This window comes from Micromonospora sp. B11E3, from assembly GCF_039871625.1.
Lineage (GTDB): Bacteria > Actinomycetota > Actinomycetes > Mycobacteriales > Micromonosporaceae > Micromonospora.
Map to the genome: position 1 here is coordinate 1 of NZ_JBDPMC010000022.1, position 57671 is coordinate 57671.

The window sequence follows — 57671 nt, forward strand, 5'->3', positions numbered from 1 at the left end:
GTACACCCGACACCTGTACGCCGTCCGCACAAAACCAGTCATACCAGAAAGGACAGTCATGGCTGACGGCACGTCCGCCATTCCTCCCCGCCCTGAAGGGCGGGGCATCCTGGCGGTGATCCGGTGAACGACCCGGCCGCCGCCCCCGGTCGGGCCCGTCGGCCGGGTAGCCGTTCGGGCACCGCCGCCGGGTCGGGCCGGGAGGTGCCCGGGCGGAGTCTCCGTCCGAGGGCGGTCGCGCCGGGACCCGGTTGGCAACGTGATCGAGGCAGGGCGACCGGCCGGCCGGCGCCGCCACCGGCGCGACCCGCCGGCCGGCGCCGCGCCGGGCACGGCGGAGAGGGGACCCGATGACGCAGACGCCGCGGACCGCCGTCCGGCCCGCCAGCCCTCGCGCCGTCACCAGCGGCGCGGGACGGAGCCGTCTGGTGTTCCTGCTGCCCGGACGGGCCGCCGCCCGGCCCGGGATGGGCCGCGCCGCGTACCACGCCGAACCGGTGGTGCGGGCCGAGGTCGACGCCGCCCTCGCCGCCCTCGCCGCCCTGGACGGCCCGCTCGCCGACGGCACCCGCGAGGTGCTGCTCGGCCCCGCGACCGGGGACGTCCCCGCCGGGCTCGCCGACCCCGCGCTGTTCGTCCTCGAGTACGCGCTGACCCGGCTGCTCGCCGACCGCGGCCTGACCCCCGACGCGGTCCTCGGGTACGGCGTCGGGGAGGTCACCGCCGCCTGCGTGGCCGGGGTGCTCGACCCGGCCGACGCGCTGCGCCTGGTGGCCGCCCACGGCCGGCTGCACGCCGACCTGCCGCCCACCGCCACCCTCGCCGTCGGGCTGCCCTACGCCGACGTCGCCGCCCAGTTGGCCCCCGAGGTCCGCCTCGTCGCCCTCGACACGCCCGAGTCCTGCGTGGTCGCCGGGCCGGAGCCGGAGCTGCGGCGACTGGAGCGGACGCTCGCCCAGCTCTACGTGACCTGCCACCGGCCGGCGGCGCCCGTCGCGGCGCACCCGGACCAGGTGACCCCCCGGCTCGGCGAGGTGGCCGCCGCCCTGGCCGGCGCCGCCCTGCGAGCGCCGGCGATCCGCTGGCTGAGCACGGTCAGCGGCCGGCCGGTCAGCGCCGACGAGGCCGGGGACCCCGACCACTGGCTGCGACAGCTGCGCCAGCCGGTGCGGTTCGCCGAGGCGGCCCGGCAGCTCGCCGGCGACGACCGGCTGGTGGAGGTGGGGCCGGGGGACACGCTCGCCGCCCTGCTCCGGCAGACCACCCCCGGCGTACCGGTGCTGCCCGCCCTGCCCGACGGCCCCGACGGCGACGGCCCGGCCACCGTGCTCGCCGCCCTGCCCGACGGCCACGACGCCCCGGCCGCCGCGCCGGGCCGGGACCGACCTGACCCGACGAACGACACGCGAGCCGGCACGCCCCGGCCCGGGAGGAGCGACTGATGGAGCACGAGGGCATCGAGGACGTCTACGAGCTGTCCCCGATCCAGGAAGGGCTGCTGTTCCACAACCTGTACTCGCCGGGCAGCGGCATCTACCTGGAGCAGGTCACCATGCGGATGCGCGGCCCGCTCGACGTGGCCGCGTACCAGCGGGCGTGGCAGACCATCGTGGACCGGCACGCGGTGCTGCGCACCAGCTTCCACTGGGAGGGCGTCGACAAGGCGCTGCAGGTGGTACGCCGGGACGTGCCGTTCCCCATCGAGGTGCTGGACTGGCGCGACGCCGACCCGGACGCGCAGCGCGAGCGGTACGACGCGTTCGCCCTCGACGACCGGATGACCGGCTTCGACTACGCGGTCGCCCCGCTGATGCGCGGCAAGCTGATCCGCTTCGCCGACGAGGAGTGGGAGTTCTTCTGGAGCTTCTCCCACCTGCTGATGGACGGCTGGTCGTTCGGGCTGGCGTTCGCCGAGCTGACCGCCCTGTACAACGCGTACGCCACGGGCGGCAGCGCGGACCTGCAGCCGGCCCGGCCGTACCGGGCGTACCTGTCCTGGTGGGCCCGGCAGGACCGGTCGGCGACCGAGGACTTCTGGCGGGGGTACCTGGCCGGCCACACCTCGCCGGACGCCCTGGAGCTCGGCCCCGCGCCGGCCGAGCCGCTGCCCGCCGGCGAGCCCACCCACGCCGTCCTGCCCACCCCGGAGCTGCTGGAGCAGATCCCGGCGCTGACCGCGTTCGGCCGCGAGCACGGGCTGACCCTGAACACCCTCATGCAGGGCGCCTGGATGATCGTGCTGAGCCGGCACCTCGGCCGCGAGGACGTCGTCGCCGGCTCCACCGGCACCCAGCGGCCCGCCACGCTGACCGGCGCCGAGCGGATCATGGGGCCGATGCTGGCCACCACGCCGGTGCGCGCCCGGGTCCGCGACGACGCCCACCTGATCGACTGGCTGCGCGAGCTGCAGAACGACATGGCCCAGGCCCGCGAGCACGCCGACATCTCCCTGACCGACCTGCGCGGGCTGGCCGACCTGCCGGGCAACCGGCCGCTGTTCGAGCTGGACCTGGCCTTCGAGAACGTGCCGGTGCCGGAGATGGCGCTGCACGAGGTGGAGCTGGTCGAGTCCACCTACGACGGCCGCCCGCACTTCCCGATCACGATGATCGTGATGCCGGGCGAGGCGATGCCGGTGCCCCGGATGGTGTACGACCAGACCCGGTTCACCGAGTCCGCCGTGCGCCGGCTGGTCGACCAGTTCTCCGCCACGCTGACCAACATGACCCTGTACCCCGGCCTGCGGCTGGGTGACATGGACATCATGCCCACCGAGCAGTGGCGGGAGGTGCTGCTGGAGTGGAACTCCACCGAGCCGCAGCCCGTCGCGGCCCTGCCCGAGCTGTTCGCCCGCGCGGCGTCCGCCGCCCCGGACGCCCCCGCGCTCACCTACGCCGGACAGACGCTCAGCTACGCCGAGCTGGCCGCGCGCGCCAACCGGCTCGCCCAGCACCTGCGCGCGGTCGGCGTACGGCCCGGCGACCGGGTCGGCCTGTGCCTGCAGCGGTCCCTCGACACCGTCGTCGGGGTGCTCGGCGTGCTCACCGCCGGGGCCGCGTACGTGCCGCTGGACCTGGGGCACCCGGCCGAGCGGATGCGCTGGATCCTCGCCGACGCCGACGTCACCGCCCTGGTCACCCACGACGCGGTCGGCGACGCCGCGCCCGGGTTCGCCGCCACCGTGGTCAACCTCGACACCGACGCCGAGGCGATCGCCGCCCGGCCGGCCGAGCCGCCGGCCGACGGCCCCGGCCCGGACGACGTGGCCTACCTGATCTACACCTCCGGCTCCACCGGCCACCCCAAGGGCGTGCTGGTCAGCCACGCGAACGTGGCCCGCCTCGTCGCCGGGGCGGCCACCCTCATGGAGCTGTCCGCCGACGACGCGTGGAGCATGGTCCACTCGTACGCCTTCGACGTGTCCGTGTTCGAGATGTGGGGCGCGTTCTCCACCGGCGCCCGGCTGCTGGTCGTGCCGCACGAGACGATCCGCGACCCGGAGGCGCTGCTGGCGCTGCTCGGTGCCGAGCGGGTCACCGTGTTCAGCCAGACCCCGTCGGCGTTCCGCCAGTTCATGGCGCCGGCGCTGACCGACGGCGCGGCCCGGCTGCCGCTGCGCTACGTCATCTTCGCCGGCGAGTACCTGGACACCCCGGTGCTGGGCCCCTGGTTCGACCGGTACGGCGACGCCCAGCCCCGGCTGGTCAACATGTACGGCATCACCGAGACCACGGTGCACTCGACGTACCGGGAGATCACCCGCGCCGACGTCGGCGGCCCGGTCCGCAGCAACGTCGGCCGGCCCCTGCCCGACCTGCGCATCTACCTGCTCGACGAGCGGGGCATGCCGGTGCCGCCGGGGGTGCGGGGCGAGATCTACGTCGCGGGCGCCGGGGTCACCCTCGGCTACCGCAACCTGCCCGAGCTGACCGCCCAGCGCTTCCTGCCCGACCTGTACGCCGGCGAGGGCGAGCAGCGGATGTACCGCTCCGGCGACCTCGCCCGGTGGACCGACGACGGGGAGTTGGAGTTCCTCGGCCGCGCCGACCAGCAGGTGAAGATCCGCGGCTTCCGGGTCGAGCCGGGCGAGGTCGAGGCGGTGCTGCGGGAGCGGCCGGAGATCGCCGATGCGGTGGTGCTGCCCCGGGAGATCGCCGGGGACACCCGACTGGTGGCGTACCTGGTGCCGGCCGACGGCGCGACGGTGCGCGACGCCGACGTGACCGCCGGCCTGCGCGCGGTGCTGCCGGAGTACATGGTCCCCGCCCACTTGGTCACCCTGGACCGGTTCCCGCTCACCCCGAACGGCAAGACGGACCGGGCCGCCCTGCCCGGCTTCGACGGGGCCCGGCCCGACCTGGACCGGGAGTACGTCGCCCCGCGTACCCCCACAGAGGAGGCCGTCGCGGCGGCCTGGCGGGAGATGCTCGGCGTGGAGAAGGCCGGCGCGTACGACGACTTCTTCGCCCTCGGCGGGCACTCGCTGCTGGCCACCCGGGTGGCGTTCAAGCTGCGCGGCACGCTCGGCGTGGAGGTGCCCGTCCGCGCGATCTTCGACCACCCGGTGCTGGAGCGGCTGGCGGGCGCGATCGACGAGCTGGCCAGCCGCCCCGCCGCCGCCCCGCCGGTGATCGCCCGCCAGGCGCGGGTGGCGCAGCGGGTCTGAATCCGTCGTCGGCCCGCCGGGTTTCCCTGCCCCGGCGGGCCGCGGCCGCCGCCCCGCTCCACCCCCGCCCGCATCGCATCGTTTCGTGCCACCGCAGAGGAGTTCGCGCGTGAGCGCGAGGAGTGAGCCGGTTCTGCGAGCCCCGCAGCCGCGAACTAAGGAGCCACAGTGAGCGTCGATGACAACCCGGTCCGCACCCGGGAGGCGTACCTGCTGCCGACCTCGTACGGGCAGCGCCGGCTCTGGTTCCTCGACATGCTCGAACCGGCCAGCGCCACCTCGTACACCGAGCACGGCGCGTTGCGGATCTCCGGCGAGCTGGACGTCGCGGCCCTGCGCGCCGCCGTCGCCGCGATGGTGCGCCGGCACGAGACGCTGCGCACCGGCCTGGTGCTGGTCGACGGCGAGCCCGTGCAGGCCGTCGCCACCGAGCTGACGGTGCCGGTGCAGGAGGTCGACGCCACCGGCCGGGTTCCGGCCGGCGCGGACACCGACGCGGTGCACGCCGAGCTGGCCGACGACATCAGGGAGCTGCTGCGTCGGCCGTTCGACCTGACGTCGCCGCCGCTGTTCCGGGTGGTGCTGTACCGCCTCGGCCCGGACGACCACGTGCTCGTCGTCGCGTTCCACCACGCCGTCTACGACCAGTGGTCCGGCGCGGTGTTCGTCCGGGAGCTGCTGGCCTGCTACGACGCCGCGGTGGCCGGGGTCGAGGCGACGCTGCCCGAGCTGCCCGTGCAGTACGGCGACTTCGCCGCCTGGCAGCGGGAGTGGGTCGGCGGCGAGGAGGAGTCCGGCCAGCTCGCGTACTGGGAGCGGCGGCTGGCGGGGCTGCCGCCGCTGGAGCTGCCCACCGACCGGCCCCGCCCGGCCGCGCAGACCTTCGAGGGCGCCACCGTCGACGCGGTGCTGCCCGCCGAGCTGGTCACCGCGCTGGACCGGCTGGGCCGCGAGCACCAGGCCACGCTGTTCATGACGGTGCTCACCGCGTTCTCCGCCGTGCTGGCCCGGCACTCCGGCCAGGACGACCTCGCCGTCGGCACCCCCGTCGCCGGGCGGCGCGCGCCGGAGCTGGAGCACCTGGTCGGCTTCTTCGTCAACAACCTCGTGCTGCGCGTCGACGCGAGCGCCGACCCCGGCTTCGCCGACCTGCTCGGCCGGGTCCGCGACACCTGCCTCGACGCGTACGCCAACGGCGACGTGCCGTTCGAGCGGGTCGTGGAGCGGCTGCGCCCCGACCGCGACCTGGCCCGCAGCCCACTGTTCTCGGTGATGTTCGTCTTCGGCAACGTGCCGCTGCCCGCCCTGCGGGCCACCGGCATCACCGCCGAGCTGTTCCGGGTGGACCCGGGCACCGCGAAGTTCGACCTGTTCGTCACCTGCGTGCCGCGCGCCGACGGCGCGCTGACCGTCACCGCCGAGCACAACGCCGCGCTGTTCGACCCGGCCACCGCCCGCCGGCTGCTGGACCACCTGCGGCTGGTGCTCGACGCGGCGGTCGCCGCCCCCGGCCGGCCGCTGTCGGAGCTGCCGCTGCTCGCCGACGCCGAACGCGACCAGCTCGTCGAGTGGGGCCGCGGCCCGACCCGGGAGGCGCCCGCCGACACCCTGCCCGCCCTGGTCGCCGCCCGGGCCGCCGCCGACCCGGGCCGCACCGCGGTCAGCGGCGCCTCCGGCCCGCTCAGCTACGCCGACCTGGTCGCCCGGGCGCAGCGGATCGCCGCCGCGCTGCACGCCGCCGGCGTACGCCCCGGGCAGCTCGTCGGCGTGGCCGTCGACCGGGACGCCGACCTGCCCGCCGCGCTGCTCGGTGTGCTCGGCGCCGGGGCCGCGTACCTGCCGATCGACGTCGCGCTGCCCGCCGAACGGGTCCGCTTCGTCCTCGCCGACTCCGGGGCCGCGCTGGTGCTCGCCGACGCGGCCACCGCCGACGCGCTGCCCGGCGACGTCGCGGTGCTGCGCGTCGACGGCGACCTGCCCGCCGCCGACGCGTGGCCGGCCAAGCCCGGCCCCGACGACCTCGCGTACGTCATCTACACCTCCGGCTCCACGGGCACCCCGAAGGGCGTCGCCGTGCCGCACCGGGCCCTGGGCAACCTGCTGGCCACGATGGCCGAGCGGCCCGGCCTCGGCCCGGAGACCGTGCTGTGCGCGGTCACCACGCTCTCGTTCGACATCGCCGCCCTGGAGCTGTTCGGCCCGCTGACCGTCGGCGGCCGGGTCGACGTGGTGCCCCGCGACGTCGCCGCCGACGGCCCGCGACTCGCCGCGCACCTCGCCGCCGCCGGGGCGACCGTCGTGCAGGCCACCCCGGCGACCTGGCGGCTGCTGCTGGCCGCCGGCTGGCGCCCCGGCCCCGACCTCGCCGTCTGGTGCGGCGGCGAGGCGTTCCCGCCGGACCTGGCCGGCGCCCTCGCCGCCACCGGCGCGCCCGTGTGGAACCTGTACGGGCCGACCGAGACGACGGTGTGGTCCACGGTGCACCGGGTCACCGGCGACGAGGACCCCGTGCCGCTGGGCGGTCCGGTGGCGAACACGGAGCTGCTGGTCGTCGACGGCGCGGGCCGGCGGTCCCCGATCGGCGTGCCGGGCGAGCTGTGGATCGGCGGCGCCGGGGTGGCGTCGGGGTACTGGCGCCGCGACGAGCTGACCGCGCAGCGGTTCGTGGCGCACCCGGAGGCGCCGGGCGCGCGGGTGTACCGCACCGGCGACGTGGTGCGCTGGCGGGCCGACGGCTCGCTGGAGTACCTGGGCCGGGCGGACTTCCAGGTGAAGGTGCGCGGACACCGCATCGAGCTGGGCGAGATCGAGTCGGTGCTGCGGGCGCACCCGCAGGTCCGCGACGCGGTGGTGGTCGTCCGCGAGGACACCCCCGGCGACCAGCGCCTCGTGGCGTACCACGTCGGCGACGCCGACCCCGACGAGCTGCGCGCCGCCTGCCGCGACCGGCTGCCCGAGTACATGGTGCCGGCCACGCTGGTGGAGCTGCCCGAGCTGCCGCTCACCGGCAACGGCAAGGTCGACCGGCGGGCCCTGCCCGCCCCCGACCCGGCCCGCCGCGCCGGCGCGTACGAGCCCCCGCGCGGGGAGGCCGAGGAGCGGCTGGCCGCCATCTTCGCCGACGTGCTGGGGCTGGACCGGGTCGGCCGCGACGACGACTTCTTCGCCCTCGGCGGGCACTCCCTGCTCGCCACCGGCCTGGTCGGCCGGATCGCCGCCGAGCTGGGCAGCGAGGTGCCGGTGCGGGCCGTGTTCGCCCAGCCCACCGTCGCCCGGCTCGCCGCCGTGCTGAACCTCGGCGGCCCGTCCGGCAGCCCGGAGCTGGCCGCCGCGCCGCGCCGGCCCGACCCCGACGGCCGGGTCCGGCTGCCCGCCTCGTTCCAGCAGCGCCGGGTCTGGTTCCTCGCCCAGTTCGAGCCGGACACCGCCGCCGCCTACCACCTGTACGGCGGGCTGCGGCTGCACGGCCGGCTCGACGCGGCCGCCCTGCGCGCCGCCGTCGACCTGGTGGTGCGCCGGCACGAGACGCTGCGCACCGGGTTCGCCGCCGTCGACGGCGAGCCCGAGCAGGTGATCCACCCGGCCGTGCCCACCCCGCTGTCCGAGGTGGACCTGACCAACGCCGGCGACCCGGACGCGGCCCTGGCCGGCCTGCTCCGCGACGCCGCCACCCGCCCGTTCGACCTGGCCGCCCCGCCGCTGCTGCGGGTCGTCCTGGCCACCCTCGGCGCCGACGACGCGGCGCTGCTGGTCACCCTGCACCACGCCGTCGGCGACCGGCTGGCCGTCGAGGCGCTGACCACCGAGCTGTCCGCCGCGTACGCCGCCCTGGCCGCCGGCGGCGAGCCGCAGCTGCCCGACCTGCCCGTCCAGTACGGCGACTACGCCGTCGCCCAGCAGCGCTGGGCCGACGGCCCGGCCGAGCGGCGGCAGCTCGACCACTGGCGCCGCCAGCTCGCCGACCTGCCGGTGCTGGACCTGCCGACCGACCGGCCCCGCCCGGCCGTGCAGACGTACCGGGGCGCCACCCGCACCGCCGAGCTGCCCGCCGACCTCGTGGCCCGCCTCGACGCCCTCGCGGCCGGCCGCGGCGGCACCCTGTTCATGGCCCTGCTCGCCGGGTACGCGCTCACCCTGTCCCGGTACGCCCGCACCGTCGACGTGCCGGTCGGCTCGCCGATCTCCGGCCGGTACCGCCCCGAGCTGGAGCCGCTGATCGGCTACTTCACCAACAACCTGGTGCTGCGCACCGACCTGGCCGGCGACCCCACCGTCGGCGAGCTGGTCGACCGGGTCCGCGACACCTGCCTCGACGCGTACGCCAACGCGGACGTGCCGTTCGAGCGGCTCGTCGAGCGGCTGCGCCCCGACCGGGACCTCGCGCACAGCCCGCTGTTCCAGGTCATGTTCATCGCCGCGCACCTGCCTGCGCCGTCGCTGCGCCTCGGCGACGTCGACGCCACGCCGCTGCGCGCCCCGGAGACCGCCGCCAAGTACGATCTCACGTTCACCGTCTTCCCCGCCGGCTCGGACACCGTGGCGCAGACGGTGGTCGCCGAGTACAACACCGACCTGTTCGACGCGGCCACCGTGGACCGGCTGCTCGCCCACTACCGGCTCGTCCTCGACGCGTTCGCCGCCGACGCCGACCGGCCGCTGTCCGCGCTGCCCGTGCTGCCCACCGAGGAACGGGCCCGGCTCAACCGGTGGGGCACCGGCGCCCGCCCGGCCGTGCCGGAGGCCAGCCTCGACGCGTACGTCACCGCCCGGTTCGCCGAGTTCGCCGAGCGGGTCGCCGTCGCCGACGAGGCCGGCTCCCTGACGTACGCCGAGCTCGACGCCCGGGCCTGGCAGCTCGCCCGGCACCTGCGCGCGGCCGGCGTGACCCGCGGCGACCGGGTGGCGCTGTTCGCCGAGCGCTGCTGCGACGTGCTCGTCGCGCTGCTCGGCGTGCTCCGCGCCGGGGCCGCGTACGTGCCGGTCGACGTGGACTTCCCCGCCGAGCGGGTGGCGTTCATCCTGGCCGACTCCGGCGCGTCCGTGGTGCTCACCCAGGCCGGCCTGGTCGACCTGCTGCCCGAGCTGCCCGAGGCGGTCACCGTCGTCCGGCTGGACGCCGACCGCGCCGCCGTCGCCGCCCACCCCGCCGAGCCGCTGCCCGAGCGCACCGGCCCGGACGACATCGCGTACCTGATCTACACCTCCGGCTCCACCGGCCGCCCCAAGGGCGTGGTGCTGCCGCACCGGCCGGTGGTGAACTTCCTGCTCACCATGGCCAACCGGCCCGGGATGCGGCCCGAGGCCGTGGTCGGCGCCGCCAACACCCTGTCCTGCGACATGCCGGTGCTCGACGTCTACCTGCCGCTGGTGGTCGGCGCGCGGATCGAGATGATCCCGCACGCCACCGTCGTCGACGGCGAGCGGCTGGCCGAGCGGCTGGCCCGCAGCGGCGTCACCTACCTCCAGGGCACCCCGACCACCTGGCGCCTGCTCCAGCAGGCCGGCTGGCGCCCGCCCGTCGGGTTCACCGCCCTGGCCGGCGCGGAGCGCGTCCCCGCCGACCTGGCGCACTGGCTGTACGGCGCCGGCGCGGACGTCTGGCACCTGTACGGGCCGACCGAGACCACGGTCTGGTCGACGGTGTACCGGGTCGTCGGCGGCGAGGACCCGCTGCCGCTGGGCGGCCCGGTGGCGAACACCGAGCTGCTCGTGGTGGACGCCGAGGGCCGGCGGGTGCCGATCGGGGTGCCCGGCGAGCTGTTGATCGGCGGCGCCGGGGTGGCGTCCGGGTACTGGGACCGGGAGGAGCTGACCGCGCAGCGGTTCGTGGCGCACCCGGAGGTGCCCGGCGCGCGGGTGTACCGCACCGGCGACGTGGTGCGCTGGCGGGCCGACGGCTGGCTGGAGTTCCTGGGCCGGGTGGACTTCCAGGTGAAGGTGCGCGGGCACCGCATCGAGCTCGGCGAGATCGAGTCGGTGCTGCGGGCCAACCCGCAGGTCCGCGACGCGGTGGTGGTCGTCCGCGAGGACAACCCCGGCGACCAGCGCCTCGTCGGCTACGCCGACCTGCACCACCCCGACGCCGTCGACCGGCCCGCCCTCGCGGGCGAGCTGCACGCCGCGTGCCGCGAACGGCTGCCCGACTACATGGTGCCCTCGGCCCTGGTGCTGCTCGACGCGCTGCCGCTGACCGCCAACCGCAACAAGGTCGACCGGGCGAAGCTGCCCGCCCCGGACGGCCTGCGGCCGGACATCGGCGCGTACGACGCCCCGCGCGGGGCGGCGGAGGAGCGGCTGGCCGCCATCTTCGCCGACGTGCTCGCGCTGGACCGGGTCGGCCGCGACGACGACTTCTTCGCCCTCGGCGGGCACTCCCTGCTCGCCACCCGGGTGGTGTCCCGCATCCGCGACGCCCTCGACGTGGACCTGCCGGTCCGGGCCGTCTTCGCCACCCCGACCGTCGCCGGCCTCGCCGCCGCCCTGCCCGCCGGCGACGGCACGACCGCGCCGGACGCCGGTGCCGGGGCGGCCGCGCCGGCCGCCGAGCCCGCCGCGCTGCCGCCGATCCCCGCGCAGTTCCGGATGCCGCAGGTCGGCGGCGACCTCGCCGGCCGGTACGTGCTGCCGGCGTCCTCCGGCCAGCGCCGGCTGTGGTTCCTCGCCCAGCTGGACCCGGCCGGCTCCGGGGCGTACACGGTGGACAGCGCCGTCCGGCTCACCGGAGCCCTCGACCCGGACGCGCTGCACGCCGCGCTGAACGCCGTGGTGGCCCGGCACGAGACGCTGCGCACCTCGTTCCACGAGGCCGACGGGGAACCGGTGCAGGTGGTCTCGCCCGCCGCCGTCGTGCCGCTGGAGCGGGTGGAGTTGACCGACCCCGGCGCGCTCGACGACACGCTCACCGAACTCTCCGGCGTCCCGTTCGACCTGCGGACCGCGCCGCTGCTGCGGGCCACCCTGGTCCGGCTCGCCGCCGACGAGCACGTCCTGCACCTGGCCCTGCACCACGCCATCTGCGACCGCTGGTCGGTGCAGATCCTGGCCCGCGACCTGGTCGCCGCGTACGCCGCGGTGACCGGCGCCGGCGGCGAGGCGCTGCCCGCGCTGGGCGTGCAGTACGGCGACTACGCCGCCTGGCAGCGGCAGTGGACGGCCAGCCCGCCCGCGGCGGCGCAGCTGGCGTACCGGCGGGACCGGCTGGCCGACCTGCCGGCCCTGGAACTGCCCACCGACCGGCCCCGCCCGGCGACCCGCGCCTGGCGCGGCGACCTGCGCTGGGACCGCATCCCCGCCGACGTCGTCCGCCGGGTCACCGAGGCCGGGCGGCGCCGCTCCGCCACCCTGTTCATGGTCGGGCTGGCCGCCTGCCAGCTGACGCTCGCCCGGTACAGCGGCCAGCGGGACTTCGCCGTCGGCTCGCCCGTCGCCGGCCGGCCCCGCACCGAGCTGGAACCGCTGGTCGGGTTCTTCGTCAACAACCTGGTGCTGCGCGCCGACCTCACCGGCGCGCCGACGGTCGGGGAGCTGCTGGACCGGGCGCGCGCCACCTGCCTGGACGCGTACGCCCACGCCGACGTCCCGTTCGACCAGCTCGTCGAGGAGCTGCGGCCGGTGCGCGACCGGGCGCAGACGCCGCTGTTCAACGTGCTGTTCGCGGTGCAGAACACCCCGGCCGCGGCCCGCGCCATGGGGACGGTCGAGGTCGCCCCGGTCGACCTGCGCCCCGGCACCGCCCAGTTCGACCTGTCGATCATGCTGGTGCCCGACCCGGACGGCGACCTGCGGCTGCGCGTCGAGTACGACGCCGAGCTGTTCGACGCCGCCACCGTGGACCGGATGGCCGCCCAGTTCCGGCTGGTCCTGGAGGAGCTGGCCGGCGACCCGGCCCGCCCGGTGGCCGACCTCGCCCCGCTCACCGCCGACGAGGAGCGGCTGCTGCTCGGCGAGTGGGTCGGGCAGGCCCCGCAGCCCGAGACCCCCGGGCTCACCGCCCGGTTCCGGGAGCAGGCCCGGCGCACCCCGGACGCGGTGGCCGCCGAGTGCGGCGCCGACCGGCTCACGTACGCGGAGCTGCTGGACCGGGCGAGCGGCCTGGCGGCGCGGCTGCGCGCGGCCGGGGTGACCCGCGGCGACCGGGTCGGCATCCACCTCGACCGCACCCTCGACCTGCTGGTGGCGGTGCTCGGCGTGCTGGAGGCCGGCGCCGCCTACGTGCCGCTGGACCCGAGCTGGCCGGCCGACCGGATGCGCTACGTCCTCGACGACGCGGGCGTGCGGGCGCTGGTCGCGGCGGGCCCCCTCGACGGCTTCACCGGCCCGGTCCTGACCCCGGCCGATGTCGCCGACGGGGCCGCGCCGGCCGACGCCGCCGAGCCGGCCGGGCCGGACGACGTGGCGTACCTGATCTACACCTCCGGCTCCACCGGCCGCCCCAAGGGCGTCATGGTCACCCACCGCAACGTGGTCCGCCTGGTCACCGGGTCGGCCACCCGGTTCCGGTTCACCCCGGACGACGTGTGGAGCATGTTCCACTCCGTCGCCTTCGACGTGTCGGTGTTCGAGATGTGGGGCGCGTGGCTCACCGGCGCCCGGGTCGTCGTCGTGCCGTACCTGGCCGGCCGGGAGCCGGCCGAGCTGCGGGCGCTGCTGGCCCGGCACCGGGTCACCGTGCTCAGCCAGACGCCCACCGCGTTCCGCCAGCTCGCCGCGGCCGACGCCGCCGCCGGGGACCGCCTCGAAGCGCTGCGCTACGTCGTCTTCGCCGGAGAGGCCCTCGACGTGCGGATCCTCGCCGGCTGGTTCGACCGGTACGGCGACGCCCGCCCCGAGCTGATCAACATGTACGGCACCACCGAGACCACCGTGCACGCCACGTTCCACGTCGTCCGCGCCGCCGAGCTGGCCGACCCGGGCCGGCACCTGGTCGGCCGGCCCCTGCCCGACCTGCGGATCGTGCTCCTCGACGCCGACCGGCGGCCGGTGCCGCTCGGCGCCCACGGCGAGGTCGCCATCGGCGGCCCCGGCGTGTCCCTCGGCTACTCCGGCCGCCCCGAGCTGACCGCCGAGCGCTTCGTCGCCAGCCCGTACGCCGGCCCCGGCGGGACGCTGTACCGCACCGGCGACCTGGGCCGCTGGCTGCCCGACGGCACCCTGGACTTCCTCGGCCGCACCGACGCCCAGGTGAAGATCCGCGGGTTCCGGGTCGAGCCGGGCGAGGTGGAGGCCGTGCTGCGGGAGCACCCCGACGTCGCCGACGTCGTGGTGGTGGCCCGGGCCGGCCGCGCCGACGACACCGAGCTGGCCGGGTACGTGGTGCCCCGCCCCGGCGCCACCCCCGCCCCCGCCGAGCTGCGCGCGCACGCCCGGCGGCTGCTGCCGGAGTACCTGGTGCCGGCCAGCCTCACCCTGCTCGACGCGCTGCCCCGCACCGCCAACGGCAAGCTCGACGTGCGGGCGCTGCCCCAGCCCCGGCACGGCGGCGACGCCGCCGGCCACGTCGCCCCCCGCGACGAGCTGGAACAGGCCGTCGCCGACATCTGGCGGCAGGTGCTCGAGGTCGACGCCGTCGGCGTGCACGACAACTTCTTCGACCTCGGCGGGCACTCCCTGCTGGCCACCCGGGCGATGAGCCGCACCCGCGCCGCCCTCGGCGTCGACGCCGGGGTGCGGGACCTGTTCGACCAGCCCACCGTCGCCGGCCTCGCCGAGCGGATCCGCCGCGAGCGGGACGGCCACGGATCGCTCCCCGAGTCGGACGACACGGCCCAGGCCGGGGCCGACGCGATCCCGGCGGTGCCCCGCGACGGCGGGCTGCTGCCGGCCGCCCCGGCGCAGCGCCGCCTCTGGCTGCTGCACCAGCTCGACCCGGACAGCGCCGGGGCGTACGTGATCGGCAGCGCCGTGCGGCTGCGCGGCCCGCTGGACGCCGACGCGCTGGCCGCCGCGTTCGCCGACGTGGTGGCCCGGCACGAGGCGCTGCGCACCAGCTTCGAGGTCGTCGACGGCGAGCCGGCGCAGCGGGTCCACCCCGAGCTGACCGTGCCGGTCGAGCGGGTCGACCTGGCCGGCGACGCGACGGCCGTCGCCGCGCTCACCCGGGACCGGCTCACCGCCCCGTTCGACCTGGCCACCGCGCCGCTGGTGCGGGCCACCCTGGTCCGGGTCGACGCCGACGAGCACCACCTGCTGCTGGCCCTGCACCACGCCGTCGGCGACCAATGGTCCACCCAGGTCGTCGTCCGCGACCTGGTGGCCGCGTACCGGGCCCGGGTCGCCGGCACCCCCGTCGACCCGCCGCCGCCGGCCGTCCAGTACGCCGACGTGGCGGCCTGGCAGCGGGACCGCCTCGCCGCCGGCGCGCACGACGAGGACCTGAGCTGGTGGACCGAGCAGCTGGCCGGGCTGCCCGTGCTGGACCTGCCCACCGACCGGGTCCGCCCGGCCACCCGGGGCCACCGGGGCGGCCAGCGGGAGGCGGAGGTGCCCGCCGCCGTGGTCGACCGGCTCACCGGCGTCGCGCGGCGGCACGACGCCACCGCGTTCATGGTCGCGCTGGCCGCGTACCAGCTGACGCTGTCCCGGTACGCCGGGCAGGCCGACTTCGGCGTCGCCGTGCCGGTGTCGGGGCGGGACCGGCCGGAGACCGAGAACGTCGTCGGGTTCTTCGCCAACACCCTGGTGCTGCGCGCCGACCTCGGCGGCCAGCCGGGCGTGGCCGAGCTGATCGGCCGGGTCCGGGAGACCTGCCTGGCCGCGTACGCCCGCGCCGACGTGCCGTTCGACGTGCTGCTCGAGCGGCTCGGCCTGACCCGGGACCTGTCCCGCACCCCCGTCGCGCAGGTCGGCTTCGCCCTGGTCGACCGGGTCGCCGCCGCCGACCGGGAGTTCGCCGGGGTGCGCGCCGAGCCGCTGCCGTTCGACCCGGGCACCGCCAAGACCGACCTGACCGTGACGGTGGTGCCCACCGACGCCGGCGGCTGGCGGCTGCTCGCCGAGTACGACGCCGACCTGTTCGCCCCGGCCACCGTGGACCGGACGCTGGTGCACCTGGCCATGCTGCTCGCCGAGATCGCCGACGACCCGGACCGGCCGGTGTCCGCCCTGCCGGACCTGCCCGCCGAGGAGGCCGCGCAGCTCGACGCGTGGGGCCGGGGCCCGGAGCGGGAGCTGCCCGACGCGACGTGGCCGGAGCTGTTCACCCGCCAGGTGGCCGCCACCCCGGACCGCCCGGCCGTCCTGTTCGGCGACGACACGGTGACGTACGCCGACCTGAACGCCCGCGCCAACCGGCTCGCCCACCGGCTGATCGAGCTCGGCGTCGCCGCCGACGCGCTGGTCGGGGTGCTCACCGAGCGCAGCGTCGAGATGGTCGTCGCGGTCCTGGCCGTGCTCAAGGCCGGCGGCGCGTACGTGCCGATCGACCCCGGCTACCCGGCCGACCGGGTCGCGTTCATGATCACCGACTCGGGGGCGAAGGTCCTGCTCACCCAGGCGGCCCTGACCGACCGGCTCACCGACGTCGACGCCACCGTCGTCACCCTCGACGACCCCGACCTTGCCGGCCTGCCCGCCACCGACCCGCCCCGCCGCAGCGGCCCGGACGACCTGGCGTACGTCATCTACACCTCCGGCTCCACCGGCACCCCGAAGGGCGTGGCCGTCGAGCACCGGTCGGTGACGAACCTGTGGCTGACCCGCTACCTCGCCGGGCTGCACGCCGGCAGCCGGGTGCTCCAGTTCGCCCCGTTCAGCTTCGACGTCTCCGTCCTGGAGATGGTGCTGTCGCTGCTGGGCGGCGTACCGCTGGTGGTGCCGCAGGCCGCGGACCTGGCCGGCGGGGTGGAGATCGTCAGCCTGATCAACCGGCAGCAGGTCACCTTCGCGTTCATGACGCCGTCGCTGCTGGCCCACCTGTCCCCGGAGCACGTGCCCACCCTGGAGCTGCTCGGCTCCGGCGGCGAGGACTGCCCGGCCGAGGTCGCCGAGCGGTGGGGCGGCCGCAAGCGTTTCCTCATCGGGTACGGCCCCACCGAGACCACCGTGTACGCCACGGTGACCGACGAGATCGTCGGCGGCGGGCACCCCCCGATCGGGCGGCCCGTGGTCAACACGGTGGTGCGGGTGCTCGACGAGCGGCTGCGGCCCCGGCCCATCGGCGCGCCCGGCGAGCTGTACATCGGCGGCCCCGGGCTGGCCCGCGGCTACCTGCACCGGCCCGAGCTGACCGAGGCGGCGTTCGCCCGGCACCCGGTGACCGGGGAGCGGCTGTACCGCACCGGCGACCTGGTCCGGTACCTGCCCGACGGGAACCTGGAGTTCCTCGGGCGCACCGACGACCAGGTCAAGCTGCGCGGCTTCCGCATCGAGCTGGGCGAGATCGCCGCCGCGCTGCGCGCCGCCCCCGGCGTCGCCGAGGCGGTCGCGGTGGTCCGCGAGGACCGCCCCGGCGACAAGCGCCTCGTCGGCTACGTCGTCCCCGCCGAGGGGGCCGGCGACGAGGACGAGCTGGTCCGCGTCGCCCGGGACGCGGTCGCCGAGCGGCTGCCGCACTACATGGTCCCGGCGGCCGTGGTGGCGCTGCCCGCCCTGCCGCTGACCCCCAACGCCAAGGTCGACCGCAAGGCGCTGCCCGCCCCGGCCGGCCCGGTCGGCGGCACCGGGTACGTCCCGCCGCGCACCCCGACCGAGCGGCGGCTGACCCGGCTGGTCGCCGAGGCGCTCGGCGTGGAGCGCGTCGGCCTCGACGACGACTTCTTCGCCATCGGCGGGCACTCCCTGCTCGCCGCCCGGCTGCACGCCACCATCCGCCGGTTGTGGGGCGTCGACCTGCCCGTCCGGGTGCTGTTCGAGCGGTCCCGCATCGGCGCCCTCGCCGACCTGCTCGACGAACAGGGCAGCGTGGACACCGCCGCCGCCGAGGCCGAGCACGCCGCCGCGCTGCGCGCCGACATCGTGCTGCCCGACGACGTCCGGCCGGTCGGCGAGGTACGCGTGGCCGACCGGCCCGGCACGGTGCTGCTCACCGGGGCCACCGGGTTCCTCGGGGCGTACCTGGCCCGGCAGCTCGCCGAGGCCGGCGCGACCGTGCTCTGCCTGGTGCGGGGCCGCGACGAGGCGGACGCCCAGCAGCGGCTGGAGGAGCAGCTGCGCCGCTACCGCTGCTGGCGTCCCGAGTGGGCCGACCGGTTCCGGGCGCTGCCCGGCGACCTGGCCTCGCCCCGGCTCGGCCTCGCCCCGGACCGCTTCGCCGCGCTGGCCCGCGAGGTCGACGAGATCTACCACTGCGGCGCGGTGGTGCACTTCCTGCGCCCGTACGCGATGCTGCGCGACGGCAACGTGGCCGGCACGATCGAGATCCTGCGGCTGGCCACCCTGGACCGGCCGCTGCCGGTCCACTACGTGTCCACCATGTCGGTCTTCGGCGGGCTCGCCCCGACCGGCGGCGACGGCCCCGCCGACGCCACCGGCCTGGTGCTGCGCGAGGACACCCTGCCGGACGCCCCGCCGCCGTCCACCGACACCGGCTACAACCACAGCAAGTGGGTGGCCGAGCAGCTGGTGAAGCTGGCCCGGGCCCGGGGCGTCCCGGTCGCCGTGTACCGGCCGGGCCGCATCGGCGGCGACAGCCGCACCGGCACGTGGCGCACCGACGACCTGGTCAGCCAGGTGATCCGGGCCTGCGTGCGCACCGGCCTGGTGCCCGACACCGGGCTGGCCACCGACCTCGTACCCGTCGACCACATCGCCGCGGTCATCACCGGCCTGGCCCGCCACCGCGACGCCCTCGGGCGCACCTTCCACTTCGCCCTCGACGAGAAGGTGCCCCTCGTACAGCTCGCCGATGCCCTCACCGACCGGGGCTGGCCGGTGCGCCGGGCGTCGCTCGACGAGTGGTACGCCGCCGTCGGCGAGGCCGCGCGCAGCGGCGACGACCTGCTCGGCCCGGTGCTGGCCATGTACGCGCCGCTGGCCGAGGGGCGGGTGACCGGCCCCGGCGAGCCGATCTTCGACGACCGGAACACCCGGGAGCTGCTCGGCGACGCGCTGCCGCCGCCCCGGGTGGACACCGCCCTGCTGGGCCGCTACCTCGACGCGCTGGTCGCCGACGGGTTCATCCCGGCTCCGCCCGACGGCGACACGGACCACCCCCAGGAAGGGAGCACCCATGCATCCGAGTAGGCCGATCATCGTCGCCGGGGCGGGGATCGGCGGCCTCACCGCCGCCCTCGCCCTCGCCCGCCACGGCCTGCCGGTCGAGGTGTACGAGCGGCGCACCGCCGAGGAGATCCGTACCGCCCCGGGCAGCGGCCTGACCCTGTGGAGCAACGCCTCCACCCCGCTGGGCTGGCTGGGCCTCGGCGACCGGCTGCTGGCCGCCGCCGAGCGGGTGGTGGAGATCCGCAACCACGACTCGCGGGGGCGGCTGCGGTTCAGCATGCGCACCCACCCGTACATCTGGCCGGACGCGCTGCCGTCGCTGTCGATCGGCCGGATGGACCTCGCGGCGATCCTGCTGGAGGCCTGCGCCGAGCGGGGCGTGCCGGTGCACCACGGCCGCCGGGTCACCGGCTACCGGAACGCCGGCGACGGCGTCGAGGTGCTGCTGGACGACGACACGGTGGCCGGGGCGGCGCTGGTCGGCGCCGACGGCGTCCGCTCCGCCGTGCTCACCCGGATGCGCGGCGAGGTGCCCGGCGTCTACCTGGGCCGGACCACGTACCGGGGGGTGTGCGCGGGCGCCCAGGGCCTCGTGCCCGAGGTGCCGCTGCTGTTCCACGACGAGGAGACCCGCGTCGGCGGCGGCGTCTACCCGATCGGCGGGGACCGGGCGGCGTGGACGCTGTCCTGGAAGGCGCCCGCCGGCGAGCGGGAGCAGCCGGGCCGGGAGCACGGGCACGCGGTGAAACTCGCCCGGGTGCTGCCGGCGGTGCTGCGCGACCGGGTGGCCCGCACCCCCGCCGAGGCGATCATCCGCACCGACATCTGGTACCACGAGTGGCACGAGGACTGGGGCGACGGCGTGGTCACCCTGCTCGGCGATGCCGCGCACGCGATGCCCAACGACCTCGGGCAGGGCGCCTGCCAGGCCGTGGAGGACGCGGTGGTGCTGGCCGACGCCCTCGCCGCCGGCGACCTGTCCCACCCCGACGGGGTCGCCGCCGCGCTGCGGGCGTACGAGCGCCGCCGGTACGACCGGGTCCGGTGGGTGCGCCAGCAGTCCGTCCAGGTCGCCACGGCCGCGGAGCCGCGTACGGCGCTGGCCCGCTGGGCGATGGGCAAGCTGACCCGCCTCTACCTCGCGATGGCCGAGAAGAAGATGTGGCAGCAGATGCAGCAACCGCCGGAACTGACCGCCCACCCCACCCCCGCCCGCTCCTGACGCGAGGGCCCCCTGTCGGACGGCAGGGGGCCTTTTCGCATCGCTGACGGGTGCCCGACCGGGTACCCCGGCGGGGGTGGGAGGTGCGGGCGGGCCGGGGAGTGCCCAGGCGGACGGCCCGTTGGAGGGCGGACCGGCAGCGCGGGCGTTGGCACGGTGGGGGAACCCCGCGAGATCACCACCGGTGCTCCGGCGCGACGCGCTCACCGTCGTCGAACTCGACGCACTCACCGTCGTCGAACTCGGCGCGGTGCCGGCGGGACCTCGCCGGCCCGACCGACTTCAGCCAGGAGCGCGCATGACCGACCGTGCCCTCGACGACGGCATCCAGGCGACCACCCTGCTCGACATCCTGCGGGACAACGCCGCGCGGGATCCCGGGGCGGTCGCCTTCGCGCATCTGACCTTCCCCGCCGGCACGGACACGTCCGACGGGCGCGGCGTCACGAGCGAGCTCACCCGCGCGGAGTACGACCGGCGCTCCGCCGCCCTCGCGGCCACCATCGCCCCGCACCTCGCCCCGGCCGGGCGGGTGCTGGTGCTGCTGGCCCCGGGCCTGGACTTCCTGGTCGGCCTCACCGGGGTGATGTACGCCGGCGCCGTCGCCGTCGCCTGCCCGCCGCCGGTGGACGGGGCGGGCGACCCGCGCACCGAGCGGGCCGTGCAGATCGCCGGTAACGCCGAGGTGACCGCCGTGGTGACCACCGCCGAGCTGGTCGACCGGCTCGGTGAGCTGCGCGAGCGGCTCGGCGCCGACGTGCCCTGGTTCGCCGTCGACCGGGTCGACGAGGCCGCCGCCGACGGCTGGACCCCGCCCGAGCTGACCGGCGACGACCTGGCGCTGCTGCAGTACACGTCCGGCTCCACCGGCGCGCCCAAGGGCGTCATGGTCAGCCACCGCAACCTGCTGCACCAGATCGCCCAGACGGTGGCCCTCGCCGGGCTGCCGGCCGGGGCGAACGTGGTCAGCTGGATCTCCCCGTACCACGCCCTCGGGGTGGCCGGGCACCTGCTGCTGGCCCAGTACCTCGGCGGTCGGGCGGTGTTCCTCACCCCGGAGGACTTCGTCGCCGACCCGCTGCGCTGGCTGCGCGCCATCTCCGACACCCCCGGCCCGATCTACGGCTGTGCCCCGAACTTCGCCTTCGAACGCTGCCTCGCCCAGGTGCCCGCCGAGCGGCGCACCGGCCTGGACCTCTCCGGCTGGCACACCACCTTCAACGCCGCCGAGCGGGTCCGGGCGGAGACCGTCCGCCGGTTCTGCGCCGAGTTCGCCCCGTACGGCTTCCGTCCCGAGACCATGTCGCCGGGCTTCGGCATGACCGAGGCGATGCTGTTCCTCACCGGCCGGCACGGCGACCCGGAGCCGCTGATCCTGCGCGTCGACGCCGCCGAGCTGGAGCAGGGCCGGGTGGTGGTCACCACCGACGGCGACGACCGCGCCCTCACCCTGGTCGGGGTCGGCCCGTACGGGCCGCACTGCGAGATCCTGGTGGTCGACCCGGCGACCCGCACCCCGGTCGACGACGACCGGGTCGGCGAGCTGTGGGTGCGCGGCGAGGTGGTCTGCCAGGGCTACTGGCAGCGCCCCGAGCTGTCGGCGGAGACCTTCGGCGCGCGGCTGGCCGACGGCACCGGCCCGTTCCTGCGTACGGGCGACCTGGGCTTCCGGCACGCCGGTGAGCTGGTGCTCTGCGGCCGGCTCAAGGAAATGATCATAATCCGGGGTCGCAACCTGTACCCGCAGGACGTCGAGATGACCTGCGAGCGGGTGCACCCGGCGCTCAAGGGCGCCCCGGCGGCGGCGTTCGCCGTCGACACCGACGGCGAGGAGCGGCTCGTCGTCGTGCAGTCCATCGCCGACACCGACGGGGTGGACCTCGACGACCTGGCCCGCCGGCTGCGCGCGGCGATCACCGGCGAGCACGAGGTCGAGGCGTACGAGGTGCTGCTCGTCGGCCCGGAGGGGGTCGCCAAGACCGTCAGCGGCAAGGTGCAGCGCGGCGCCTGCCGCGACCGGTACGTCGCCGGGGAGCTGAAGCCGCTGGCCACCGCCGGCCGCCCGGCGCCCGCCCCGGCCGGCCCGCAGCCCGCGGCCGCCCCGATGCGGGACATGCTGCTCGCCCTCGACGAGGCGCTGCGCGCCCCGGTGCTCGTCGCCGAGCTGCGCCGCCGCCTCGCCGGGATGCTCGGCACCACCGCCGACAAGGTGTCGCTGGACCTGCCGCTGGCCGGGCTCGGCCTGGAGTCGCTGCGCGCCATCGAGCTGCGCCGCGACCTGGAGCGCGACCTCGGCGTGGGCATCCCGATCGCCGAGTTCATGCGCGGCACGGTGGCCGGCCTCGCCGGCGTGGTCACCAGCCAGCTCGACGCCGCCCCGGGCGGCCGGGACATCGCCTGGCGGCCCGTCGTCGCCGACCCGCAGCACCGGCACGAGCCGTTCCCGCTCACCGAGCAGCAGCACGCCTACTTCGTCGGCCGCAGCGCCGGCTACGACCTCGGCGAGGTGTCCATCCACATCTACGTGGAGATCGACGCCGCCGACCTGGACGTGCCCCGGCTCGCCCGCGCCCTCAACCAGCTCGTCGCCCGGCAGGAGATGCTGCGCGCGGTGGTCCGCGCCGACGGCACCCAGCAGATCCTCCCCGCCGACCAGGTGCCCCCGGTGGAGATCGCCTTCGCCGACCTGTCCGACGTGGACCCGGCCGAGCGGGAGGCCCAGCTCGCCAAGACCCGCGACGAGCTGAGCCACCAGGTCCTGCCGATGGACCACTTCCCGATGTTCGAGGTGCGGGCCAGCCGGCTGCCCGGCGGCACCACCCGCGTCCACGTCAGCCTCGACCTGCTCGTCGCGGACGTGGCCAGCGTCCGGCTGTTCTTCCTCGAGTGGGGCGACCACTACGCCGACCCCAAGGCGCACCCCGACCCGCTGCCGGTGTCCTTCCGCGACTACGTGCTCGCCCTGGACCAGGTCACCGAGTCCGAGGCGTACCGGCGCTCCCGCGACTACTGGCTCGCCCGCATCGCGGACCTGCCGCCCGGCCCGGAGCTGCCGCTGGTGGCCGGCGCCGACGCCGACCGGCGCCGCCGGCGCCGCCGCTCGCGCCTGCTCGACGCCGACCGGTGGGCCCGGCTGCGGGCGCGCGCCGCCAAGCGCGGGGTCACCCCGTCGGTGGTGCAGCTCGCCGCGTTCTCCGAGGTGCTCGGCCGGTACAGCCGCACCGGCCGGTTCACGGTCAACGTGCCGCTGTTCAACCGGATGCCGCTGCACCCGCGTATCGACGACATCATCGGCGACTTCACCGCGGTCACCCTGCTGGAGATCGACGTCACCCCGCGCGACGGGCTCGGCGGGCTGGCCGAGCGCATCCAGCGCCAGCTCTGGCAGGACCTGGAGCACCGGTACTTCTCCGGGGTGGAGGTGATGCGCGAGCTGAGCCGCCAGCGCGGCGTGCCGCCGGGCACCTTCGCCACCGTCGTCTTCGCCAGCGCCCGGGAGCAGGGCCGGGACCAGGAGGGCGGGCAGGGCGCGCTCGGCTCCGCCTGGCTCGGCGAGACCGTCTCGGTGATCTCGCAGACCCCGCAGGTGCTCTTCGACCACCAGGTGTACGAGGACCACGGCGCGCTGTCGTACCACTGGGACGTGGTCGAGGACCTGTTCCCCGACGACATGCTCGACGACCTGTTCGCCGCGTACACCGAGCTGCTGGAGCGGCTCGCCGACGGCGACGAGGCGTGGACGCCCGGCGCGCTGGAGCCGCTGCCGGCCGCGCAGCGGGAGCTGATCGCCGCCGCGAACGCCGACACCACCGAGATCCCCCACGAGCTGCTGTTCACCGCGATCGGCCGGCGGGCCGCCGCCGACCCGGAGCGCACCGCCGTGGTCGCCGCCGACGCCACCCTGACGTACGGGCAGCTGTGGCGGCGGGCCACCGCGCTGGGCTCGGCGCTGCGCGCCGACGGCGTACGCCCCAACCAGCTCGTGGCGGTGGCCGCCGACAAGAGCGCCGCGCAGATCGTCGGCGCGCTCGCCGTGCAACTGGCCGGCGCGGCGTACCTGCCGATCGACCCGGACCTGCCGCCCGCCCGTCAGGACCACCAGCTGCGCCGCGCCGAGGTCGGCGTCGTGCTAGTCCGCGCCGGCGGCCCGAACCGGGACGACTGGCCCGAGGGCGTACGGGTGGTGCCGGTCGACGCCGCCGCCGACCCCGACGGCGACGTGGCGCCCCTGGAGCCCGCGCAGCGGCCGGAGGACCTGGCGTACGTGCTGTTCACCTCCGGCTCCACCGGCACCCCGAAGGGTGTCATGCTGTCCCACCGGGCCACCCTCACCACGATCGCCCAGGTCCGCGAGCGCTGCGCGGTCGGCCCGGACGACGTCGCCCTCGGCCTGTCCGCGCTCAGCTTCGACCTGTCGGTGTGGGACGTGTTCGGCGTGCTCGGCGCCGGGGCCACCCTCGTGCTGCCCGAGCCGGGCGCCACCCGCGACCCGGCCCGCTGGCTGGAGCTGATGGCGGCCCACCGGGTCACCACCTGGAACTCGGTGCCGGCGCTGGCCCAGATGCTCGTCGAGCAGGCCGAGCCGGACGGCGGCCACCCGGGGCTGGCCGGGCTGCGGCTGATGTGGCTCTCCGGCGACTGGATCCCGGTGACCCTGCCCGAGCGGGTCCGCGCGCTCGCCCCCGACGTGCGGTTCGTCGCCTCCGGCGGCCCCACCGAGACCGCCATCTGGTGCGTCGCGTACGACGTGGACGCCGTCGACCCGACCTGGGAGTCCATCCCGTACGGCCGGCCGCTGGCCAACCACCGCATCCACGTGCTCAACGACCGCATGCAGCCCTGCCCGGTCGGCGTGCCGGGCGAGATGTACATCGGCGGCGACGGCGTCGCCGACGGGTACTGGCGGGACCCGGAGCTGACCGCCGCCTCCTTCGTCACCCACCCGGAGACGGGGGAGCGGCTGTACCGCTCCGGCGACCTGGGCCGCTGGCTGCCCGACGGGAACCTGCAGATCCTCGGCCGCGACGACTTCCAGGTGAAGATCGGCGGCTTCCGGATCGAGCTGGGCGAGGTCGAGGCAACCCTGGGCCGGCACCCGGAGGTCCGGGAGGCCGCCGTGCTGGCCGCCGGCCCGGACCGGCAGCGCCGCCGCCTGGTCGCCTTCGTGGTGCCCGAGGCGGGCGCGGCCGCCGGCTCCGGCGCGCCGGGTGCGGCCGGCCCCGCCGGCACCGACCTGGACCCGAAGGTGGCCGAGAAGAAGGCGCTCGGCGACGTGGAGGCCGACCCGGTGCGCCGGGCGGAGTTCACCCTGGCCCGCCGGGGCCTGCGCACCGACCTCGCGGGCACCCCGGTCGACCTGCCGGCCACCCTCGACGACGCCGAGGCCGACGCGCTGTGGGCGCGCCGGGCCAGCCGGCGGACCTTCGCCGACCGGCCGGTGCCGCTGGCCGACCTGGCCCGGCTGCTGGAGTGCCTGCGCAGCCGCGACGGCGACGTGCTGCCCAAGTACCGGTACGCCTCGGCCGGCGCGCTCTACCCCGTGCAGACGTACGTGCACGTGCGGCCCGGCCGGGTCGAGGGCCTGGCCGGCGGCGGCTACTACCACGACCCGGTGGCCCACCGGCTGGTCCCGGTACGCCCCGACGCCGAGCTGGACCGGGCGGTGCACGTCTCCACCAACCAGCCGACCTTCGAGGGCAGCGCGTTCGGCATCTTCCTCGTCGCCCGGATGTCGGCGATCGAGCCCCTCTACGGCACCCGGGCGCTGCACTTCAGCCTCCTGGAGGCCGGCGAGATGAGCCAGCTGCTCGACGAGACGGCGCCCGGGCTCCAGCTCGGCCTGTGCCAGCTCGGCCTGATCGCCGACGAGGAGCCCGTACGCGACCTGCTCGCCCTGGCCCCCGACGACCGGCTGCTGCACGCCCTGCTCGGCGGCGTCCTCGACCCGACGCCCCGGGCGGCCGGCGGCGCCCCGCTGGCCGAGCGGCTGCGCGCCCACGCCGCGGCGGCCCTGCCGCACTACATGGTCCCGGCCAGCGTGGTCACCCTGGACCGGCTGCCCTTGACCGCCCGCGGCAAGGTCGACCGGGCCGCCCTGGAGAAGCTCGCCGACGCCGCCGAGGCGGGCCGTGACCGGGCCGCCGCGTACGCCGCGCCGGCGTCCGACGTGGAGCGCACCGCCACCGAGGTGTTCCAGCGGGTCCTCGGTGTCGACCGGATCGGCGTCGACGACCGGTTCTTCGACCTCGGCGCCGACTCGGTGACGATCGTGAAGATCTACCGCGAGCTGTGCGCCGCGCTGGAGCGCACGTTCCCGCTGATGCACATGTTCGAGCACCCGACGATCCGGCAGCTCGCCGCCGGCCTGGACGGCGGCGGAAGCGAGGACGACGCGGTCGACGAGGCGTTCCGCCGGGCCGCCGCCCGCCGTGGCCGCCGCGCGGGCCGCGACACGGAGGTCAACCGGTGAGCGCGAGGAGTGCAGCGAAGCGGAGCCCCGCAGTCGCGAACGAAAGGCGGACATCCGTGAGCGCGAGGAGTGCAGCGAAGCGGAGCCCCGCAGTCGCGAACGAAAGGCGGACATCCGTGAGCGCGAGGAGTGCAGCGAAGCGGAGCCCCGCAGTCGCGAACGAAAGGCCGACCCGATGAGTAACGACATCGCCATCGTCGGGATGGCCGGGCGGTTCCCCGGCGCCCCCGACATCGGTGCCTTCTGGCGTAACCTGCGCGCCGGCGTCGAGTCCATCACCTACTGGGACGACGAGACGCTGCGCGCCGGGGGCGTCCCGGCGGAGACCCTCGCGGACCCCCGGTACGTGCGGGCGGCCTCGGTGCTCGACGGGATCGAGGAGTTCGACGCGGCGTTCTTCGGTTACCACGCCCGCGAGGCGGCGCTGATCGACCCGCAGCAGCGGCTGTTCCTGGAGTGCTCCTGGCACGCCCTGGAGGACGCCGGGTACGCCCCCGGCGCGATCGACGGCACCGTCGGCGTGTACGCCGGCAGCGCCCTGTCGACGTACCTGCTGAACAACGTGCTCGCCGGGCGGGTCGCCGGCACCATCGGCGAGACCCTCGAACTGCTGATCACCAACGACAAGGACTACCTGCCCAACCGGGTCAGCTTCAAGCTCGGCCTGGGCGGGCCGGCGGTGGCCGTGCAGACGGCCTGCTCGTCGTCGCTCGTCGCGGTGCACACCGCCGTGCAGGCGCTGCTGGAGGGGGAGTGTGACGTCGCCCTCGCCGGCGCGTCGGCGGTCCGGCTGCCCCAGCCCAGCGGCTACCTGTGGGAGGAGGGGCTGATCTTCTCCCGGGACGGGCACTGCCGGCCGTTCGACGCCTCCGCCACCGGCACGGTGTTCGGCAGCGGCGTCGGCGTGGTAATGCTCAAGCGCCTGGAGGACGCCCTCGCCGACGGCGACCACGTCGAGGCCGTCATCCGCGGCACCGCGGTCACCAACGACGGCTCGGCGAAGGTCGGCTACACCGCCCCCGGCGTGGACGGCCAGGCCCGCGCGGTCGCCACCGCCCTCGGCATCGCCGGGGTCGACCCGGCCACCGTCGGCGCGGTCGAGGCGCACGGCACCGGCACCCCGCTGGGCGACCCGATCGAGGTCACCGCGCTGAACAAGGTCTTCGCCTCCCGGGTGAGGACCCGCGGCGGGATCGCCCTGGGCTCGGTCAAGTCGAACGTCGGCCACCTCGACGTCGCCGCCGGCGTGACCGGCCTGATCAAGGCGGTGCTCCAGCTCAAGCACCGGGAGCTGGTGCCCAGCCTGCACTTCGACAAGCCCAATCCCGAGATCGACTTCGACGCGTCCCCGTTCGCCGTGAACACCGAGCTGCGCGAGTGGACGGCCACCGACTCCCCGCGCCGCATCGGCGTCAGCTCGTTCGGCATGGGCGGCACCAACGCACACGTCGTCCTGGAGGAGGCGCCGACGCCCGCGCCGCTGCCGGCGCCGGCCCGCGCCGCCCAGGTGATCACCCTGTCGGCGCGTACCCCGGAGGCGCTGGACGCGGCGGGGGCCGCGCTCGCGGCGGCGCTGGCCGAGCCGGACGCCCCGCCGCTGCCCGACGTCGCCTGGACGCTGCACCGCGGCCGGGCCGCGGCCCGGCACCGCCGCACCGTGGTCGCCGCCGACGCCGCCGAGGCGGCCGCCGCGCTGGCCGACCCGGCCCGCACGGTCACCGGCACCGCCGTCGACCGGCCCCGGCTGGTCTTCCTCTTCCCCGGCCAGGGCAGCCAGTACCCGGGCATGGGCGCCGACCTGTACGCCACCGAGCCGGCGTTCCGGGAGGCCCTCGACGCGGTGGCGGACGACCTCGCCCCGCACCTGGGCCTGGACCTGCGCACCGTCCTCTTCCCCGAGGGCGGCGACCCGGCCGAGGCGGCCCGCCGGCTGGAGTCCACCGACCTGGCCCAGCCGGCCCTGTTCGCCGTCGAGTACGCCACCGCCGCGCTGCTGCGCAGCCTCGGCGTCACCCCCGACGCGATGATCGGCCACAGCATCGGCGAGATCACCGCCGCCTGCCTGGCCGGCGTCCTCGACCGGGCCGACGCGGCCCGGATCGTCGCCACCCGGGGCCGGCTCATGGCCGCCATGCCGTCCGGCGCGATGCTGTCGGTCGCTCTCGGCGAGGACGACGCCCGCGAGCTGCTCACCCCGGCGCTGTCCCTGGCCGCCGCGAACGCCCCCGAGCTGTGCGTGATCTCCGGCCCCCACGACGACGTCGCCGCCCTGGAACGCGTCCTCGCCGAGCGCGGGGTGCAGCACCGGCGGCTGCACACCTCGCACGCGTTCCACTCGGCGATGATGGATCCGGTCCTCGACCCGTTCGCCGCCGAGCTGGCCGGCACCCGGTTCGCCGCGCCCACCGTGCCGTTCGTGTCCAACCGCACCGGCGAGTGGATCACCGACCGGGAGGCCACCGACCCGGCGTACTGGGCCGGGCACGTCCGCGACACCGTCCACTTCGGCGCGTCCGTCGCCCTGGTGGCCGGCCCCGACGCGGTGCTGCTGGAGGTGGGCCCCGGGAAGACGCTCGGCACCCTGGCCCGGCAGGTCAGCCGCGAGGCCACCGTGCTGGCCAGCCTGCCCGCGCCCGGCGACCCGCCGGCCGGCCCGCACCCGGGCCCGACGCTGCTCGCCCGGCTCTGGGCGGCCGGCGTCGACGTCGACCTGGAGGCGGTGCAGGGCGGTGCCCGCCGGCGGGTGTCCCTGCCCGGCTACCCGTTCCAGCGCCGCCGCTACTGGATCACCCCGGACGCCGGCGCGGGCGCCGGCACCCTGGACCTCGCCGGTCTGGGCGGCGCCGACGAGCCCACCGCCGACTCCGCCGCCGCTCTGGACGGGCGGCCGAACGTGCAGACCCCGTACGTCGCCCCCCGCGACGACCGGGAATGCCTCGTCGCGGCCATCTGGCAGGACCTGCTCGGGGTGGCCCCGGTCGGCGTGGACGACAACTTCGTCGAGCTCGGCGGGCACTCCCTGCTCGCCACCCGCGTGGTGGCCCGGGTCAACGAGGCGTTCGGCGTCCGCATCGGGCTGCGCGAGATGCTCGCTTCCCCCACCGTCGCCGGGGTGGCGGCCCTCGTGGCCGCCGCCCGCACCGGCGAGGAGGACGCCGACGAACCGGACCCCGGCCTGCCGCTGGCCGACCCCGCCCCGCAGCACCTGCACGAGCCGTTCCCGCTGGCCGAGATCCAGCAGGCGCAGTGGCTGGGCCGGCTCGGCAGCGTCGAGGGCGGCAACGTCGCCGCGCACGTCTACTGGGAGGTCGAGACCGGCGAGGTCGACCTCGCCGCGCTCACCGAGAGCTGGCGGGAGGTGATCCGCCGGCACGGCATGCTCCGCGCCGTCGTCGGCGACGACGGCCGCCAGCGCATCCTGCCCGACCCCGGCCCGTACGTCATCGAGGCCACCGACCTGCGCGACCGCCCCGCCGACGAGGTCGAGCGGGTCCTCGCCGAGCTGCGCGACACCCTGTCCCACCAGATGCGCCCCGTGGACGTGTGGCCCCTGTGGGACGTCCGGGCCACGCTGCTGCCCGGCGGCCGGACCCGGCTGCACCTCGGCTTCGACCTGATGATCGCCGACATCGGCAGCATCCGCCTCGTCTCGCGCGACTGGCGGCGCATCCACCAGGGCGTCGGCGGCCTTGCCCCGCTGGACCTGTCCTACCGCGACTACGTGCTCGCCACCGAGGAGCTGCGCGGCAGCCCGCTGCACCAGCGGTCCCTGGAGTACTGGCGGGAGCGCATCGCCGAGCTGCCGCCCCGGCCCGACCTGCCCCTGGCGGTCGCGCCGGCCGCGGTCACCCGCCCCGAGCCGATCTCCTTCGACCTGGAGCTGGACAAGGCCACCTGGAAGCGGATCACCGACCGCGCCGGGGCGTACGGGCTCACGCCGTCGTCGGTGCTGCTCGCCGTCTACGCGTACGCCCTCGGCGCCTGGTGCCGCTCGGGCCGGTTCACCGTCAACGTGACCGTCACCAACCGGCTGCCGGTGCACCCGCACGTCAGCGACCTGGTCGGCGAGTTCGCCTCGTTCGACCTGCTCCCGATCGACCTGGTCGCGGCCGGCAGCGTCGAGCGGCTGGCCCGGCACCTGCAGGAGCAGAGCTGGCAGGACCTGGAGAACCGTTACGTCAGCGGCGTCGAGGTGCTGCGCGAGATGGCCCGGGCCCGCGGCGGCGCCGCCGGCGCGGTCATGCCGGTCGTGTTCACCAGCACCGTCGTGCAGGAGAGCGAGCCGGGCGACGAGACCTGGTTCGGCTGGCTCGGCGACATGGTCCACGAGGTCGCCCAGACCCCGCAGGTGTGGCTCGACTTCGCGCTGCTGGAGACCGCCGACGGGGTGCGGATGAGCTGGCACGGCGTGCGCCAGCTGTTCCCCGACGGGGTGCTCGACGAGATCTTCGCCGCGTTCAGCCGGCTCACCACCGCCCTCGCGGGGGACGAGTCCGCCTGGACCCAGGACCCGGGCGACCTGCGCCCGACCGCCCAGCGCGAACTGGTCGCGGCGGCGAACGACACCGCCGGCCCGGCGGCCGAGGGCCTGCTGCACGGCCCGCTGGTGGAGTGGGCGGTACGCGATCCGAAGCGGCCGGCGGTGGTCTCGGCCGAGGGCACCGTCACCTACGGCCAGCTCTACCGGCACGCCTGCGCCATCGGCCGCCGGCTGCGGGAACTCGGGGTGCAACCGGGTGAGCTGGTCGCCGTCGCGGTGGACAAGTCGGCCAGCCAGATCGCCTCCGCGCTCGGCGTGCTGCTCTCCGGCGCGGCGTACCTGCCGGTCGACCCGGACCTGCCGGAGGAGCGGCAGGACCACCTGGTCACCTTCGGTGGCTGCCGAGCGGTGCTGGCCCGGGCCGGTGGCCCGCGGCGCAGCTGGCCGGACGGGGTCACCGAGTTGGTCGTCGACCTCGACGCCACACTCACGCGGGGTAGCGACAGGCCGCTGGAGCCGATCGCCGGCCCCGACGACCTGGCGTACGTCATCTTCACCTCCGGCTCGACCGGCACGCCGAAGGGGGTGATGATCCGCCACCGGGCCGCCCGCAACACGATCGACGACGTGACGCAGCGCTGGTCGATCGGCCCGGACGACGCCGCGCTCGGCCTGTCCTCGCTCAGCTTCGACCTGTCCGTCTACGACGTGTTCGGGCTGCTCGGCGCCGGCGGCCGGCTGGTGCTGCCGAGGCACGGCAGCAACCGCGACCCCGGCCACTGGGTGGACCTGGTCACCGCGCACCGGGTCACCGTCTGGAACTCCGTGCCGGCGCTGGCCCAGATGCTCGCCGACCACGTCGCCGCCAACGGCCCGGCCGGCGCGCTGGACTCGCTGCGGCTGTTCCTGATGTCCGGCGACTGGATCCCCGTCGACCTGCCCGGCAGGCTGCGCGAGCTGGCCCCGTCCTGCCTGCCGGTCAGCCTCGGTGGCGCCACCGAGGCGTCGATCTGGTCGATCTGCCACGAGATCGGCGAGGTGGACCCGTCCTGGGAGTCCATCCCGTACGGGCGGGCCATGCGCAACCAGAGCTTCCACGTGCTCAACGACCGCTGGCAGGAGTGCCCGGTCTGGGTGACCGGCGAGCTGTTCATCGGCGGCGTGGGCCTGGCCGACGGGTACTGGCGCGACGAGGAGAAGACGGCCGCCCGGTTCGTCACCCACCCGGTCACCGGGGAGCGGTTGTACCGCACGGGCGACCTGGGCCGGTGGCGGCCCGACGGCACGATCGAGTTCCTCGGCCGGGAGGACTTCCAGGTCAAGATCGGTGGCTACCGGATCGAGTTGGGCGAGATCGAGGCCGCCCTGGCCCGCCACCCCGGCGTCGCCGCGGCCGTGGCCGCCGCCCCCGGCGACCGGCACCACCGGCGGCTGGTCGCGTACGTGGTGCCCGCCGACCCGGACGCCGACCGGGACGCCCTCGTCGAGGCGGTACGCGGGGAGGCGGCCCAGACGCTGCCCTCGTACATGGTGCCGCAGTTCGTGCTGGCCCTGGACCGGCTGCCCCTGTCGGCCAACGGCAAGGTGGACCGGTCGGCCCTGCCCGACCCGGCCCGGCTGGCCGGCGAGCAGGCCCCGACCGGCGAGGCCGGCCCGACCGCGCTGCTGCTGGCCCGGCTGATCGGTGAGGTGCTGGGACAGCCCGACGTGGGACCGTTCGACAACTTCTTCGCCGTCGGCGGCGACTCCATCACCGGCATCCAGATCGTCGGCCGGGCCACCGCCGAGGGCATCGAGATCACCCCCGCCGACCTGTTCGCCCACCAGGTCGTCGCCGAGCTCGCCGCGGTCGCCGACGCCCGCGCCACCGCCGCCGGGCGGGACGCCGCGGGCGGCACCTTCCCGCTCACCCCGTGGCAGGCGGCGCTCGTCGGCCCGGACGGGCCGGCCCGCCCGCTGGGCGTGCAGGTGCTCGACCTGCCGGTGCCCGCCGGGGTCGACTCCGACGCCGCCGGCCGGGTGCTGGCCGCCCTGCTCGCCGCGCACCCCGCGCTGCGGCTGCGGCTGGTGCCCGGCGCGGACGGCTGGCGGCAGCGCGTCGGCGTCGAGGACGAACCGTACGTGCCGCTGATCGACCTGGCGCCGCTGCCGGAGGCCCGGCGGGAGACCGCCCGCGCCCAGATGGTCACGGACATCCGGGACGAACTGGACGCGGTCGACGGGCCGCTGACCCGGGCGGCCCTGTTCGACCTCGGCGACGGGCAACGCCGCCTCGTCTGGCTGGTCGCCGACCTCGCGGTCGACGCCCGCTCCTGGCCGCCGCTCTACGCCGACCTGCGCCGCGCCCTGGACACCGCCGCCGACGGCGCCGACCCTGAGCTGCCCGCCGCGCCGGTGCCGCTGGGCCGCTGGGCCGAACGCCTGGCGGCCGCCGGCCCGGCCACCGCCGGCGAGCCCGGCGGCGGCACGCCCGCCACCGGTAGCGCCGACGGGGCAGCTCCACAGCACAGCGACGGCACGCCGGGCGGCGCCGGAGACAGCGCGCCGCTGCCGCTCGGCCCCGCCGAGCCGGGCGCGCCCGCGTACCGGCGGGAGGTGCGGGTGCCGGCCACCCAGGCGGCGGCGCTGCTCGACGCGGCGTCGCGGGCGTACCGGCTGGCCGCCGACGAGGTGGTGCTCGCCGCGCTCGCCGCCGCGCTGCGCGCCACCGGCGCCGACCGGGCCACCGTGGACGTGGAGCACGACCTGCGCGCCGACGGGGTCGGCGACCTCGACGTCACGGGCGCGGTCGGCCCGTACGCCACGGTCGCCCCGCTGACCCTGGACCTCCCGGCGGACCTGGCGGAGCTGATCCCGGCCGTGAAGGACCACCACCGGGCCGCCGCGCGAACCGCCGCGACCCGTACGGACGCAAGGGGCGCCGCGCAGCTGCTGGTGCGGCACCTCGGCGACCTCAACGGGGCGCCGGGGGCGGCCGGGGAGGCCGCGGGGGCGCCGCGGGCGTACGACGGGACGGGGCACCGGCTGCTGGTCACCGGGCACCTCGCCGCCGGCGAGCTGGTGGTCGAGCTGTCCGCCCCCGCCGCCGGCCCGGCCGACGTCGCCACCCTGGACAACCTGGCCGAGGCGCTGACCGCCGCGCTGGACGAGCTGGCCGAGCACTGCGCCCGGCCGGGCGCCGGCACGGTCAGCCCGAGCGACTTCCCGCTCGCCGGGCTCGGCCGCGACGACCTCGCGGCCTTCCTCACCGCCGTGACCCGGTCCGCGCGCGCCGACGGGCCGGCGGCCGACGCCGACACCGAGGAGGCACCCCGATGACCATCGCCGCCGACCCGGGGGTGCCGCAGCCGGTGACCTGGCTGCCGCCGGAGGACGCCAAGTGGCGCGACACCGTCCGCGGGTTCGCCGCCGAGGCCGTCGCGCCCCGCGTCCGCGCCATGGACGAGGCCGCCCGGATCGACCCCGACCTGGTCCGGGAGCTCTTCGCCGCCGGGCTGATGGGGGTGGAGGTCCCCGAGGTGTACGGCGGCGGGGGGCGGGACCTGTTCGCCACCGTGCTCACCATCGAGGAGATCGCCCGGGTCGACCCGTCCGTGGCCGTCCTCGTCGACGTGCAGAACGCCCTGGTCGCCAGCGCGCTGCTGCACCACGGCGACGGCGACGCCCGCCGCCGGCACCTGCCCCGGCTGGCCAACGGCACCGTCGGCGCGTACGCCATCAGCGAGCCCGAGGCCGGCAGCGACGCCTTCGCCAGCCGCACCACGGCCGTCGCCGACGGCGGCGGGTACGTCCTCAACGGGGCGAAGCGGTGGATCAGCAGCGCCGCGGAGGCCGGCCTGTTCATCGTCTTCGCCCGGCTCGCCGACGCGGGCCTGACCGCGTTCCTGGTCGACCGGGACACCCCCGGCCTGACCGTCGGGCCGCCGATCGCGAAGATGGGCATCAAGGCCAGCTCCACCTGCGACGTCGTCTTCGACGGGGTGCGGGTGGGCAGGCGCGACGTGCTCGGCCGCCCCGGCGGCGGTGAGCTGCTGGCGGTGGAGACGCTCAACGTCGGCAAGGTCGGCATCGCCGCCCAGCTCGTCGGCCTGGCCGACGGTGTGCTCGACGCGGCCACCGGGTACGCGGCCCGCCGCGAGCAGTTCGGCCAGCCGATCGCCGGGTTCCAGGGGGTGGCGTTCCCGCTGGCCCGCCTCGCCGCCGAGCTGCAGGCCGCGCGGGCCCTGCTCTACGACACCACCCGGCTGCTGCAGCACGGCGGCACGCCGGCGCAGCGGCTGCGCGCCACCGCCATGGCCAAGTACGTCGCCTCGGAGGTGGCCGAGCGGGCCGCCGCCCTGGCAGTGGAGACGCTCGGCGCCAACGGCTTCGTCCCCGAGCACGGGGTGGAGAAGTTCTACCGGGACGCCAAAGTCGGCAAGATCTACGAGGGGACCTCCAACATGCAGTTCCGCACGATAGCCGCCACCCACGGCCGGGCCGCCGGCCCGACGGAGGGCTGAGCGGTGGCCAGGACTCTGCTCTTCTGCCTGCCGTACGCCGGCGGCTCCGCGATGCGCATCTACGGCCGCTGGCAGCGGGAGTTGCCCGATTCGATCGAGGTGGTGCCGGTCGAGTACGCCGGCCGGGGCGCCCGGATCGTCGACACGCCGCTGACCAGCGTCGACGCCATCACCGCGGACGTCATGGGCATCCTGCTGGGCCGTATCGACCGGCCGTACGCCATCTTCGGCCACAGCCTCGGCGCGCTGGTCGGGTTCGAGTTGGCCCGCCGGCTGGAGCACCTGCACGGCCGGCCCGCCACCCACCTGTTCGTCTCCGGTCAGCGCGCCCCGCAGCTGCCGCACCCCATGGGCCAGTACGACTACCAGCTGCCCGAGCCCGAGTTCAAGGAGCGGCTGCGCGAGCTGGCCGGCACGCCGGAGGAGGTGCTCGCCAACGAGGAGCTGCTGAACCTGGTGACTCCCGTCCTGCGCGCCGACTTCGAGGCCGCCGACACGTACCGGTACCGGCCCGGCCCCCGGATGACCTGCCCGCTGACCGTCTACGGCGGCGCGGACGACCCGGAGGCCCCGCCGGACACCCTGCCGGACTGGTCGGCGCTGACCTCCGCGCCCTGCGACGTGCGGGTCCTCCCGGGCCAGCACTTCTTCCTGAACGACGAGCAGGCGACGGTGCTCAAGGGGATCGCCGGGGACCTGGAACCGGCGTCGCCGACTGCGAACGGAAGGACGTCCTGATGCGGCTGCGCCCCTGGTTCTACAACACCCTGTACCGGCTCAACGCCGCCCCCTGGGACAAGGAGGTGCGCCCGCACCTCACCGAGCTGGTCGAGTCCGGCCGGCTCACCCCGACCGAGCTGCCGCGCGCCCTGGACCTCGGCTGCGGCACCGGCGCCGAGGCCGTCTACCTGGCCACCAAGGGCTTCGGCCCGGTCGTGGGCGTCGACTTCTCCCCGGTCGCGCTGCGCCGTGCCCGGGCCCGCGCCGCGTCGGCCGGCGTCGCCGACCGGTGCACGTTCACCCAGGCCGACATCACCGCCGGCCCGATTCCGGGGCTCGCCGACTCCTACGACCTGATCTGCGACTTCGGCGCGCTCAACGACACCGAGGGGGAGGAGCGCCTGGCGGTGGCCCGGGCCATCCACCGGCTCAGCCGGCCCGGCGGCAAGGTCCTGCTGTTCTGCTTCCAGGGCGACAAGACGCAGCTCAAGGGCGGCCAGAAGATGGCGCCGATGATCGCCCCGGGCGAGGAGAAGGAGCTCTTCGGCGACGCGTTCGAGCTGGAGTACCTGCCCACCCGGCCGCGCACCGTGACGCTGCTGATGACCCGCCGCTGACCATCCGAGGAGCAACACCATGGACCTGACCCGCCCCATCCTGGTCACCGGCGCCGGCGTGGGCGGCCTGACCGCCGCGCTCGCCCTGGCCCGGCACGGCTTCGCCGTGCGGGTGTACGAGCGGCGCGAGCTGGAGGAGATCACCACCAACGCCGGTTTCGGGCACACCATCTGGAGCAACGCCACCACCAGCCTGCGCACCCTGGGGCTGGGGGAGCGGCTGCTGGCGCGCGCCGAGCCGATGCTCGGCTTCGAGAGCCGCAACTCCCGCCAGCAGGTGATGTTCCGGACGAACACCGCCGACAGCATCTGGCCCGGGTGCGCCCCGACCGTCGGCATCGGCCGGGGCGACCTGATCGGCCTGCTCCGCGAGGCCTGCCTGGACCGCGGCGTGCAGATCGAGTACGGCCAGCGGGCCACCGGGTACGAGATCGCCGGCGACGAGGTCACCCTGAAGCTCGCCGACGGCAGCACCGTCACCGGCGCCGGCCTGATCGGCGCCGACGGTATCCGCTCGACCATCCTGGAGCAGCTGCACGGCCGCATCCCCGCCGTCTACACCGGACGGTCCACCTACCGGGGCATCGCCCCCGGCACCTGCGGCCTCAAGCGTGGCACCGTGCACCTGTTCTCCGACCCCGACAGCCGCTTCGGCGGCGGGGCCTGGCTGATCGGCGGCGACCGGGTGGTCTGGACGCTGTCCTGCGAGCGCACCCCCGGCACGGAGGACCCGCAGGGCATCCCGGGCCGGGCCCGCGAGATCGCCGACGTGCTCGGCGGTCCCGCCCCGACCTTCGTCCGGGACACCCCGCAGGAGACGATCAGCCGGATCGACGTCTACTACCACGAGTGGCTCGACCACTGGGGCGAGGGCCCCGTGACGCTGCTCGGCGACGCCGCGCACGCCCTGCCCACCGACCTGGGCCAGGGCGCCTGCATGGCCATCGAGGACGGCGTGGTGCTCGCCGACTGCCTGGCCACCGCGGCCGACGTCCCCAGCGGCCTGCGCGAGTACGAACGCCGGCGCCGCGAGCGGGTCCACTGGGTCCGGGAGCACGTGCTGCGGGTGAACCGGTTCAAGCCGATCAGCAACAAGGCACTGCGCTGGGTCGTCGGCAAGATCGCCAAGGTGGTGGTGGCGTCCAGCGCCCCGAAGATGTGGCGGGAGGTCCAACGGCCGCCGGAGCTGACGGCCGAGCGCTCATGACCTGACCGGACCGCCTCTGGAAGTGGCCGGGCGTCCGCGGCGGCCCCGGCCCGGAGCGGAAGGACGTCCTGATGCGGCTGCGCCCCTGGTTCTACAACACCCTGTACCGCTTCAACGCGGCACCGTGGGACAAGGAGGTGCGGCCGCAGCTCGTCGAGCTGGTCGAGGCCGGCCGCCTCACGCCCACCGAGCTGCCGCGCGTGCTCGACCTCGGCTGCGGCACCGGCGCCGAGTCGGTCTACCTGGCCGGCAGGGGCTTCGGACCGGTCGTGGGCGTCGACTTCTCCGCGGTGGGGCTGCGTCGGGCCCGGGCCCGCGCCGAGGCCGCCGGGGTGACCGACCGGTGCACGTTCGTCCAGGCCGACGTCACCGCCGGCCCGATCCCCGGTCTCGCCGACTCCTACGACCTGATCTGCGAGTTCGGCATGCTGGACGACACGCAGGGGGAGGAGCGCCTGGCGGTGGCCCGGGCCATCCACCGGCTCAGCCGCCCCGGCGGCAAGGTCCTGCTGTGGGCCTTCCAGGCCGACAAGGAGCAGCTCAAGGGCGGGGCGAAGATGGCGCCGATGATCGCCCCGGGGGAGGAGCGGGAGTTGTTCGGCGAGGCGTTCGAGCTGGAGTACCTGCCCACCCGGCCGCGCACCCTGATGCTGCTGATGACCCGCCGCTGACCGTCGCCCCTCCACCGCGCGTGGAGGGGCGACACCTGCTCGCCGTCCGCTCAGTGGGGCGCGGGCGCCGGCTCCGCGTCGGCGGCCGCCGCGGGGGAGGCGGCCGGCGTGCGCGGCTCGCGGATCAGCAGCGCGACCGCCGCGCCGACCAGCGCGGCCACCCCGGCCGCGGTGAGTCCCCAGTGGACGCCGGAGGCGAGCGCCCGGTCCACCAGCGCGGTCACGGCCGGGCTCGCCGCCGTGTCCGCGGCGCCGTCCTCGGCGAACAGCCGGCGGGCCAGCTCCGCCGAGTCGGCCCGGGTCAACCCGGCGCTGTCGGCGCCGTCCGCCACGACCCGGCGGAAGCCGTCGGTGACGAGGGCGCCGAGCACCGCGATGCCGATCAGAGCGCCGATCTGCTGGCCGGTCTCCCCGGTCGCCGACGCCAGCCCCGCCCGCTCGGCCGGCACGCTGCCCATGAGCGCGCTGTTCACCGGCGGGATCACCAGCCCGATGCCGGCGCCGAACAGCACCAGCAGCGGCCACCACCCGCTGTACGGGTCGGCGGCGTCGACCCGGGCGAGCAGCAGCAGGGCCGTGCCCATGGACAGGGTGCCGGCGAGCACCGGCACCCGGGAGCCGACCCGCCCGGCGAGCAGCCCGGCCAGCGGGGCGGTCACCATCACGGTGGCCATCGCCGGCAGGAACCGCACGCCGGCCGCCGCCGCCGTGTAGTCCTGCGTCTGCTGCAGGAACAGGCTCACCAGGAAGAACGAGGCGTACATCCCGAACGCGACCAGCCCGATCACCAGGGTGCTCGCGGAGAACGTCGAGGACCGGAACAGCTCCAGGTGCAGCATCGGGTGCGCCACCCGCCGCTCCACCACCAGCAGGGCGGCCAGCGCGAGCACCGAGACCACCAGCAGCCCGACGATGAGCGGCGAGCCCCAGCCGAACCGGCTGCCCTCGACCAGCGCGAACGTCAGCGTGCCGAGCCAGAGCACCGTCAGCACCTGGCCGGGCAGGTCGACCACCCGGTGCAGCGGCCCGTCCGGGCGGGCGGTGCCGTCCCGGCCGAGCAGCGCCCGCGCGCCCAGCACCAGCGCCAGCGCGCCGACCGGCAGGTTCACCAGGAACACCGACTGCCACCCCCAGCGGGCGGCGAGCAGCCCGCCGAGCACCGGACCGAGCAGCAGCGCCAGCGCGGACACCCCGGACCAGATGCCGAACGCGCGGGCCCGCTCCTTCGGCGTCGGGAAGGTGTGCGACAGGATCGCCAGGGTCTGCGGGGTCACCAGCGCCGCCCCGAGGCCCTGCACGACCCGGCCGGCCACCAGCACCTCCAGCTGCGGGGCGTACGCGCAGATCGCCGAGCCGATCGTGAACGTGGCCAGCCCGGCGAGGAACATCTCGGCCCGGCCGAGCCGGTCGCCGAGGCTGCCCGAGGTGAGCAGCAGCGCCGCGAACACCAGCACGTACCCGTCGGCGATCCACACCAGCCCCGTCAGGTCGGCCCCCAGGTCGGCCCGCATGGCCGGCAGGGTCAGGCTGATCGCGGTGCTGTCCAGCAGCGCCATGAACAGGGCCAGGCAGACCACCACCAGGACGGTGGCAGGGGCGGGCGGGCGTCGGGCCTGCGAGGCGGCCAAGGCGATGCCTCCTGATCGTCGGTTGCGGCGGTGCGGATCCGCCCTGGCCGGCGAGGCTGCCAGCGTACGTCCGGCGCCGCCAGCCGAGGGCGAGCGCGCCGACCGGGGTGCCCGACCAGGCAGGCCTGCCGCGCCCTCGTGGCCGCGCCGGACGGCCGCTTCCCGCCCCGCCGCCGGCGCATAGGTTTGCGGAGAGGGAGGCGACATGTCCGAACAGCACACCCACCGGGCGGCGGCGAACGAGAGCCCGTACCCCCCGCCGCCCGCGGTCCTCGACGCGGTCGCCGAGGCGTCCACCCGGATCAACCGGTACCCCGAGGTCTACCCGACGACGCTGGCCGAGGCGATCGCCGCCCACCACGGCGTACCGGTCGAGCAGGTCGCGGTCGGTGCCGGCGGGGCCGGGCTGATCCAGCAGATGCTGCACCTGGTGGCCCGCGGCCGGCGGCGCGGCGAGGCCCTGTTCGCCTGGCGGTCCTTCGAGGGCTACCCGTTGATCGCCGAGGGGATGGGCGTGCCGGTGCGGCGGGTGCCGCTGCGCGGCCACGCGCACGACCTCGAGGCCATGGCGAAGGCCGTACGCCGGCGCACCAAGCTCGTCTTCCTGTGCAGCCCCAACAACCCCACCGGCGCCGCCATCCGGCAGGACGAGCTGGACGCCTTCCTCGCCCGGGTGCCCCGGCGGGTCTTCGTCGTCCTCGACGAGGTGTACCGGGGCTTCGCCACGGACCCGGCCACCGCGGACGGGCTGCGCACCCTGCCGGCGCACCCGAACCTGGTGGTGCTGCGCAGCTTCTCCAAGGCGTACGGGCTGGCCGGCCTGCGGGTCGGCTACGCCGTCGGGCATTCCGGCCCGATCGCCGGGCTGCGCGCGGTGACCATGCCGTTCCTGGTGCCCGAGGTGGCCCAGGCGGCGGCGATCGCGGCGCTGGCCGCCGAGCCGGAGTACGCGGCCCGCCGCCGGGAGGTCGCCGCCGAACGCGACCGGGTCCTGCGGGCGCTGCGGGAGGCCGGCGTCGACGCGCCGCCCAGCGAGGGGAACTTCGTCTGGCTGCCGCTGGGCGAGCGCACCGACGCCTTCGAGGCCGCCTGCCGCGCGGAGGGGCTGCTGGTGCACGCCTTCCCCGGCGAGGGCGCCCGGGTCACCATCGGCCTGCCCGAGAGCAACGACCTGCTGCTCAAGGTCGCCACCGGGACCGCCTGGTCCCGGCCCTGACCCACCTGACCCTCGCCGCGCCTGTTCCGCGTCGGCGGGCCGGGCGGCGCTGCCCGGCCCGCCGCTCACGCCCGGCTGGTGAGCAGGTCCGCCGGGGGTTCGGGCGTCAGCTTGCGGGCGACCACGGTGAACGCGTCGACGACCCGCTCCAGGTGCTCCTCGGTGTGCGTGGCCATCACGCTGACCCGAAGCTGCGCCTGGCCCTTCGGCACCGCCGGGTACAGCGCCACGTTGACGTAGATGCCCTGGTCGTACAGCAGCCGCCACATCCGGGCGGCGGTCAGGTCGTCCGGCGCGGGCACCCGCAGGATCGGGGTCTGCACCTCCACCTCGTTGGCGGACACCGGCACCGGCCCGACCGCGAAGCCCAACTCGTCGAGCGCGGCGCGCAGCCGGGCCGTGTTGGCGGCCAGCCGCGCCCGCCGTTCCTCGCCCTCGGCCGCCCGGGCGATCTCCACCCCGGCCAGCGCCGCGCCGATCCCCGCCGGCGGGGCTGCGGCGGTGAACATGAACGCGCGCGACTGCACCCGCAGGAAGTCGATGACGTCGGCCGGCCCGGTGACGAAGCCACCGCCGCCGCCGAGCGCCTTGGAGAACGTGCCCATCCGCAGGTCCACCGCGTCGGCCAGGCAGGCCAGCGCGGCCACCCCCTGCCCGTCCGGTCCGAGCACCCCCACGGCGTGCGCCTCGTCGACGAGCAGGCGGGCCCCGTACCGGCGGGACAGGCCGGTGACGCCGACGATGTCGGACAGGTCGCCCTGCATCGAGTAGACGGTGTCGACGACCACGAGGATCCCGCCGTCGCCCTGCGCGGCCCGGCGCAGCAGCGCCTCCATGCGGTCCATCCGGTTGTGCCGGAACGGCAGCAGCCGGCCCCGGGCCAGCGCGGCGCCGTCCAGGATGGAGGCGTGGTCGCCGGCGTCGCAGACGGCGACGTCGCCCTCTCCGACGAGCGCCCCGATCACGCCGAGGTTCGTGGTGTACCCGCTGCCGAAGACGAGGGCGTCCTCCTCGCCGAACCAGTCCGCCACCGCCGCCTCGACCCGCAGGTGCAGCTCGGTGGTGCCGTTCATCAGCCGGGAGCCGTTGACCGAGGTGCCGTACCGCTGGGCGGCCAGGTTGGCCGCCTCGGTCAGCCGCGGATCCCCGGACAGCCCCAGGTAGTTGCTGGAGCCCAGGTTCACCCGCGGTACGCCGTCCATCACCGTCACCGCCGCGGGTGGCCCCTGCAGGGTCCGGAAGTAGGGCAGCAGGTCCCGTACCTCCAGCTCCCGGCGGAACGCGTACGAGTCATACGCTCGTACTTTGGCGAAGAGGTCTGTACTCATACCGCTCATGGCACACCGGAGAGGGCGGTTTTCCGATCCCCGGTCAACACGACAGTTGGCCACCCCGATCGAGCAGGTGCCCGCGGGCCGGCACCCCGGGCCGGGCGTCCATGGTGTGGAATGGAGGGCGGCGGGTTCCGGGGAACGGGGAGGTCGGAATGTCCGGTGTGGAGCTGCTTCTCACGGCGCTGACGGCGGGCGTCACGGCGGGGGTCACCGACGCGACCGGTGGCCTGGTCCGGGAGGGCTTCGTCAAGCTGCGGGACCTGGTCCGGCCCCGGCTGACCGCCGGCGGCGAGGAGGCACTGCGGGCGCTGGAGGCCGAGCAGTCCGAGCCGGGCGTGTGGCAGGTCCGGCTCACCGAGGACCTCGTCCGCTCCGGCGCCGACCGGGACGAGCGGATCCTCGCCGCGGCCCGGGAGCTGCTGGCCCGCCTGGAGGCGGCCGGCGGCCGGACCGAGGTGGGCCACGTCGACCTGCGCGGGGCGCGGGGCGTCCAGCTCGGCAGCCACAGCACCCAGCACAACACGTTCAACTGATCGGGCCGGGCGGATGGCCACCGACGACCGGGGCGAGGACGCTCGACGTGTGCCGCCGTCCGTGGACGCCCGCCACGCCCGGGGCGTGCAGTTCGGCGACAACAGCGTCCAGCACAACTACTTCGCGCCGCCGGTGCGCTCCGCGTACCTGGAGCACGTCCGGCGGCTCGCCCCGGCGACGCTGCTCGACCGGGACGCCGAGCTGGCGCGGCTCGCGGCGTTCTGCACCGGCGACGGGCCGGGCGAGTACCTGTGGTGGGAGGCCGGCGCGGGCGACGGCAGGACGGCGCTGCTGTCGTGGTTCGTGCTCCACCCGCCACCCGGGGTGCGGCTGGTGTCGTTCTTCGCCGACGACCGCCGCACCGTACGGCAGAACCGGGAGGCGTTCGTCGACGTCGTGCTGGAGCAGTTGGTCGAGCTGACGGACGGGTCGATGCCGGGGCACCTCACCGAGTCGACCCGGGAGTCGCACCTGCTGAAGCGGTACGCGGACGCGGTTGAGGCCTGCCGGCGGCGCGGCGAGCGGCTGGTGCTGGTCGTCGACGGGCTGGGCGGGGACGACGGAGCGGGCGACCGGGGATCCAGCATCGCCGCGCTGCTGCCGGCCGGCGGGCCGCGCGTCGTCGCGACGAGCACGGTCGGCTGGCGGGTTCCCGCCGACGTGCCGGGCGGGCACCCGTTGCGGAAGCGGCGCGCCCGGCGACTGTCCCGGTACGTCGGGCCGGAGGAGCGCAGGCGCAGGGCCGAGGAGGCCGCCCGGCGGGAGCAGCAGCGCCGCCGCGCCGAACAGGACCGGCGCGACCGGGAACAGCGCGCCGAGCAGGCGCGGCAGGAAGCCGAGCAGAGGGTTCGCCGGGCGCGGGCCGCCGAGGCGGAACGGACCAGCCCGGCGGCGCGGGCGGACGCCACGCGCCGGGCGCTGACCCTGGTGGCCGGGTGGACACTCGCCCTCGTCGTGGCCGCCTGGCTCGCCTGGGGCTGGTCCGACGCCAGGATCGCCGCGATCCTCACCGGTCAGCTCCTGCTCGCGGGGGCGGGAGCCGTGGCCGGCCTCGTTCCGTCCGCCCTCCGGCTCGGCGCGGCGTACCGACCGGCGCTGCGCACGCCCGCCGCGTGGCTCCCGGCGCCCCGGGCCGCGCTCGCTCGCGGCGGCGGGGTGCTGGCGTTCGTCGTGCTGGGAGGAGCGGCCGCCCACGACTACCTCGACGCCCGCGACGAGCGCCTGAGTTTCCAGGCCATCGGAGTGGACGGAGCGTCCTTCAACTCCGGCGAGGTGGTGGCGCTGGTGTTCCTGCTGATGGTCGCCGCGGGTCTGGCCGTCGCCGGGCTCCTGGTCGGCCGGACGGCCGTCGAGCCGTGGGAGCGGCGGCACCGCGAGGCGCAGCGGGCGGCCGCCAGCGCCGCCGGACCGAACCGGCCCCCGGGCACCCGGTAGCGTCCGGCCGCAACCGGGCCCGGCTCAGTCGGGCGGCCACGCGGCCGGGATGCGTTCCAGCACCCCGCCGGCGAACACGTCGCGCAGCCCCAGCGGCTTGAGGTGGACGTACCCGATGTGGCAGTCGCAGACCGCGTTGCCGCACGGCCGGGGCCGCAGCGCGGCCCGCCACGACCCGTCGTACAGGTTGCCGATGGGCTCGGCGATGAAGTGGCAGCGGCGCACCGTGCCGTCGCCGAGGACGGAGATCGCGGTCTCCCCGGCGTGGCAGGGCCGGCCCAGCGACAGGTGCGGGCGCACGCTGTAGCCGAACAGCGGATCCAGCTCAGTCCACGTCGCCTCCTCGGCGGCGTCGTAGCGGCGCCCCTCGGCGGCGTTCACCCACAGGTACACCTGCGGCGGCAGCGCCGCCCGCAGCGCCCGCGCCTCGGCCAGGTGCTCCGGCAGCCCCACCACGCCGACAGAGAACCGGACGCCCAGCTCGGTCAGGCGGGCGCAGCGCGCCAGGAACCGGTCCCGTTCGACCTGACCCGGGTGGTACGTCGTCCACAGCGCGGCCCGCGCCGGGTCGGCGTCGGCGAGCCAGTCCACCCGGGCGGCGAGGTTGGTCTGGATGACCACCCGCTCGACGTGCGGCAGGTGCGACAGCGACACCATCGCGTCCCGGTACCAGCGGCGGGTCAGCCCCTCGCCCCACGGGGTGAACAGCACCGACAGCCGGACGTCGGTGGTGGCCGCCACCCAGCCGGCGAACCGCTCCAGCGCGGCCCGGTCGGCGCGCAGCAGCTCCGGCGGGTCGTGCCGCTTGGCGAACGGGCAGTACGGGCAGTCGTAGTTGCAGCTGGACAACGGCCCGCGGTAGAGGATCGCGAGGTTCACCTCGACACGTACCCGGTCATCGCGGCGCGCACCGCGGCGGAGGTCAGCCACGGCCCGATCGCGTCGGAGCGGGCCAGCCCGGCCGGGGTGAGCCGCAGCCCGCCGGCGGTGGCCCAGCCCCGGTCGACCAGCCGGGCCAGCTCGGGGAAGTCGTCGGCGGGCGGGCGGCCGAACCGGGCCGCGTACGCGACGGCGTCGACGCCCTCGGCGCGCAGCAGGGACTTGAGCAGCCAGCGGCGGCGCTGCTCGGCCCCGTCCAGGTGGTACCCGAACTCGGCGTACCGGAAGTCGTCGGCCGGGCGGGTCAGGTAGTCGTCGAGCACCGCCCGCACCTCGCCGACGCCGACCGCGTAGTCGAACGAGTAGTGCAGCGACGTGGTGTACGAGCGGGCGCCGCAGCCCAGCCCGACCATGCCGTCGTCCTGGCAGCAGTAGTCCGGCCCGTCCGGGGCCGGGACGTCGGCGCGGCGGAACTGCCGCATCGACTCCTGCCGGTACCCGGCCGCGCCGAGCACCTCCACCGCCTGCGCGTACAGGGCCAGCCGCTGGGCGTCCCAGTCGGCGCGGGTGTGTGCCCGCCGGCCCAGCCCGGTCAGCGGCCGCACGTACAGCGGGTACAGGTACAACTCCTCCGGCCGCCACGCGAGGGCCGCGTCCAGGCTCTGCCGCCAGGTGTCGGCGGTCTGCCCGTCGATGCCGTAGATCAGGTCGACGTTGAGCACCGGGATACGCGCGTCGCGGATCGCGCCGAGCGCCGCCTCCACCTCCGCGCGGCGCTGCGGCCGGCCGGCGGCCCGGGCCTCGGCGTCGAGGAAGCTCTGCACGCCGATGCTCACCCGGGTCGCGCCGTGCGCGGCGAGCACCGCGAGCCGGTCCGGGGTCGCGGTGGCCGGCGAGGTCTCCACCGACAGGGGTACGCCGGGCAGCCGCGCGCCGATGGTGGACGTGGCGATGTCGAACAGTTCGGTCAGCTCGTCTGCGGTCAGGTAGGTGGGGGTGCCCCCGCCGAACGCCGCCCGGGCGTACCGGGCGTCGCCGCCGAGGGCGTCGGCGACCCGCTCGGCCTGCCGGCGCAGCTGCCGCAGGTACGCGCTCACCTGCTCGGCGGGCGCGTTGGCGCGGGTGAACAGGTTGCAGAAGCCGCAGCGCATCTCGCAGAACGGCACGTGCACGTAGAGGAACAGGGCATCGCGCGCCTCGGCCCGCCACAGGTCGGCCAGCGGCGGCCGGGGCCGCAGCGCCCGGTACGACGTCTTGTGCGGGTACGCGTACAGGTACTGCTGGTAGGGCGAGCCGTCGAGGCCCGCGTCGGTGCTGGTCACCAGTCCCCCGGTCGCAGGATGAAGTGGGCGTACGGGACGGTCCACACCACGTCGTGGCCGATCCGGTGGCCGGTGTGGCCGTCCTCCCCGTACGCGGTGCCGTGGTCGGCGCAGATGATCGTGAACACGGGCCGGCCCCGCCCGGTGACCAGGGCGAACAGCCGGTCGATCCGCCCGTCGACGTACTCGAGGGCGGCGGCGTGGCTGGCCAGGTCGTCGGCCTCGGCGCCGGGCAGGTAATGCCGGTTGGGCTGGTGCAGCGCCGCCACGTTGAGGAACGTGAACAGGGGCCGGCCGTCCGGGACCCGGGGCAGCACCTCGGCCAGCCGGTCGAGCTGCGCGTCCAGGCAGGTGGGGGACGTGACGCCGAACTCCGGCTCCCAGTGCGCCTCGGCGAACAGCCCCGGCAGCACGGCGCCCAGCGGGCTGCGTCGGTTGAAGAACCCGACGCCGCCCAGGCACAGCGTGTGGTAGCCGACGTCGGCCAGGGCGGTCGGCAGGTCCGGGGCGTCGAACACCCAGGTGTCGCTGCCCGCTGTCTCGCTGCCGGGGAACCGGGCCGCGTACAGCCGCTCGTGCCGACCGGGCTCGGCCGGGGTGGGCAGGAAACCCGCGAAGAACGCGTGGTGCGCGGCGTAGGTGAAGCTGGCGGGGGAGTGGCGGCGCTCCCACCGGCCGCCGGGCAGCGCCCGCGCGAGCCGCGGGGTGCGCCCGGCCGCGGCCAGTTCGGCGGCCACGTCGTAGCGCAGCGTGTCGAGGGTGACCAGGAGCAGGTCGTGGCTGCCGATCAGGCTCCGCACGCCGGCACCTCCCGCCGGGCCGCCGGGGTGGCCCCGGGGCGCGCGGCCCCCGCCGGGGCGGTCGCCGCGCCGGCCGGTACCGGGGCTGCCGCCGCCCGCCACCGCTGCCACCGGCCGCTGGTCAGGGCGCGCACCTGCTCGGCGTAGGTGTCCCGGCCGTCGGCGAGGACCCCGGGCAGCAGGTCCCCGAACGCGTTGACCTCCGCCACCGCGTGCCGGCGCCAGCCGGTCAGGAACATCAGGTCGACGCCGACGTGCAGCGAGCGGGGAAAGCACGCGGCGGCCCGCTCGCAGGTCTCCATCGCCGCCGCCCACGCCGCCGGGCCGGCCGCGGCCTGTAGCTGCGCCAGGTCGCCGCGGGCGTTGCCGAGGTGCAGGTTCGTCATCGGCCCCCGGGCGGCGCGGACGACGGCGTGGGTGGGACGGCCGGCGACCACCACCACCCGCAGGTCGACGACCCGGTCGGCGAGCCCGGCCTTGGGCAGCCACCGTTCGACGTGCAGCCCGTCCGGGGCCAGCCGGTCGACGATCGCGGCGACCGCGCCCTCGTCGTCGTACTCGCGCAGCCGCAGCGAGTTGAACAGCCCGTCCGAGGTCGCCTCGACCGTGGTGACGGCCCGGATGCGGCCGGGGGCGACCGCGAGGGCGAGCACCCCGGCGGCCGACGAGCCGTGCGCGGGCTTCACGAACACCCGCGTCCAACCGGCCTCGGCCATGGCGGCGCGCAGCTGCGCGTACCCGCGCACGGGCGGCAGGGCGGCCGGCACGGGCACGCCGGCGGCCGACAGTAGCGCGTGGCAGCGCCGCTTGTCGCACAGCGCCGCGACGTCCTCCGGGTGGTTGAGCAGCTCCGCGCCACCGGCGGCCACCCGGTCGAGGGCGGCGAGCAGGCCCGCGTACGCGTCGGCGAGGCCGACCAGCTCGCCGTGCCGCGCCGGGGCGGCGGCCCGGCGCAGCAGCCGGTCGACCTCCGGGTCCTCGCCGGTGGAGTCGACGCGCACCAGGGCGCCGGCCGGCGGCGGGGCCGCCCCGGCGAGCACGTCGGCCCAGGGCAGCACCGCCGGCCGGGGCAGCCCGGCGGCCAGGACGGCCCTGGTGAACAGGCCGACGCGGCGGTTGTCGGGGTTGCCGACGACGGTCAGGCGCATGTCACTCGGACACCGCCGTGTACCGGTACGCCTCGCCGTCGTACTCGTCGGCCTCCTTCGGCTCGGACAGATCCACCCGGACGCCGGGCAGCGCGCCGGGCAGCGCCGCCGCCAGCTCCGCCGAGATGTAGTGGTGGTGCAGGTCCAGCATGGCGAGGTGGGTCAGCGGCTGCCCGCCCGCCAGGGCGGCCGCGCCGCGGTCGCCGAGGGTCCCCAGCGACAGGTCCAGCCGCGTCAGCCGCGCGACCACGGGCGCCGACGCGAGCGCCTCGGCGAGGTCGTCGGCGATCTCGGCGTTGCGCAGCCCGAGCCGGCGCAGCGCGGGGAACCGCTGCCCGGCCAGCAACGGGGCCAGATCCTCCACGGTGGTGTCGCCGCCGTAGTCGGGGGTGCCGAGCCACAGCTCCAGGTCGGTCAGGGCGGGCAATTCGGAGTCGAGCACCGCGCCGACGAAGTCGCGGCCCAGGCCGCCGCTCTGCACCGTGAGCTCCCGCAGCCGCCCGTGCCGCACGGGTGAGAACTCGAAGTCCTCGCCGCCGCGCACCCGCAGCACCTCCAGCTGCGGGTACGCGTCCAGCAGCGGGCTGACGTCGCCGACCCGCATCCAGGAGACCTCGCATTCCTCGACGGTGATGTCGCCGAGGAACAGGGCCCGCAGGTTGGGCAGGCGCGGCGCGGCGGCGCAGAGCTGCGCGACCGGGGCGGTGTTGAACGCCGCGTACCCCCAGGAGCCGACGACCAGCGCCTCCACCGTCGGCCCCGCCAGCGCGGCGAACCGGTCGAACGTGTCCCGGAACCCTTCCGACGGCTTGTGCTCCGCGCTGTCGTCGAACTCCCAGTACCCCAACCGCCAGGCGACGGGCCCGTCCACGGTTGGCAGCGGGCCGTCGGCGGGAACCGGGACCACCGGGAGGCCGGCGAAGGTGTCGGCGTGCGATACGAACGTCATCGTCGCTCACTCCCCGACCAGGGTGTAGCGGTACAGCCTGCCGTTGTACTCGTCCGGCGTCCGCGGGTCCGACACATCGACCTCCACGCCCGGCAGGGCGGCCACCACCCGCTCCCGCCACTGGTCGGTGAGGTAGTGGTGGTGCAGGTCGAGGCGGCGCAGGTGGGTCAGCGGCTGCCCGGCCAGCAGCGCCTCGGCGCCGGAGTCGGTGAGCACCCCCATCGACAGGTCGAGGACCTCCAGCCGGCGGCCGACCGGTGCGGTGGCCACCGCCGCCGCGATGTCGTCGGCGATCTCGGCGTTGCACAGCGCCAGGTGCCGCAGCGCGGGCAGCCCCGCCCCGGCCAGCAGCGGGTCCAGGTCGGCCACGGTCGCGTCACCGCCGTAGTCCCTCCTGCCGAACCACAGGTCCAGGCGCTCCAGCGCGGGCAGGTCGCAGCCGGACACCCCGCGCACCACCGACCCCGGCAGGCCGCCGCACTGGAAACCGAGCTCCCGCAGCCGGTCGTGCCGGACCGGGTCGAGGCGCAGCCCGGCGGCGCCGCGCACCCACAGCACCTCCAGGCCCGGGTACGCGGCCAGCAGCGGCGTGATGTCGCCGTGCGTCAGCCAGGAGATCTCGCACTGCTCGCCGACCAGGTCGGCCAGGAACAGCGCCCGCAGCCCGGTCCACTTCCCGGCCGCCTCGACGAGCAGGTCGACGGGCAGCGGGCTCTCGTACGCGGTGCCCCACTCGCCGATCACCAGCGCCCGGACGGCGTCGGCCGGCACCTCGTCGCGCAGCGCCGCGACCCGGGCCGCGAACTCCGCGGGCTCCGCATCGAAGTCCTCCACCTCCAGCCGCCAGGCGACCGCCGACGGGTCGTCGGGCAGGGGCATTCCCGGGGTGAAGGGCAGCACGGGCAGCCCGGCGAACGACGACAGATGGGAGTGGACCACGCCAACCTCCGGCTCGACTGGTGCAGCGGCGGCGCGACCGTAACAGGTCGCACCGACAACATGATCAGCAGCGGGCGTCCGGGGTGACGGCCGGGGTGGTCGGCAAGGTCAGGAGACCGGATATCTAGTCACAGCCATCGATGTCTGGTAGGAATTGCGCAAGGCCGGCCCCGCAAGTGCAAGAAACCTTCCACCAGGCCAACCGGGAGAGACCATGTCCACGACCCGCCCCACGCTGCACCGCCGCGCGGTCACCCTGCTCATCGCGTCGCTCGCCGCCATCGGCATCACCTTCGGCGTCGCCAGTCCCGCCTTCGCGATCAGCCACTCCAGCGCCACGTCCCAGCTGCGCGCCGCCGGGATCACCTGGAGCTCCAGTGGCAACTGCAGCGACCGCTACAACTCCAGCTGCACGTCGTTCGAGGGCATCCGGCAGTCCACCATCGACGGCATCATCACCTTCAAGCGGGCGAGCGGCTGCGCCATCAACATCACCGCCGGCACCGAGGTCGGCCACTCCAGCGGCACCTACAGCCACTGGAACGGGTACAAGGTGGACATCAGCAAGACGAGCTGCGTGTACGGCTACATCTCGCGGAACTACACCTACCTCGGCTACATCTCCGGCTGGGGCTACCAGTACCGGGCCCCGTCGGGCAACCTCTACACCGACGAGGGCAACCACTGGGACATCCTCTACTACACCTGCGGCTGCTGACCCCCGTGCCGTGACCGGGCCGCCACCGATTCCTCCCGGTGGCGGCCCGGCACCACGACGACGTACCCCTACCGCTCCTCGGCCGCGGCGACCCGGTAGCCCAGCACGTCCGCCGCGCCCGGCGCGCTCGGCACGGTCACGTCGCCGGCCGGCTGCGCCTGCACCGGCTCCGCCGCCGGCGGCTGCACCTCCCGGCCCGACTGCACCGTCGGATACTCGGCCGTCGCCCCGCCGCCCGTCGCGGCGGCCATCACCGCCGCCGCCGCGAGGTCGGCCACCCGCTTCGCCTCCCGCTGCACCCGGGCCCGGACGTCCTTCGCGTGCCGCTCGGCCTCCTCGGCCGCAGTGCGCGCCGCGTCCAGGCGGCTCGCCTCCACCGTCAGCTCCTGCCGGACCTCCGCGAGGCGCTGCTGCAGGCGGCCGACCTCGTGCTCGAACGCGGCACCCTCCTCGCGGGCCTGCGCCAGCTGCTGCTGCGCCGCGTCCAGCTCGGCGTGCAGCTGCGTCAGCGCCTGCCGCTGACCGCCGATCTCCTGTTGCAGGGCCGTGAGCTGCTCCTGGTGGGCGCTCGCCTGCTCGTCGGCCCGCTTGCGCACCTCCGTCGAGTACTGCTGCGCCTCGGCGATCAGATTGGCGATCTTCTGCTCGGCGGCGGTCAGCTGGGCCGCCACGTCCCGCTCGGCCGCCGCGCGGTGCTCGGCGAGCTCCTGCTCGGCCGCCGTTCGCCGCTCGCTGATCTCCCGCTCCACGTTGACCCGCCACTGGGCCAGCTCCTGCTGGCTCTGCGCGCGCGCCGCCTGCACCTCCTGCTGGATCTGGGTACGGGCCGCCTTGGTCAGCGCCTCGGCGGCGGCCTGCGCCTGCTCCACCTGCTGCGCGGTCAGCTCGTTGATCCGCTTCGCCTCCTGCTGGGCGTGCTCGTGCGCGGCCTCGCCGTCGACCCGCAGCTGCTCCACCAGCTCCTGGATGTCCGCGAGCTGCGCCTCCGCCGCCGCCCGGCGCTCCTCGTACTCCTTCTCGTGCTCCGCCCGGCGCGCCGACAGCTCCGCATCCAGCTCCTGCACCGCCCGCGCGGCGTGCTCCCGCGTCTCGAGCAGCAGCCGCTCCGCCTCCGCCTGCAGCTCACCGGCCTGCTGCGCGGCGCTCTCGGTGATCACACCGGCCTGCTTCTCCGCCAGCGCGAGGATCTGGTCGACCATCGGCCCCAGGTCGCGGAACGAGGCCCGGTCCACCTGCGCCGGGCGCTGGCGCAGCTCGGTCACCTCCGCCTGCAACTGCTGGTACTGGACGGTCAGGCCGCGCAACTGGTGCTGGGCCCGGTCCCGCTCGGCCATCAGCGCCGCGGCGGTGGCGTCGGCCTGCTCGACGTACCGGTCGACCTGCCGCTTGTCGTAGCCGCGCAACGCCTGCTCGAAGCTCGGCCGCCCGTTCGCCTCCGTGCGTACCGGAAACGGCTCCCCGCCGTTGGACATGCGCAACCCTCCGTAGAACTCAGACCCGGCGCGTCACCGCCCCGCGGGGCGTGGTGTCGCGCAACGCTACCGCCGCCCGTCGCCGCCGAACACCCCACCCCACCGCCACACTGCCCGCGACGCTCGCTGGCGGAACTCCCCACCCGCCCCCGTCGCACCGTGATCGCCGTTCTCGACGCCCTGCGCGACTTCCCGGACGTGCACGTCATCGCCGAGGGTGCGCCGGAGGTCCACGGCCGGTGGAACGGGCGACGGCTGTTGCTGGTGAGCTGGTCGGGGCGGAACTGGCGGGCCGAGTCGTGGGCGAGCCTGCTGACCGGCCTCGCCGGATACGCGCGGGCGGTTCCCCTGCGCCATCCCGACCGACAGTGGACGGTGTCCGACCCGCAGGACGCGTTCGGGCAAGCCGATGCCTGATAACGGCGGGCTGGCGCCCGGATCAGTAGTCGGACGGCGATGAGACACCAGCGGACGAACCGCCACGGCGGGCGAGCTCGATCCGTGCCAACAGGTCGGCGACCTCACGGGTCAGCTCGTGCTCGGCTCCGTACACCAGGTGCAGGTCGTCGCGGAGCGCGGCGACCTCGGCCTCCGCTCCCGCGACGTCGCCCTCGGTGAACAGCAGCGTGCCGATGTCGCGGCGCAGCTCCAACGCCACGGTGGACACGTCGCTCTCCACCGCCCGTACACGCGCGAGGACCTGCCGGAACTGCCGCAGCGCCGCCGTGGCCTGGCCCAGCTCCGCCCGGCAGTGGGCCGCCTGCCGCAGGCAGGCCAGGGCCTCGTCGTTGTTCGGACCTCTCGTACGGGCGAACGCGGCGGCGAGCGAGTCGAACTCGGGCAGGGCCCGACGGGCGTCCCCGCCGACGACGAGGATCGCCGCCCGCCGCTGACGTAGCCGCAGCACCTGCGGGTGCTCCCGACCGAGCGCCGCGCCGGCGGGCTCGACGACCCGCTGCAACGCCTCCGCGGCCTGCGCGTAGCGCTCCTCGGCGAGCAGGTCGTTCGAGCGGTCCCACGCGTCGCGGATCGCCTCGCGCAGCGCTGTGGCGGGCACGGCGTTCACCGGCTTGGACCCGGCGACCGCGCCGAGGGCGACCCGGGGCGGCGGCTGCGTACGCGGCCGTGGCGCGTTGGGGCGGCGGTACAGCAGCGTCGGGTCAGGCATGCCCGCCGGGTGCTGCTCGCCGCCGGCCGGAGGCGGGGCGCCGGGCGGCGGCAGGAACGGCAGCAGCCGCTCGTAGACGTCGTAGGCGTCGGCCGGCCGCCGTTCCGGATTCTTCGCCGTCAGCTCCAGCACCAGCCGCTCCACCGCCTCGGGCACGTCCGGGCGCAGCGTCCGCAGCGGCACGGGTGCGTCGTGGACGTGCTGCCTCATCAGCTCGAAGTCGTTGCCGCCGTCGAACAGCGGCGTGCCCGCGAGCATCTCGTGCAGCAGGCAGCCGAGGGCGTACAGGTCGGTCTGCGGGGTGATCCGCGCGCCCTGGATCTGCTCGGGCGGCATGTAGTGGTACGTGCCGAGCGCCCGCCCGGTCGCGGTGAGGCGGGTGGCGTCGGGCCGCAGCACGGCGGCGATGCCGAAGTCGAGCACCTTCACCGCGCCGGCCTCGGTGATCAGCACGTTGTCGGGCTTCAGGTCGCGGTGCACGACCGGGATGGCGTGCGCGTGGGACAGCACCGTGCACACCTGCGTGGCGATCGCGGCGGCCCACGCGACGGGCAGCGGCCGGGCCGGTGTGATGCAGGCCCGCAGCGGCGTGCCGCGCACGTACTCCATGACCAGGTAGACCCGGTCGTACGACCTGTCGAGCACCGCGTCGTAGACCTGCGGCACCCCGTGGTGCTGGATGCGCGCGGTGACCCGCGCCTCCCGGCGGAACCGCTTGGCGAACTCCTCGGCCTCGTCGGCCGAGGCGATGACGTCGGTGCGGATCAGCTTGACGGCGACCTCCCGGTCGAGCACCGCGTCGTAGCCGCGCCACACCTGTCCCATGCCGCCGGAGCTGATCCGCTCGACCAGCTCGTAGCGGCCGGCGATTGGCTCGGGTCGCACGCTCACCCCCTCGCTACGCGGCGTCGTCCGCCACGCCCTCCTGCTCCCGGATCATCCGCCACGCGGCGCTGCGGGCGCTGCGGTTGAGTGAGCTGCGGAAGTCCCGGTCCGGCCCGAAGTACCTGCGCCCGAGGTCGGCGACGCTGTCGAAGTGGTCCATCATCTTCTCCTCGAACACCGGCTCGAAGACGTGCCCGAAGCCCTCCTCGTCGTTCGCCACCGCCGCGAGGCGCACCTTCGGGTCGGCGACCGCCTCCTCGAACGGCTTGATCACGTCCTGCTCGGTGAACTCGGTGCCGTGCCGCTCGTTGAACCGCGCGATCAGCTCCGACAGCAGGGACTTCTCCGGGTCCGCGCCGCCGCCGGAGCCGTCGCCGAAGCCCTTCATCAGCGTGGTGCCCTCGGGGCGCAGGCTGACGTCGTGCTTGCCGGTCTTCTCGACCCGCAGGTGGCTCAGGTCCACCTCGCCGATGTCCACCCCGCCGTCGTCGCGGCGCGGCAGCCGGTTGAGCAGGTGCCGCCCGTACAGGTAGAGCCGCTCCAGCTCGGTGTCGGTGTACTGGATGATCTGCGACAGGAAGCCGTACTTGCGGACGAAGTCGGTCAGGTCTGCCCGGAACGTCTCGGCGGTTTCCCGGTCGTGGGCGTCGCCGCCGTCCACCAGCGCCGTGAACCGGGCCACCGCCGGCCCCAGGTGCCGGTACAGCTCCGCGTGCAGCTTCTCCCACGCCGCCGCGTTCCCACCGGCCCGCCGCTGCGCCGCCGCGTAGGCCGCCACGAACTCCTGCATCTCGGCCTCGACCAGCAGCGGCGGGGACATCACCCGGCTCTGCGCGGTGTAGAGCAGGTTGGGGTCCGAGGGGAGGGTCGCGGCCTCCTCGTAGTACGGCCGGAACGCCTCCGCGATCTCCTCGGCCTTGTTGCGGAAGTCGAGCACGGCGAGGTCTTCCTGGCTCTTGCCGTCGGCGGTGCGGTTGACCCGCGACAGCGTCTGCACCGCCGAGACACCGGCCAGCTTCTTGGTCACGTACATCGTGGTGAGCAGCGGCTGGTCGAAGCCGGTCTGGTACTTGTCCGCCACGACCAGGATCCGGTACTCGCGGCGGCGGTTGCCGCCCGCGCGGGCGGCCCGGTCGTCGGCGCGGGTGTACGCGAACGCGTCGGGCAGCTCGCGCTCGGGCAGACCGCCGTTCTCCGTCGACTCGGTGATCTCCTCACCGTCGTAGGTGAGGCTGCCGGAGAAGGCGACCAGCACCCCCAGGTCGGGATAATTCCGGTCGGCGGCGTACCGCTTGATGGCCCGCGCCATCTGCACGGCGGCGGGCCGACCAGCGGTGACCACCATCGCCTTGGCCCGCCCGCCCAGTCGCCCGGCGGTGTGGGTGCGGAAGTGCTCCACGATGATCTGCGCGTGCTGAGCCACCGTGGACGGGTGCGTGCCCGCGTAGCGGGCGAGCAGCGGGTTGGCCTTCGCCGGGTCGACCTCGCGCTCGTCGGGGTTCTGGTTGACCAGCTTCCAGTACGTCGCGTAGGTGACGTAGTTGCGCAGCGGGTCCAGGATGAACCCTTCCTCAATGGCCTGGCGCATCGAGTACGTGTGGAACGGGTGGTACTCGCCGTCGTCGCCGAGGGTGCCGAAGAGCTCCAGCGTCTTGTGCTTCGGCGTGGCGGTGAACGCGAAGTACGACAGGTTCGCCGCCCGCTGCCGCCGACGCGCGCTCGCCGCGAGCGCCACCTCGGTGCCCTCCGGTGCGGCGACGCTGGTCGCCCCCGCCTCGTCGGACTCCGAATCGAGGCCGAGGTCGCGCAGCACCGCCCGGACGGCGGTGGCGGCGTCGCCCGACTGCGAGGAGTGCGCCTCGTCGACGACGATGGCGAACCGGCTGCCGTGGATCTCGGTCGGGTTGCGCCGCAGGTACTCCACGAGGGCGGGGAAGGTGTGCAGGGTGACCGTGACGATCTTGCCGGTCTGCCGGGACAGCGCCTGGGCGAGCTGCTCGGACTTGGCCCCCTGCCGCTCGTCGATCTTCACGACCAGCCCGGCGGTCTGCTCGAAGCTGCCGACGGTCTCCCGGAGCTGCCCGTCGAGGTTGCGCCGGTCGGTGATGATGACGACCTTGTCGAACACGGGCGTGCCGGGCCGCAGCCCGGCGGCCACCGCGCCGGGGTCGAGGTCGGCTGCCGACGGGTGGGTGTGCAGGGACGCCAGCCGGTGCGCCAGCCACGCGATCGTGTTGGACTTCCCGGAGCCGGCGGAGGCCATGATCAGGTAGTTGTGGCCGGCGCCGTGCCGCGCGGCGTGCGCGGTCAACCGCTTCACCGCGTGCCACTGGTGGTAGCGGGGGAAGATCACGACCTTTCGGGTACGCCCGTCCGCGCCCCTCTCCCTGCGCACGTGCACGTACCGTTCCAGCAGCTCCAGCCAGTTGTCGGGCTGCCACACCTCCTCCCAGAGGTAGGAGGTGGCGTACGCGCCGGGCCGGCTGGCCGGCGGGTTGCCCTGCCCGCCCGGCCGGCCGGGGCCGTTGGAGCCG

The 57671-nt window shown here is 75.7% G+C and carries 27 protein-coding genes (1 of these 27 running past the window's edge); 16 read left to right on the forward strand and 11 right to left on the reverse strand.

Annotated elements, in window-relative coordinates:
- Positions 1-350: 350 nt before the first annotated feature.
- From ABGB16_RS14015 to ABGB16_RS14065, 11 genes are all read left to right on the forward strand, one after another.
- A complete protein-coding gene (locus ABGB16_RS14015; RefSeq protein ID WP_347668464.1) occupies positions 351-1442 on the forward strand; it encodes an acyltransferase domain-containing protein in 1092 nt (363 codons plus the stop codon).
- Entirely contained in the window at positions 1442-4666 is a 3225-nt protein-coding gene (locus ABGB16_RS14020) for an amino acid adenylation domain-containing protein (RefSeq protein WP_347668465.1), read from the forward strand. The genes ABGB16_RS14015 and ABGB16_RS14020 overlap by 1 nt, the downstream gene beginning before the upstream one ends.
- 168 nt (positions 4667-4834) lie before the next feature.
- Positions 4835-18844: an amino acid adenylation domain-containing protein gene (locus tag ABGB16_RS14025; protein ID WP_347668466.1), complete on the forward strand. Its 14010-nt coding sequence runs from the start codon at positions 4835-4837 to the stop codon at positions 18842-18844.
- Complete coding sequence (locus tag ABGB16_RS14030) at positions 18831-20045, forward strand: NAD(P)/FAD-dependent oxidoreductase (protein ID WP_347668467.1); 1215 nt, start codon at positions 18831-18833, stop codon at positions 20043-20045. Before ABGB16_RS14025 ends, ABGB16_RS14030 begins: the two co-directional genes overlap by 14 nt.
- Before the next feature lie 298 nt (positions 20046-20343).
- Positions 20344-26514 carry an amino acid adenylation domain-containing protein gene (locus ABGB16_RS14035; RefSeq protein ID WP_347668468.1) on the forward strand — a complete coding sequence of 2057 codons (6171 nt, stop codon included), beginning with the start codon at positions 20344-20346 and terminating at the stop codon, positions 26512-26514.
- Between the two features lie 175 nt (positions 26515-26689).
- Positions 26690-34312 (forward strand): amino acid adenylation domain-containing protein, encoded by a 7623-nt coding sequence (locus ABGB16_RS14040; RefSeq protein WP_347668469.1) that lies wholly within the window; start codon positions 26690-26692, stop codon positions 34310-34312.
- On the forward strand, positions 34309-35496 hold the full coding sequence (locus ABGB16_RS14045) for an acyl-CoA dehydrogenase family protein (RefSeq protein ID WP_347668470.1): 1188 nt from the start codon (positions 34309-34311) through the stop codon (positions 35494-35496). Before ABGB16_RS14040 ends, ABGB16_RS14045 begins: the two co-directional genes overlap by 4 nt.
- A 3-nt stretch (positions 35497-35499) precedes the next feature.
- Positions 35500-36234 carry an alpha/beta fold hydrolase gene (locus tag ABGB16_RS14050; RefSeq protein ID WP_347668471.1) on the forward strand — a complete coding sequence of 245 codons (735 nt, stop codon included), beginning with the start codon at positions 35500-35502 and terminating at the stop codon, positions 36232-36234.
- Positions 36234-36833, forward strand: a complete 600-nt coding sequence (locus tag ABGB16_RS14055) for a class I SAM-dependent methyltransferase (protein ID WP_347668472.1) — start codon at positions 36234-36236, stop codon at positions 36831-36833. The genes ABGB16_RS14050 and ABGB16_RS14055 overlap by 1 nt, the downstream gene beginning before the upstream one ends.
- A 19-nt stretch (positions 36834-36852) precedes the next feature.
- Positions 36853-38040, forward strand: coding sequence for an FAD-dependent monooxygenase (locus ABGB16_RS14060; protein ID WP_347668473.1), 1188 nt, complete (start codon positions 36853-36855; stop codon positions 38038-38040).
- 71 nt (positions 38041-38111) lie between these two features.
- Entirely contained in the window at positions 38112-38711 is a 600-nt protein-coding gene (locus tag ABGB16_RS14065; RefSeq protein ID WP_347668474.1) for a class I SAM-dependent methyltransferase, read from the forward strand.
- A gap of 50 nt (positions 38712-38761) precedes the next feature.
- Here ABGB16_RS14065 and ABGB16_RS14070 read toward each other — a convergent pair whose 3' ends face one another.
- Positions 38762-40339, reverse strand: coding sequence for an MFS transporter (locus ABGB16_RS14070; RefSeq protein ID WP_347668475.1), 1578 nt, complete (start codon positions 40337-40339; stop codon positions 38762-38764).
- A 205-nt stretch (positions 40340-40544) separates the two neighbouring features.
- On the opposite strand from ABGB16_RS14070, the gene ABGB16_RS14075 reads away from it, so the two are divergent.
- Positions 40545-41555 (forward strand): histidinol-phosphate transaminase, encoded by a 1011-nt coding sequence (locus tag ABGB16_RS14075; RefSeq protein ID WP_347668476.1) that lies wholly within the window; start codon positions 40545-40547, stop codon positions 41553-41555.
- A gap of 65 nt (positions 41556-41620) precedes the next feature.
- Here ABGB16_RS14075 and ABGB16_RS14080 read toward each other — a convergent pair whose 3' ends face one another.
- Complete coding sequence (locus ABGB16_RS14080) at positions 41621-42883, reverse strand: aminotransferase class I/II-fold pyridoxal phosphate-dependent enzyme (protein ID WP_347668477.1); 1263 nt, start codon at positions 42881-42883, stop codon at positions 41621-41623.
- A 158-nt stretch (positions 42884-43041) separates the two neighbouring features.
- Here ABGB16_RS14080 and ABGB16_RS14085 point away from each other — a divergent pair, with 158 nt between their 5' ends.
- Together ABGB16_RS14085 and ABGB16_RS14090 are read left to right on the forward strand one after the other, a co-directional pair.
- Positions 43042-43422 (forward strand): hypothetical protein, encoded by a 381-nt coding sequence (locus tag ABGB16_RS14085; RefSeq protein ID WP_347668478.1) that lies wholly within the window; start codon positions 43042-43044, stop codon positions 43420-43422.
- Positions 43423-43435: 13 nt separating this feature from the next.
- Entirely contained in the window at positions 43436-44857 is a 1422-nt protein-coding gene (locus ABGB16_RS14090; RefSeq protein ID WP_347668479.1) for a hypothetical protein, read from the forward strand.
- A gap of 24 nt (positions 44858-44881) precedes the next feature.
- Here the strand turns inward: ABGB16_RS14090 and ABGB16_RS14095 are convergent, their stop codons facing one another.
- From ABGB16_RS14095 to ABGB16_RS14120, 6 genes are read right to left on the reverse strand one after another with little or no spacing between them, the layout of a single operon-like run.
- A complete protein-coding gene (locus ABGB16_RS14095) occupies positions 44882-45736 on the reverse strand; it encodes an STM4011 family radical SAM protein (protein ID WP_347668480.1) in 855 nt (284 codons plus the stop codon).
- Positions 45733-47058, reverse strand: coding sequence for an STM4012 family radical SAM protein (locus tag ABGB16_RS14100; RefSeq protein ID WP_347668481.1), 1326 nt, complete (start codon positions 47056-47058; stop codon positions 45733-45735). Before ABGB16_RS14100 ends, ABGB16_RS14095 begins: the two co-directional genes overlap by 4 nt.
- The gene (locus tag ABGB16_RS14105) at positions 47055-47858 is read right to left on the reverse strand and encodes an STM4013/SEN3800 family hydrolase (RefSeq protein ID WP_347668482.1); all 804 of its coding nucleotides are present in this window, start codon (positions 47856-47858) and stop codon (positions 47055-47057) included. Before ABGB16_RS14105 ends, ABGB16_RS14100 begins: the two co-directional genes overlap by 4 nt.
- Entirely contained in the window at positions 47846-49006 is a 1161-nt protein-coding gene (locus ABGB16_RS14110; RefSeq protein WP_347668483.1) for an STM4014 family protein, read from the reverse strand. The genes ABGB16_RS14105 and ABGB16_RS14110 overlap by 13 nt, the downstream gene beginning before the upstream one ends.
- A gap of 1 nt (position 49007) precedes the next feature.
- Positions 49008-49955 (reverse strand): STM4015 family protein, encoded by a 948-nt coding sequence (locus ABGB16_RS14115; RefSeq protein ID WP_347668484.1) that lies wholly within the window; start codon positions 49953-49955, stop codon positions 49008-49010.
- 6 nt (positions 49956-49961) lie between these two features.
- Positions 49962-50894 carry an STM4015 family protein gene (locus ABGB16_RS14120; protein ID WP_347668485.1) on the reverse strand — a complete coding sequence of 311 codons (933 nt, stop codon included), beginning with the start codon at positions 50892-50894 and terminating at the stop codon, positions 49962-49964.
- Positions 50895-51108: 214 nt separating this feature from the next.
- Here ABGB16_RS14120 and ABGB16_RS14125 point away from each other — a divergent pair, with 214 nt between their 5' ends.
- Positions 51109-51612: a hypothetical protein gene (locus ABGB16_RS14125; RefSeq protein WP_347668486.1), complete on the forward strand. Its 504-nt coding sequence runs from the start codon at positions 51109-51111 to the stop codon at positions 51610-51612.
- 68 nt (positions 51613-51680) lie between these two features.
- Here the strand turns inward: ABGB16_RS14125 and ABGB16_RS14130 are convergent, their stop codons facing one another.
- The gene (locus ABGB16_RS14130; protein WP_347668487.1) at positions 51681-53084 is read right to left on the reverse strand and encodes a hypothetical protein; all 1404 of its coding nucleotides are present in this window, start codon (positions 53082-53084) and stop codon (positions 51681-51683) included.
- 159 nt (positions 53085-53243) lie between these two features.
- Between ABGB16_RS14130 and ABGB16_RS14135 the strand changes: the two genes are divergently transcribed.
- A complete protein-coding gene (locus ABGB16_RS14135) occupies positions 53244-53501 on the forward strand; it encodes a hypothetical protein (protein ID WP_347668488.1) in 258 nt (85 codons plus the stop codon).
- Between the two features lie 22 nt (positions 53502-53523).
- On the opposite strand, the gene ABGB16_RS14140 is transcribed toward ABGB16_RS14135, so the two are convergent.
- A complete protein-coding gene (locus ABGB16_RS14140; protein WP_347668489.1) occupies positions 53524-55137 on the reverse strand; it encodes a serine/threonine-protein kinase in 1614 nt (537 codons plus the stop codon).
- 13 nt (positions 55138-55150) lie between these two features.
- On the reverse strand, positions 55151-57671 hold the 3' portion of the coding sequence (locus tag ABGB16_RS14145) for a type I restriction endonuclease (RefSeq protein WP_347668490.1). Its footprint extends 662 nt past the window's final position; only the last 2521 of its 3183 coding nucleotides appear in the window; its start codon lies off the right edge, out of view; it ends in the stop codon at positions 55151-55153.

Excerpts from the sequence above, each read along its gene's own strand:
- ABGB16_RS14030 (WP_347668467.1), top strand. The coding sequence starts at position 18,831 with ATGCATCCGAGTAGGCCGATCATCGTCGCCGGGGCGGGGATCGGCGGC.
- ABGB16_RS14090 (WP_347668479.1), top strand. The coding sequence starts at position 43,436 with ATGGCCACCGACGACCGGGGCGAGGACGCTCGACGTGTGCCGCCGTCC.
- ABGB16_RS14115 (WP_347668484.1), bottom strand. The coding sequence starts at position 49,955 with ATGACGTTCGTATCGCACGCCGACACCTTCGCCGGCCTCCCGGTGGTC.
- ABGB16_RS14110 (WP_347668483.1), bottom strand. The coding sequence starts at position 49,006 with ATGCGCCTGACCGTCGTCGGCAACCCCGACAACCGCCGCGTCGGCCTG.
- ABGB16_RS14015 (WP_347668464.1), top strand. The coding sequence starts at position 351 with ATGACGCAGACGCCGCGGACCGCCGTCCGGCCCGCCAGCCCTCGCGCC.
- ABGB16_RS14080 (WP_347668477.1), bottom strand. The coding sequence starts at position 42,883 with ATGAGTACAGACCTCTTCGCCAAAGTACGAGCGTATGACTCGTACGCG.
- ABGB16_RS14125 (WP_347668486.1), top strand. The coding sequence starts at position 51,109 with ATGTCCACGACCCGCCCCACGCTGCACCGCCGCGCGGTCACCCTGCTC.
- ABGB16_RS14085 (WP_347668478.1), top strand. The coding sequence starts at position 43,042 with ATGTCCGGTGTGGAGCTGCTTCTCACGGCGCTGACGGCGGGCGTCACG.
- ABGB16_RS14020 (WP_347668465.1), top strand. The coding sequence starts at position 1,442 with ATGGAGCACGAGGGCATCGAGGACGTCTACGAGCTGTCCCCGATCCAG.
- ABGB16_RS14075 (WP_347668476.1), top strand. The coding sequence starts at position 40,545 with ATGTCCGAACAGCACACCCACCGGGCGGCGGCGAACGAGAGCCCGTAC.
- ABGB16_RS14060 (WP_347668473.1), top strand. The coding sequence starts at position 36,853 with ATGGACCTGACCCGCCCCATCCTGGTCACCGGCGCCGGCGTGGGCGGC.
- ABGB16_RS14055 (WP_347668472.1), top strand. The coding sequence starts at position 36,234 with ATGCGGCTGCGCCCCTGGTTCTACAACACCCTGTACCGGCTCAACGCC.
- ABGB16_RS14130 (WP_347668487.1), bottom strand. The coding sequence starts at position 53,084 with ATGTCCAACGGCGGGGAGCCGTTTCCGGTACGCACGGAGGCGAACGGG.
- ABGB16_RS14045 (WP_347668470.1), top strand. The coding sequence starts at position 34,309 with ATGACCATCGCCGCCGACCCGGGGGTGCCGCAGCCGGTGACCTGGCTG.
- ABGB16_RS14035 (WP_347668468.1), top strand. The coding sequence starts at position 20,344 with ATGACCGACCGTGCCCTCGACGACGGCATCCAGGCGACCACCCTGCTC.
- ABGB16_RS14040 (WP_347668469.1), top strand. The coding sequence starts at position 26,690 with ATGAGTAACGACATCGCCATCGTCGGGATGGCCGGGCGGTTCCCCGGC.
- ABGB16_RS14065 (WP_347668474.1), top strand. The coding sequence starts at position 38,112 with ATGCGGCTGCGCCCCTGGTTCTACAACACCCTGTACCGCTTCAACGCG.